Below are 42,446 nucleotides of genomic sequence, written 5' to 3'. Positions count from 1 at the left end.
GTCGCGCTCGGCCAGCCGGTCGGCGACGAGGTGCTGCGCGTAAGCCGCCTCGCGCTGCTGGTTGGCGGCCATCAGCCGGACGCGGAGATTGAGGATGCGACCGATCTCGGCCTTGGCGTAGGTGTTGAGCTCCCAGGCCGCCTTGGCATTGGGTTGCGCATCAATCTGCAGGATGATGGCACGCAAGCGGTTGATCACCTGTTCGGTGGTGGCCGAGCTGTCGGCGGCGTAATAGACGCCCGCCTCGGAGATGCTGGCATATTCGGCGAGCGCGAAGTCCGAGGGCGAGAGCGTGCCGAGCGCATCGGCGCCGCCCACCACGGCGAGGTATTCGTTGTAGAACTTCGAGATGTTGCGGACGTAGCCCTGCGTTTCGGCAAAGGGCGGCACGCCACCATATTCAATGACCCGACCGGGGCCTGCGTTATAGGCCGCAAGTGCATGTGGGATGTTGCCGAAGCGGTTGAGCTGCGTGGTGATGTAACGCGCGCCGCCGCGCAGGTTGTCCTTCACATCATAGCGATCGACGCCGAGGTCAGACGCGGTGCCGGGCATGAGCTGGGTCAGACCATAGGCCCCGACCGGGCTTTCGGCAGCGACGTTGAAGCGGCTCTCCTGTTTGATCAGGGCCTGGAAGAGGCAGCGCCACTGGGTGGCCGAGAGACCGGCGCGGGCCACACCCGGGGCGCCTGCAAACTCGCCCGCGACCTCGACGATCATCATTTCGACCGTCTCTCGTCCCTCGCCGAAAAGGCGGCTGTTCATCGGGCTTGGGTCGGCGTTCGGGTAGACCGCCGCCACCCCGAAATCCGCATTGCCCTCGAGCGCGCGGGCCTCAAATCCGGGGCCGGTGATGGCCGCTGTCATCTCCTCGAGGACGCGCAGCTGGTCGGCCTGCACATCGGCCAGCGTGGACTCGGTGCGGTCCTTGTCCTGCTGGACGCCCAGATCCTCGGCCAGTGCCGTCACCCGCGCGATGGCGCGACCGATCGCGGAATTATCCTGCGTCGGCACGCCCTGGGCATGCGCGGGCAGGCCGCTGAGGCCGAGGCAGAGCCCGGCGGATATGATCGCGGCGCGGCTCATTCCGGACGGGGCAGGGGCTCGAAGGTGCAGTCGGGTTGGGCCGTCTCCTGAACCGGAGCGCCCATGGTCGAAAAGGAAAGCGCGGACCGCGTCACCTGCGGCTCGCCATTGCGTCCGAAGCAGGGCGAGGTTTTCTCGGTGTATTTTTCGCAAGCGGCGAGCAGGCCCGCGGCGGCACAGAGCGCGAGGAGGGGTTTCAAACTCATATCACATGTCTCCAGAAATCGGGATTGGCGCGCCAATCGGCGGGTACGCGGGCCTCGCCGGTGGCACCACCACCAAGGATGGGGAGGAGGTCGCCGAGGGCCGAAAGGTCGGCATCGACAAAAACGCTGTCGCCCGCCGAGCGGACAAGGGCGATGCGCTGGCCAATGGTGGGTTGGACGAGAAGGGCTGCCTCCTTGGCGTTTACGCGCAGGAAGTCGTAATCCGAGACGGTGGCACGATCGTTCGGGAAGAGGATCTGGGTCGGGACGGTTTCGACGATGGTCTTGCCGACGCGGCTGTCGCGCAGTTGGCTCGGATACTGAGTCATCATGATTACGACGCAGTTCATCTTGCGAAGCGTCACCAGCCAGTTTTCGAGCCGCGCCCCGAAATACGGATCGTCCAAGAGCTTCCAGGCCTCGTCGAGCACGATGATGGTGGGGCGGCGGTCTTCGACCACGCGTTCGATCTCGCGGAAGATGTAGGATAGCACCGCCATCCGCTCGGTGGTCATGTCGAGGATTTCGGTCATGTCAAACCCGACGATATCGCCCGTGAGCTTGAGACCCGCCCCGCGTTCGGGTTCGTCAAAGACCCAGCCATAGCGCCCGCCTGGCGCCCACTCGGCGACTCGGCTTTGCAACTCGCCGTCGTCGTCGAGCGACTGGAACAGGGTCTCGAAACTTGCAAAGCGCTGTAGGGCCGCACCCGCATCGGCGTTCTGGCCGACGGCGCTTTGGATATGGCGCGATTGCTCTCCGGTCAGCGTGCCATTCCGCGTGAGAAGTGTCGCAAGCCAGTCCGAGAGCCAGGCGCGGCCACGCTCATCGGTCTCGGTCGCAAGCGGGTTCAGCCCCGTGGGAACACCGGCTCGGATTTCGTTGTAGCGGCCTCCGAGGGCGCGCACGGCCATCTCGAGGCCGCGATCCTTGTCGAAGAAGAAGTGCCGCGCGCCGACCCGTTGCGCCTGCGCCGCGAGGAAGGCGGTGGTGAGCGTCTTGCCGGTGCCGGTGCGTCCCAGAACGAGGGTGTGGCCGACGGTCGGTTCCTTGCCCGGGCTGCCCGCCTCGTGGAAATTGAAGCGATAACCCGAGGTGCCGACCGTCGGCAGGACCGAAATGGTCTGACCCCAGGGCGACTGATCTGGACCCCGCCCCTCGACGCTGCCATGCAGGGCCGCGAAGTCGGCGAAGTTGATCGAGGAGATCGGCGTCTTGCGGGCGCGATAGCCGAAGTTGCCGGGGGATTGTGCGAAGTAGGTGGCTTTCAGCGCCATGTTTTCGCGCACGATCACCGACATGATCTCCTGTCCGACGCGCTTGATCTGGGCTGCTGCACGTTCGAGCGTGTCGCGATCAGGCGCATAGACGGCGATGGAGAGGTGATGGTCGCCAAAGGCGATGCGGCCTGCCTCCTGATCATCGGCGGCTTGGCCGAGTTGTTCCCGCAGGGAGACGGCGGCATCGTCGGACGCGTGCATCTGGCGGATGATCCGCTGGATGCGTTCGGCCATGATGTTGTTCGGGATCGGGCTGAAGGAGTTCGTCAGCACGATGTCGAGGGGCAGGTCGAGCGCGTCGAGCAACGTCACATCTGTCAGCGCCGGATAGGTCTTCATGGAAAAGAGCGCGCCGTATTTGGTCTGACCGGTCACGGCATCGGTCAGGGTGACGACGTCGCCGTCAAAGGTGGCGCGGCAGTTGCTCAGGGTGTGTGAGAGGGGCAGGGCCCTTTGCCCGAAGGCGATCGGGGAGAATGCCCCCGCGTTCAGCGTATTGAGATAGCCCAGCCATTCGCCGCCCTTGCGAGTCAGCCGCACAGGGTTGGCCGAGGCAAGCGCCACCTCGAAAAAACCCATGACCTCGTTCAGTTCTTGCAGGCGCGTCGCGCGGTCCTTGACCCAGGCCTTACGGGCCAACGCGCGCAGGAGCGGAATGCGTGCGGAGATGTCCGGGCGCCGAATGACGCTGAGATAGAGCTGGCGCTTGGCCGGGCGGAGGTCTTTGACATGGGCCTGCCAGCGCGCATCGATTGCGGCTGCGAAACTGTCCCCCTCGATCGCGCGCATCCCAAGATCCTGCGGGACCGAGATCCGGTGGATGTAGAAGCCGAAGGCGTTGCCGGTCTGGGCGACGATGGCCGCGACCGCGCGTTTGAGCGCGTCGAGCCGGGCGTCCTCAGTGGTCATCGGGTTCAGCCCATCAAGGCGCAGGGTCGCCATCAGATCGCCCTCGCGCAGGACCATGACATCGTCATTGGCGAGGGCAAAATACGGCAGGTGTTCGGCGAGATAGCTCTCTCGCGCGAACTCCCCGCCGCCCGCTTGATGCAGGGCTGTTCCGTGAGTGGAAAGTGTGCCCGCATCAAGCGCCAAAGCTGTCACCTCCATGCAGAGCCCGGTTCTTCGTCGGGCGCACAGTGCCGTAGGAGATGCGCAGGACCTCGAAGAAATGCGGCTCACGGTCGGCGACAAACCAGAGGATCGGATAGGCGACGAGACCAATCAGGAAGAAGACCATCGACTTGGTCCAGATGAACGGCAGAACGATCCCTGTCGCCAGCACCACCAGGTATCCGACAGGGAGACCCAGATACTTGGGCGGACGGGCGAGGCCCAGAAAGAGAGGGGATCGTTCTGCCATCTAGTGACTTTCCCGCTCAGCAAAAGACGGGCATCCGGAGGGCAACTCGAGGCAGCGTTTGCGGAGCACAACGCGTTCGAGTTGACCGCAGGATTCCGTTTTGCGGGAAAGGCACAATGCTCTCCGGTTCATCAGGAGAACCCATCCACAATCGTCCCCGCCGAGAAGATCAGCACGATCCCGATGATGACCGATGCGAACCAACCCCAGTTGAGGCGCCCCATCATGCACATGAACCCGGTGCCGATGACGGCGAGCGTGGCGACAGCGATCCCGATCGGGCCGGTCAGCGCGGCCTCGACGGTTTCCAGCATGGTCTGGATCGGTGACAAGTCTTGCGCGAGAGCAGGTGTTGCGAAAGCCGCCAGGGTTGTGGCGACAGGCAAGAGGCGGCTGAGGCGATGTCGAAGCATGCGAAGTTCCCTTGTTTTACTGAAGATCGATGAGGACCGGCACTCGGTCTGCGACCCGGATGTCCGGAGCGGCAACGGGCGTGCCTGCCAGCCGGGACCGGATCCGGTGGATGCGCGCGATGTAGTCGCGGGTCTCGGAGAAGGGCGGGATGCCGGAATATTCGATCACGCGATGCGGCCCGGCGTTGTAGGCTGCCAGCGCCAGGTCGATGTCCTTGAACGTGGCGAGCTGCGCGAGCAGATACCGCGCCGCGCCGTCGAGGTTCTGGGACGGGTCGCGCGGATCGACTCCGAGGCTGCGGGCCGTTTCCGGCATCAGTTGGCCGAGACCATAGGCGCCCTTGGGGCTGACGGCGGTCGGGTTGTAGCTGCTTTCAGCCTCGACCAAGGCCTGGAAAAGGACCTGCCAATCATTTGCATCGAGGCCGACCTGCCGCAGGGCACGGTTCCTCTCGTGGCGATTGGCGGTGGCGCGGATCAGGGAGAGGATGCCGTCGCGACCGGAGGGCGGCGCGGTGTCCAGAGAGGCCAGGACGACTTCCGCCTCAGCACTATCACCCAGCCCCGCCCAGGCAGGTCGATCGCCATGAAAGGTCCAGCCCGAGGCCCGGGCCGTGCCGTCGCGGCCGAAGGCGATGACGTCAGCCGCGCTCCTCGAGGGTAATGCTGTAGTCAGGACCAAAGCGCAGATCGCGCCCATCACCGAACTCGAGATGATGTTTGAAGAGCCCCGGCCATATGTTGAAATACCGCGGCTCTGGCCCGTGCGGGGTGATCCGGGTCGAGACCAGAATGGCTTCCGGTTCGCCCTCGCGCAGGTAGATGCACTGGTAGCGCGGCTTGCCATCGTCCGTGAACCCCACGAGTTCATACCGGCAGCGGAACGCGATGCCCTTCTCGGACAGGTCTTTCACCCCATCGATGGTGATCAGGATCTGGTTGCGCGCTATCGGCATGTTCGGACTCTCCCCACGAGAGCCCTTCTACTTCACGACACTAAGGCCATAAAGTCATATGGAGTCAATACGACATATTGCAGATAAATACATATTGCACGATAGTTGCCGCAACTTTTGCGGGAGAGCGACATGAAGCGACAGGCGATGGCAGCGGCGATGGGGGTGATGGCGGTGTTCGGAGCCCCTGAGAAGGCGCAGGCCTATGATATCGACTGCGCCATCATGCTCTGCATGGCGGGAGGGTTCCCACCGAGCGCCGTTTGCGCCCGTGCCTATCGCACCATGATCCGCCGCATCACGCCCTGGCCGAGCCTGCCGCCCTTCGGGATCTGCACCTTCTCCCATGTGCCGGTCGAGTTGGGCGGGCCCGGCGGCGAGGGCGAGCTCGACACCAACCTACCGGAATACGAATGGCTGAACCGGACCCATGTGATCTGGTTCACCGGGCGCTCCTACGAGCCGCGCGACGAGCCGCGTCAGTGGGACTGGTCGATCCGTTCCTGCGATCGCGAGAACCGGACCTGCCGCTACATCCAGCGGGTCTACGGTTCCTACACGCCCTGGCCCGCGACATTCATTTCGGAAAGCGGTCAGGAGATCGCCTACCCAAGCGGTGGTGGCCTATGGCACTTCTATTCTCGCAGCATCATGGTCGAGTACGGCGACTACGAGGGCAACATGGGCCACTCGGAGTGGTTTTCCTACTGATCCGAACTGTCCGATGCCTTCAGGGAGACTGGGCGCAGGTCGGCAAGGTCTGCATCAAAACGTTCTGGATCGACATGCCAGCGGCGGCTCACCGAACCATCATTCCAACGGTAATCGGTGAACAGGTGGATCTCCTGTGCACCGTCGTTCAGAAGCCCTTCCTGGAAAGGCCAGCCTGTCTTTCTCTTCGCCATGTACCCGCGCCACTCGTACCGTTCTTGCCGTTATGTCTTTCGCGTTGGGGGACGGGATCAAAGCCTCAGGAAGCGCACTAGCGCTTCGCGAAGAGTACTTCGGGGTCGACATTGAGCGCCTTGGCGATGCGTTCGAGAAGGTCGAGCGAGGCCGCGAACTTGGCGTTCTCGACCTTGCCCATATGGCCGCGGCTCACGTCGGCCCGATGAGCAAGCTCCTCCTGGCTGAGGCCGCGGGCGCGTCTCAAGTCCTGGATGTTCAATGCTACACGGTCCCGCAAGTTCATGCCCGCGAAACGGACATGCTGCGCGAAATATCGCCACGCGATATATGTTACATTCGGAAGTGCAGCGAAGAATTCTTGGAGCGGCTCGAGGTCGCCGGAATGAGATTCCTGCCGAAACGCAGGTCACGGGATGATCCGTCTCGGCAGCATCAATATTTCGTTCTGTGGGCTCTTGAGTCGATTGTGCAATAATCAGCCGAATTCGAAATATCAGCCTTAGAGACTTGGATCGAAAGTTGGGCAAAAACCATTCTGCGCGCCTTCCGCCTCCCAATCAGACTTTTTAGATGCGTGCAAAAATAAATTAAGCCCCGTTTACGTTCAGAAACACCGAGTACAGTGAAGTTGTCCCAGCGATGAACAACCTGTTACGCTTGGGGCCGCCAAAGCAAAGATTTCCAACCATTTCCGGAATGCTAATCTTTCCGATTAGGTTTCCAGTCCTATCAAGGCAATGCACGCCATCGGCCGCAGAACTCCACAGGCGACCATCTCTATCAAATCGAAAACCATCAAAGACACCGCGGCTGCATTCGGCAAACAGGGCTCCACCGGAGAGGCTTTTGCCATCGGGGCTCAGTGTGAACCTACGAATATGTGCCGGCCCATCGGGATCGTGAGTGATACCAGTATCAGCGATATACAGCTCGGTTTCGTCGGGGGAAAACGCCAGCCCGTTAGGTTTCAAAAAGTCGGTGGCCACAGCCTCCACTGTCCCAGAAATGGGATCGACACGATAAACGTGGCAGGCGCCGATCTCGCTTTCAGCGCGATCGCCTTCATAGTCCATCATTATGCCATAAGACGGGTCGGTAAACCATACGGAGCCATCCGATTTCACCACGACGTCATTAGGTGAGTTTAGCCGCTTACCCTGGAACTTTTCCGCAATCACGGTGACCGAGCCGTCATGTTCCGTGCGTGTGACCCGGCGTGTCAGATGCTCGCAGCTCACCAGACGACCCTGTTGATCGACAGTGTTCCCATTGGCGTTGTTCGAAGGATGTCGGAAGACCGAGACAGAGCCATCGGTTTCATCCCAACGCATCAGGCGATTGTTTGGAATGTCCGACCAAACCAAATAGCGCCCTGCTGGAAACCAAGCTGGGCCTTCTGACCAGCGCGCGCCGGTCCAAAGCCGCTCGACTCGAACGTGACCAATGAAGCATTCATTGAATTCTGATTCGATGGTTTCAAACCCGGTGCCTTCTATAACTCCAAACATCAGTCAGCTCCTTTTTGAGGTGACGGTTTGATTGGGCGGTCCGCCCGTCGCGTCCCCCAACCGGTTTTGGGAATGCGATTGCCTGGCAGATTTGGGTCTGGACCCCATATTGCCTGATAAGTGTCGAACGCATGGCCACGGTGTTGCAAGATCGCGGACAGGATCAGCAAAGCGACCCACCAGTTGACGATAACAATCCACATCCAGCGCGGCGCGTTTGCGGCCCAGAGGCCGGAGACAATCGCGACACCTCCAACGAGCAGCGCAGCGTAGCCAAAGATCCGATGCAACATTTCAAATTTTAACCGCCACGGGGTCATATCATAGTGATCCCCCTTCAGGCTCCCGTCCGCTGCACGAGCCGTTGGACCGCCTTTGCTGCCGCGAAATACTCCCAGTAATACTTGGGCCGTGGCGAGAGTAAGGACACTATAGCCAAACCATTGATGCAGAACGGCGTTTATTCCCGCCGACGCGCCTCCTCCAAGTATGAGGCCAAGGCCGATCAATGACAGGGCATAGGCCAGGCTCTGTCCCATCCAGTGGCAATGCCACCAGGTTTTTTTATCCAGTTCCTTTGGCCAATCCTGCCCGGGCACGATCTTAAGATACCGCGCGGCGACCACTGCACTTGGGGCAAGTATGCCCCAAGCCACAGTCATAAGTCGCGCATGCCAGGAGACCGCAAACCCGACCTCATGCGCCCGTGATGGGTCAATGGGAGTGAGCAACCAATCGAGCATTAGCCCTTCACCGCCCCCGCTGTCATTCCGGTAATGATTTGGCGAGATGCCGCGAAAGTAAAGATGATCGGTGGCACTGCGAGTAGCATTCCAGTTGCCATAATCACGCCCCAGTCAATGTCGTATTCGGTGATTGAGTTGACGATTGTTACGGGAACAGTTCGAGTTGAGCGGCCAAGAAGGGCATTTGCTAGCAGGAACTCATTCCAAGCGATGCGGAAGGTGAAAATTGCCGCTGCTGCCAAGCCTGGCTTGATGATCGGCAGCACCACGAGAAAAAACACTTGGATTGGATTGGCGCCATCCATCCGCGCTGCTTCTTCCAATTGAATTGGAACCTGAACGATAAAGCTTTGCAAGATCCAGATAACAAAAGGTAAGTTCATGGCAGTATAGACTAGAATTATTCCAGAATACGATTGATCGAGACCGTATTGGAATGTCCAAATGCCAAACACCGGCACCAACAATACAGCAGGGGGAACCATCCGCATCATTAGCGTTGTCATGGATACCGCACCTCGCCCCATGAACCTGAAGCGCACCAAAGCGTAAGCAGCCATACAACCAATCACAAGCGTCAACCCTGTTGATACTATAGCAACAATCAGCGAGTTGCCCAAAGCTCGTCCAAAAGTTGGGTCGCAATATTCCACGTGTTCTGGCGAATACCACAACACGTCGCAAAGTACGGTTTCATAATTCCTAATTGTAGGAGTGAAGAAAAATGCTGAGACGCTTTGGTCGTAGATGTCGACATTCGTTTTGAAAGACGTGGCAAGCATCATTGCTATGGGGCCAACCGACATCACTACTAAGGCGGCGATGAGCGCATAAAACGCTGGGTTCTGTTTTTGACTTTGGGAGGTCATCTTATTCGTCCTCTTCCAGTGCAGCGACCTTGGACATACGCAGAGCACGGGTTTCTTGTATTTTCGTGTAAGCAAACATGCCTATGGTCAGCGTCATGAGCACTAAGAGCAGCAAGTTCGACATCGCTGCAGCTTCCCCAAGCTCCTGAAATTCTTGGGCGGTGCGGAAAATGCGCAATGCGACGATCTCTGTCGACAAACCTGGTCCGCCGTTGGTGAGCACCAATATCACTTCGAGAACTTTGAATGCATCGATCAGGCGCAGCAGTAAGGTCACAATCAAAACCGGCATCATCAAGGGAATCTTGATCAGCACGATTTTTTGCCATTCGGACGCGCCGTCAATTTCCGCGGCTTCCAGCGCCGAACGAGGCAGCGACTGCATGGCAGCAAGCGCAAGAATGAAGATGAATGGAGTCCACTGCCAAACGTCTGCAATGACCACGGCCACAAAGGACCAGGTGCTGTCCGACAGCCAAGGGATACCTTCTTCGAAGCCGATGTTTTTGAGTGTGCGGTTAAAGATTCCCACAGTGGGGTGGTACATGTAACGCCACATCAGGCCTACAACGATCGGAGCGATCATCATAGGCAGGATAAAGATCGTGCGCAGAAGCGACATACCTTTGATGTTGCGGTCTAGTAGTAAGGCAAGGCCAACGCCGATAATCATTTCAAGCGTCACAACCACGGCAGCGAACTTGATAGTGACCCAGAAGCTTTCCAGGAATGCTGCGTCAGTCAACAGGTTGGCGTAGTTTCGCATTCCGACGAAGTCGGCCTGACCGATGCGCTGGCTCGGGCTCCAATCAAGAAAGCTGGCATAAACCATATATCCGATTGGGTATAGCAGTGCAAAGATCAACACGATGCCGGCTGGAGCAAGAAATATATAAGGGGTGAGCCTATTGGCTTTTGCGACAGCGCTCATGTTCGAGGCCCTTCAGTTTTTGGAGTGTATTTTGTGGAGGCGCCGCGCGAAAGATTTGGCACGACGCCTCAGGAGGGACTTAGTTCCAGGTGTAGTAGCCAGCGTCATCCATGACGCTGCGAGCACGTTCAGCGACGCCATCCAGCGCTTCTTGGATGTCCGCACCTTCAGTCAGAACTTTGGAAAGGGTAGTTCCAAGGTCCGCGTTGATCTTACCCCAGACAGGGATAATCGGACGCCAGTCGGGGTCGGCATTTTTAAGCGCTTCTCCAAAAACCTCGAGATGCGGGTAAACCGCAAGCACGTCTGCGTCTCGGTGAGTGGAAAACCGCGATGGATTTCCACCTGCAATAGCAATCATTTTGTCGGCTTCTTTGCTGGTCAGCCACTGCATCAGAAGGAATGCCGCTTCTTTGTTTGGCGCATTGGCTGGAATACCGATGCCAAAGCCGCCGGTCTGGGATCCAGCCCGCGTACCCACTGGATGCGGGGCCCATCCGACCTTTCCGACGACTTTCGACTTTTCTGGATCGTTGACCTGACCGGCGAAAACGGTGGAGTCTAGATACATCGCTGAGTTGCCTTGTAGAAATGAGGCCCCCGCTTCGGCAAAGCCAAAGGTTTCCGCACCTTCTGCGCCACAGCCAACGATAGTTTTTAGAGTTTCGGCAGCTTTTACACCTGCTGCATCGTTAACCGTCGGATTCCATTTGTCGTCGAAGATGCGACCTCCCAACGGAGCAAGGTGCAACAAGAAGGCGTGGCTGGCGTGGTGGCCAGAAGCCGCACGCGAGGCCAGGCCACCCATGCCCGGCTCTAGCTCGGGAATCTTGCAAGCGACTTCCAGAAGTTCGTCATAATTGGTCGGAACTTCTAGGCCGTGCTTTTCAAAAATATCCTTTCGGTAGCCCAAGATCGAGGTCTCAGAGCCGAATGGGATGCCAAACAATGAACCAGTCGGACCGGGTAGATAGCCTTTGTGACCGCCAGCAATACCGATGTTGGCAACATACCCGTCAATTAGGTCATCCGCATCGTAGTTTGGGTCGGCCAGTTTGGGATTCATAAAATACTTGGCCAGGTTCTCCAATTGATCAGCAAAAACATAGTCTGCTTTCGAGAAAACCACATAAGCGATCAGGTCATAGTCACCCTTATTCTTGGTCAACTCCAGAGTTTGCTTTTCGCGCATTTTCAGATACTGAAGCTGGTCGACTTCGACCCGGATGCCGGTTTCTTTGGTAAATTCAGGTAGAACCTTCATGACCGCATCAAAGTGCGGGTGGGCTGGGAAGTTCACGACGAGGGTTTCACCCGCGTATTCTTCGTAAGGGTTTGCCATGGCCAGCGTTGCGGTCATTGTAAAGGCTACAACCCCCGCACCTGCTTTTTTAAGATAGTTCAGCATATACTCCTCCACTGCTGATTGTGTCGCTTAAAGGGCGATGTCCGTTTCGCGACTGAAAAGATGAATGGCGTCTGTATTAATCTCAAAGCGCAGCTTTTCGCCGAGCGCGATTGGGGTGTCAGACTTAAGCTCCACTTCGACCCTCTGACCTGCACAATCGCAGATCAGCACTGACTGTGCGCCGATGTATTCAGACACGACCACCTGAAGATCGAAGCTTTGATCCGCGGCCGCATGGGATCCATAAGTCAGATCAGCTGGGCGAATTCCAATGGTGACCGGACCTTTCGCATTGGCGGGTAATGACTGTCGGCGAGATTCCGGGAGAGCGATGTTGAAGCCGGCGCCGCGGACTACGAGTTTTCCGTCACTTTCTGTCAGTTCCGCATCCAGAAAGTTCATCGGTGGCGACCCGAGGAAGCCTGCGACAAATTTATTAACGGGCCGCTTGTACAGTTCTTCGGGGGTGCCTTGCTGTTGGATATAACCGCCGTGCATGACAACGATACGATCTGCCAAAGTCATGGCCTCAATCTGATCGTGTGTGACGTAGATCATATTCTTCTGAACCCGTTGGCGCATCAGGGCTAGCTCTGCCCGCATCTGGCCACGCAGTTTTGCGTCTAGATTGGACAGTGGTTCGTCAAACAAGAAAGTGCTGCTATCTCGTGTAAGAGCGCGGCCCATTGCGACACGCTGACGTTGGCCGCCTGATAGTTCACCCGGTTTGCGATGCAAGAATCCGGTGAGGCCAAGCATGTCGGCTACCGCGTTCACCTTCGCATTAATTTCATTCTTTGGCGCTTTTTGCAGGCGCAACGCGAAGGACATGTTCTGCGCTACGTTCATATGCGGATAAAGCGCGTAGTCTTGGAATACCATCGCCAGATCGCGCGCCTTTGGTTCAAGCCCACTGACGGGCCTTCCGTCGATGTAAATCTCTCCATCTGATACAGTTTCCAGGCCAGCAATCATGCGCAGGGTTGTTGATTTTCCACAGCCTGACGGCCCGACGAACGCTGTGAACTCGTTTTCTTCCATCTCGAGGTTGATCCCATGAAGAACCTCGAAGTCCCCGTACCGTTTTACGAGGTTGTCCAGCTGAATTTTTGGCATTTTTCCTCCATTGTTACCGGTCACAATAGCATCAATGGGACCGGTCACAAAGATAAATAAAAGGTTCTAAACCAGATATTTGGGATATTTTTAGAAGATTTTCAGACTGTCCCGGAACTCTATCGTCGGTGGCAGTGAGATGTGTTGCGTTGATTCGGGTGCATGCCGGCCTGGGCTAAGTAGGTCGAGAATTAACCTGCCTGTCGCCTGACCGATGGCTGTTGGATCCACAACAACTGTACTGATGGTAGGTGAGGCAAATTGTGATACCTCAAAATTACCAAAACCGACGACCGAAATCTGATCTGGGACGGGCACATGCATCGCTTTCAAGCGGCTTTGCACGCCAAACGCCGCCATATCTGAAACACAGAAAATACAGTCTGTATCCGGATACATCTTCAGCAATAACTCAGTGGCGGCAGCGCCGTTTTCAATTGATAACGGTGGTTTGCCGAACCGGATTTCTGCTTCAGGATCGCGTCCCGATTCTAACATTGCTCGCTTGAAGCCCGTCCGCCTTGCGGCACCTCGGGTCCAGGCATCATCGTTCTCACCAAGGAAGACGATGTTTTTGAAGCCTCGCCCAATCAACGCTTTAGTCATATCGTATGACGCCTGCTCATTCGAGAAGCCTACCGTGTGCTCAATCGGATCTGTAGGTTTCTCCCAGATCTCAATCACAGGAATGGACGCATCGCGCAAAAGTTCAACTGTTCTTCTGGTATGGCCGTCATAAGACAGAACCATTGCTTCAGGTCGTCTCCGCAGCATTGTTTCGACAATTTTTTCTTCGCGATTAGGCTTGTACTCAGTGTAGCCTAGTAGAAGTTGTAGTCCCTGCTCCTCCAGAATTTCTGTCAGTGACTGGACAGTTTGCGCAAAGTGGAGGTTGTTCAGGGAGGGTAGAAGAACGCCCACAAAACCTGATTTCTTTGTCGTCAGTGACCCGGCCATTTGGTCGGGGACGTAGTTCATGTCTTTGACAACTTTCAGGATGTGTTCACGCGTCTCTTTGGTGATCGGACTGTCTTTTTTCAGTGCGCGGCTGACAGTCATCCGGGATACGCCTGCTGCCTTAGCAACGTCGCGCATCGTAACGGGTTTGTGACCGGGAGTTTTGCTGCCCATCGTCGTTCTCCAATTTTCTCGAAGATTAGGGCAGTTTGTTCCCGGTCACAATTAGATCATTTACTCTTGGAGCTCCTTCGGCAGCAAGGCCTGCGGGATGTTTTGGTAGCTGACCGGACGTAGCCACCGCACGATGGCCAATGTACCAATTGAAGTTGCGCGAACATCTGTGCTGGCCGGATAGGGGCCGCCGTGCATCATAGCAGAACTTACTTCGACGCCGGTTGGAAATCCATTTGCAAGAATACGGCCTGCTTTTTCTTCTAGGATTGGCAGAAGCCGCGCGCCCAAGGGCGTGTCGTCTTCATCCATGTGCAAGGTCGTGGTCAACTGACCTTCGAGAATTTCGGCCAAAGCTTCCATCTCGGCAACATCTTCGCAGAGAACTATGATACCTGCGGCTCCAAAGACTTCTTCCTGCAGTTCGCGGTTCGCCATCCACTCTTTGGCTGAGACCTTAAATAGCGCTGGCAAAGCTGAGCGTTTGGCTAAGGCAGTGCCGCAGGAGCCGACTTCAACCATCAGCTCTTTGAAGGTCTTAACTCCTTTTTCGAAAGCCTCATGAATGCCGTCGGTCAGCATTTTTTGTTCGGCGATTTCTTTCAGCACTGCAACACAGGCTGTTTCAAGCGCGTCCGCGGGCGCCCCTTTGACCATCACAGCAACACCAGGGTTCGTGCAGAATTGCCCCGCACCCATGGTCAGTGATGTGGCCCAGCCGGCGCCAATCTCAGCCGCGCGGTTTTCCATGGCAAGCGGCAGACAGAACATTGGGTTTACTGAGCCAAGCTCGCCATAAAATGGGATGGGAGATGGACGCGCGTGGCACAGATCATAGAGCGCACGGCCTCCGGCAAGCGAGCCGGTAAAGCCAACAGCGGTTATCTCAGGGTGCTGTACCAACGTGCTCCCCACTTTGTAACCAGTGCCTTGCAGCATCTGGAAACTTGCCCTTGGCATGCCTGTCAGGTCAATCGCTTTGGCAATCGCCTGCGCAACCAGTTCAGCTGTGCCCGCGTGAGCACCATGGCCTTTCACAATCACGGGGCAGCCGGCCGCCAATGCAGATGCCGTGTCGCCACCAGCTGTTGAAAAGGCGAGTGGGAAGTTCGACGCACCAAAGACGACCACTGGGCCGATGGCTTTGTGCGTCAGGCGCAGATCCGGACGGGGGAGAGGTGTCCGATCAGGGAGGGCGCCGTTTTTGCGGATATCGAGATACCCTGTTTCTTCGATCAAATCGGCAAACATGTGCAGCTGGCCGGTTGTGCGGCCACGTTCGCCCACAAGGCGTGCCTCAGGAAGACCGGTTTCGGCCATACCTGTTGTGGTGATTTCATCTCCTAGAATATCGATTTGTTTTGCGATCTCGCGCAAAAAATCTGCGCGTTCTGCGCGGGTTTTCCTGCTGAATGCCCGAAAGTCACGACGCGCGGCCTTACAGGCCAGATCCACCTGCTCGACCGTTGCTTGGGCAAAAGATTTCCCTTCAAGGTCAGGCGACATCATTCGTTCATCAGAGCTAGCCCATGCGCCATCGATAAAGTTTTTACCAAAAATCATTTATTTACCCCAATTAAGGACCAGCGGGTCCAGCGGTTTTAAAAGGTCGATCAGTCGAGATCGGATCGCAGGGTGCAGCGGTTCAATCGGATGGCGGCAGAATTCAGATTTGATCACGCCCCCTTCGACCATCGCCGCTTTACAGCTTTGCCAGCCGCACTGACGGTTTTCGTGGTTGATCGCCATGGCAACACGGCCATAGGCTGCCGTCGCCTCATCAATCCGGCCAGCATAGTAATGCGTCAGAACCGGTTTGATTTGATCCACGATCATGCCAGAGGTCATCGAGCCGGTCGCGCCAGCATCCAGATCCGCCAAAAGCGTAATCGCTTCTTCGCCATCAAACGGAGCCTCAATGGCACCCCCGCCTTCTGCAATCAGCGCGCGCAGTTTGTTGGCTGCCCGTGGGCATTCGATTTTGAACAGTTTCACCATGTCGATTTCCTGCGCCATCTTCACCAGAAGCGGCACTGGCAGATCAACACCAGAAAGCGGGGCATCCTGCACCATAATCGGAATACCGACCTCGCCAACTGCTTTGAACTGATCAAAGCTTTGCTGCGGCGTGCCCTTCAACAACGCGCCATGGTACGGCGGCATCATCATCACGATATCCGCCCCCAGATCTTTGCAGAACTGCGCCCGCTCCACCGCGATTTGCGTCGCATAGTGGCTGATCGTGACGATCACCGGCACGCGACCTGCGATGTGTTCGATGCTCAGACGTGTCAGGACGTCACGCTCGGCATCTGACAGCAAAAACTGTTCAGAGAAGTTCGCCAGAATGCAGATCCCGTCTGCCCCCTGATCGATCAGGCAGTCCAGCACCCGCTTCATGCCCTCAAGGTCCAGCGTGCCATCGTCGTTAAACGGCGTCGGCGCCACCGGCCATATTCCTGTGTAAGAGACAGACATGATTATTCCTCGATCTCAAAGTGTTCGAGGTGCTTGTCGCTGATTGTGATCCCCAGACCCGGCAGGTTGTCATCCAGATCAAGGAAGCCATCAACCGCATCAGGGTCGCCTTCGAAAATGTAGTAGAACAGCTCGTTGCCGACCTCGACGTCATGCACAGGGAAGTATTCGCTGATCATGCAGTTCGCATTGGCCATGGTCAGGTGGTAGTTGTGCATCTGACCCGCGTGCGGAATGACCGGCACCTGGAAGGCTTCAGCGATGGCATTGATCTTCTGCGCCGCCGTGATGCCGCCCACACGGTTGGTGTCATACTGCAGAACGGACACTGCTTTCTTCTCGATCAGGTCCTTACAGCCGATCACGCTAAATTCGTGTTCCCCGCCAGAGATCGGAACGATGTTCATCGCGTTGAGCTCACGGTAGCCTTCCACATCATCCGCGATCACTGGCTCTTCCAGCCAGCGTGGCTCGTATTTCGCCAGCTTCGGCAGCATGCGTTTGGTATAATCCAGATTCCAGCCCTGATAGCATTCCAGCATCAGGTCCACGTCATAGCCGATGACTTCACGGACGGCTTCCACCCGTTTCAGGTTCTCGCGCATGCCGGCCATGCCGTCTTTCGGGCCCCAACCAAAGCGCATCTTATAGCCTTGGTAGTTGTTTTTCTTGGCTTCTTCCGCTTCCGCCTGCATGGACTCGATTGAGCCTGCATAAAGCTTGGAATAATAAACTGGGATTTTCTCTTTTGTTCGTCCACCAAGAAGTTTGAACACCGGTTTGCCGGTCAGCTTGCCCATCAAATCCCATATCGCCAGGTCGATAGCCGAAATCGCAGTCATGCCGATTCCTTTGCGGCCCCAAGCATGAGAGCGGCGGTACATCTTTTCCCAAAGATAGGCGTAGTCAAAGGGGTCTTCGCCGATGACCATAGGCGCAAACCAGTCATCAATCGCTTTCTTGACAACAGTCGGAGCGAGTGCTGCGTTCCCGATGCCGACGGTGCCATCTTCGGTTTCAATTTCGCAGGTGAGCCAGTTGTGAAAACGGAATGACGACATTGCGTCGCCCTTGTCCCAAAGGACGTCTGACGCGTTGGTGCAAAAATTGCCCGCTGGTGGCACGGTTAGGCCGGTCCAGTTCCATACACGGGTGCGGACGGACTTAATTTTGGTCATATGTCGTCTCCTTAGATCGCGTCACGTTCGGCGCGGTGTGTTTTTGCCATGCGCACCAGCAGGTCAAAGGCCTGCCGTGTTGCGCCAAGGTTGGCTTTGTTCTGTCCTGCGATGTCAAAAGCGGTTCCGTGGGCCGGTGTTGCCACCGGGATCGGCAAGCCGCCCGCAACGGTCACACCGCGTTCAAATCCCATCAGTTTGATCGCGATCTGGCCTTGGTCGTGATACATGGTCACGACGGCGTCCACTTCGCCGCGCTTCGCCTTAAGAAAAACTGTGTCAGACGGCCAAGGGCCTGTCACATCCATCTGCTTTTCCTGTGCTTTTTTGACAGCCGGCTCGATTGTCTCAATCTCTTCACGACCAAATTTTCCGTTGTCGCCCGCGTGTGGATTCAGGGCCGCAACCGCTATGCTTGGACGTGTTTTCCCGGCCTTGCGCAGCGTATCGTTGGCAAGGTTCACAGCTTTCAAAATGCCCTCTTGCGAGATGTTTTCGGCAACTTCTTTTAGACCGATGTGTGATGTCACACGTGTGGTCATCAACGCATCGAGAACGTTAATTTCGGAATGGTAACCTACATAGCCCAAGTAGCGGGCCATGTACTTGTGCTCGTCTTCGGCGTTCAAACCAGCAGACGTCATAGCAGCCTTGTTGAAGGGACCAAAGAGAATGCCATCGACAAGCCCTGCTTGGGCTAGGTCCAGGGCCTTATCAAGGCACCGCAAAGACGTAGTTCCGCCGGCTACCGTGACTTTGGCAATCTGGATGTCAGCAGGATCAATCGTGTCTAGATCCAGATGGGAGATTCCGGATTGATTTGTGACCTCTCCCTCGGAAATCGCGTTTAAAGGCACCTCAAGGTGCGCTTGTTTCGCGCCCTGTTGCCACAAATGGCCGTCGCCAACCAAAAGGACATGTGCGCCGTCAAGGATGTCCTCTTCATTTACTAATTTTGCAATCAATTCCGGCCCAATGCCCGAAGGATCGCCCGGTACAATCGCAATACGTGGCTTGCTCACGACTTGTTCTCCCAATGTTCAGAAAATCCGTCCGGCAGGATGACCATCACGTCTGGCTCTTTGCCGGTCTCAAAGGTCTGCACGACCTCGAATGTGTCGAGGTTGAACCGCTGCACCTGTTCACAGTCGATTGCGATGTACGCGAAAGATGCTTCGTCATCGATGCACAGTGCGAGGGGGTTGGCAGGCGTTTTTTGCTCGTGCAGCATCTCACCACTGGCTTCGTCAAAAACGCTGAATGAACCCCCGTGATGGTTCATTGTCACCAGCCGGTTGCGCCTCGAGTCATAGTAAATGCGGCATGGGTCGTTTGGAGTTGTAAAGGTGCGTTTGACCGCCAATGTCGCGGTGTCGATGACCGCAACGGTGTTCGAAATCCGTTGCGACGTGTAAAGAATTCCAGCATCTTCGCGTAGGCAGCGACCTTCGGGCTTGTTTCCTGTCTTGATCGATTTTGGCGAAACAGAGGCGTCATATGGATCAAATACAGTGACGTCCCCTGAGTTCAGGTTCATCGAATAGGCTGTTCGTCCATCCCGCGTCAGAGCAAAGAGGTGCGGTTTGTCACCGCCCACCGGCGTGATGTGGTCCCATCCCTGATCGAAGGCGCGCGGGTTCTCTTTGACCAACAAATGCCCTGACCACTCGGATAAAACATATAGTCTTCCTGCTTGGTCCAAGCCTATTCCGTGTGGGCGGGCATGCTCGCCTAGATCGTAGGTGTGGACGATGTCCTGTTTACGGATATCGATCACGACGACCGAACGACCATCTGTGCCCTCGGCACCCGAGTTTATCACGCCGTAATGGCCGACGTATGCGAAATGAAAGTCGTCATCGACGACAAACTCATGAGGATATTCAGGAAGCCCCAGGCGCCCTTGCAGCGCGCCGGTCTCAATATCGTACCAGCTGACACTGTGACTGCATTTTTCAATGAGCATCATGGACTGTGGCACAGCGAACTCCTATTCAATCTAGAAATGTGACCGGTCACAAGTTACCGGTCACATTTTGTAGCGTCAATCCCAAACTTCATCGTAGTTTCTTGGTTTGTGGAGGGCCGATCGTGCTTCGACTGCTCAAATTCTGCTTCGGGCCGGTTAGCACACCCTCGCAGAAGAGGTCTGGGAAACCACCTAGAGGTTGAGGTTTATTTTCCCCAAATCGCTGAATAGGCCTGACGGTATGGGCTGTCAGGATCGAATTGGTTACTATCACCCAGATTGGCGAGACCTTCTTGGGTCACCAAGGCCGGGGACGTGATGTAGCCAGAGCATGCCTCACCTTGGATTGCGCGGTTAAGCTCATCAACCAACTGCCAGCCTTGCAGGTTCAGTGGTTCTGCCACTGTGATGGTCTGGTAGTTGCCCGTGCGAATACGCTGGAAGGCCGCTTCAGAACCGTCACCGGCAGAACCCGCTTGAGGGCCATCGGCGCTGCTAATGCCAACAGCGGCCAAAGCTGGGCCCATGAAGTCGAAATAGAGATCGTTGATCGCTAGAGCATGTGTCCACTGATCGCCGTACTTTTGCAGTAGGTTGGTGGTCAAAGGACCCATACGGGAAGACGTGTCAGCGATGGGAGTATCGACATACTCCAGAACCGTGCCGCCCATTCTTTCGATGGTCTCTTTAATACGGTCCGCTTTATCGATCGCAATTTGATAGGTGCTGTCGGTGAAGATGATTGCTCCTACTGCCCCATCACCGGCGTCTTTGATCGCCCATTCGGCGGCCACTTCGGAAACGGTCATTGCATCCGTCGAGACATTTGCGAAAATGCCGCCCGGAGCATCACAGCCGATTTTTGGCCCGGAGTGCCAGGCCACGATTGGGATACCTGCACCGGTAACGCCTTCCAGCGCCGCCTGCTGCTCGATAGCGTCAAAACCGTTGATTATGATCCCAGCTGGGTTCAGCGCTACCGCCTGACCGATGGCCGCAGTACGACCTTGGATCGAGCCAGCACCATCTAGAACTCGCAGATCCCAGCCGATGGTCTCAGCGGCTTCCTCCACGCCGTTGGTTACACCGAGGATGCCACCGTTTTTTAGGTCCCCTGCAACGACGACAATAGATTTGCCTTCCGCTGCGGCTGGACCTGCTGTTGGGCCGTCAAAAGGTGTTTCCGCGAAAACCGGTACACCCATACCGGAAAGAAGGGCGGCAGTAGAAACCGCCATTAGGGAACGTTTAAGCATAATCTCCTCCGTATGCTGGGCTCACTTCTTGGCGCCTTTGCGCCGTTGGGCGTAACCCGCAATGCCGATCGCGATTAGCAAGGTTACACCGTTAAACATCGGTTCGACCCAGAAGGATCCTCCGAATTGCTGAATACCCGAGATGCCCACAGCGAGGATGGCAACACCAACGATAGTGCCCCACACATTCACGCGGCCTGGCTTTATGGTTGTTGAACCCAGAAAAGCTCCAACGAGTGCAGGCAGCAGAAACTCCAGTCCCACCGAGGCCTGACCAATACGCAGTTTCGATGCCAGAAGCACACCTGCAAAGGCCGTGATGAAACCAGAGGACATAAAAGCGCCGATTACGAATTTCCGGGTCGGAATACCGTTCAGCTGCGCGGCTCGTTGATTGGCGCCAATTGCGTACAGGTAGCGACCAATCGGCGTGTATTCCAGGATCAGCCACATGGCGAACGTGACCCCTAGCACGTAGTAACCGGTGATCGGCAGGCCAAACACAAAAGTGCCGTTGATCGCATAAAAGCTATCGGGCAATGCGCCCACCATCTGACGGCCACCGGTGTGCCACAGAGCCAGAGCATAAAGCACAGTGCCCGTGCCCAATGTTGCGATGAAACTGTCGATCTGCGCGATTTCAACTAAAAGACCGTTCAGGAAGCCAGTGAGTAGACCCAAAACAAGCACAATTGCCACAGCCATCGGCCAAGGCAGGCCATAGATTGTCTGCATCGAGATCGCCAAAATATGCCACAATACGATCCCATAGCCGACGGTCAGGTCGATCCGACCGGCGGCCATTGGGATCATCGCCCCGAGGGAGAGTAAGGCGATGATAGCCTTGTCCGAGATGATCGCCCGCAGGTTCAACACGGTCGGGAATGTGTTCGGCAGCAGGATCGAGAATAGCAGGATCAAGAGCGCTGTCAGGATGACCAAACCGTAGACAGGCAGCAGACGCAGGAGTCTTGTCCGGGAGCTGGCGTTTTTCAACTCTGCTTTGGTTGGTTCAAGGGCGTTGGATTCAAGCGATTGCATAGTGGTTCCTCAGTAAGTCGCCACGTTGGACGCGGATGCGACCTGGATTAGGTTTTCAGTTGTCAATTCGGTTCCAGTGAGTTCGCCGGCAATTTTGCCTTGGCTGAAAACGATTGCGCGGTGACAAATTGCGGCTACTTCTTCAAAGTCGGTGGACACCACAACAATTCCCACACCATCCTCAACGGCAGTGTTCAAAAGCGCATAGATTTCAGCTTTCGCCCCCACATCCACGCCTGCGGTCGGATCTTCGCAGATCAACAATTCGCGTTTGGTTTCAAGCCAGCGGCCGATCACCACCTTTTGCTGGTTGCCACCTGACAGGCTCTCAATCGACATGGATTGATCATTCGGTGACAGTGCGACCTTGCGGCCGATATGTTCAGCCAAAGCGGTCTCATCTCGCGGTCTCATGAAAGAAAACGGCTTTCGACCAACTGCGGCTGGGTTTAGGAAGGTGTTTTCACGAATGGACAGCGACATCGCAACGGACTCCGCAGTGCGATCCCGCGCAACGAGCCCGATTCCCGATTGCAGCGCGGCCTGTGGAGATTTCAGATTTGGCGCGCGTCCATTGACTGCGACTGAGCCCGAAAAGGGTTCACATCCAAAGAGCGCCCGCGACACATGCTCGTGCCCTGCTCCGCGCAGACCCACAAGGCCAATTATCTCATTCCGGTGCAGACTGAAGTCTACCGGTCCCGCGGCATCCACCTGAAGATTGCGCACGCTCAAAATAGCGTCGCCTGGAGCGGCCTTTGGTTTAAGAACCTGTCGCGTCTTGCGACCCACAATCATGTAAACTAACTCTTCCGGCGTGGTGTGGCGAATGGCGCGCATGCCCACCAATTCACCATCTCGTAGAACTGCGACGCGATCCGCAATTTGGAAAATTTCGTCTAAACGGTGGGATACATAGATCATTCCCACGCCCTGCTCTTTCAGCGGACGCAGCGCTTCAAACAGGCGTTCGACTTCATCGGCTGGCAGAGAGGCTGTTGGTTCGTCTAAAACAAGGAAGTCACAATCCACAGCTAAGGCACGTGCAATTGCGACCAGAGATTTCTCGGTCCGCGACAAGTCCTGAACCCGCGTCGTCGGATCAATGTCACAACCCACTTTGTCCAAAGCTTGATGCGCGAACTCTTCTACCGAGCCCCAGCTGATCAGCCCGCCCTTGCGGGAATAGCCCAACGCCAGCGCAATATTTTCGGCAACCGTCATCCATTCGATCATGCCAAGATCTTGGTGAATGAAGGCCACTGACTGACGCCCACCAAACCCACCGGGGCGATGTTCGTAAGGGTTGCCGTCAATCAAGATCCGACCTTCGTCCGGCTTATGGATGCCACCGAGGATCTTGATCAGGGTTGACTTACCCGCACCGTTTTCACCGAGCAAAGCGACGATCTCGCCACGTTCAATGTTCAAGGAAACGTCGCGCAGCGCATAGGTGCCGCCGAAGTGCTTTTGAATACGGTCAAAAAACAGATTGTTCTGCATTGCGCTGGTCACGCGAGATCCTCCCAGGTGGTCAGGTAACCCGATGCTCCTCAACATCTTCGTTGAGTTACCCGTAACGTTCGTTTAGCATTCTCCTGATTACAGCAGCTGTCAACAAAAAAGAGTTACCCGTAACGTAAGCCGCAATGAGATGAGCAAGAGTAAGGAAAAAGTAATTAACAACAATAAGATAAGTATGGCTCAAGTCGCAAAGGCCGCTGGCGTCTCCAAGATGACGGCGAGTCGGGTTTTGCGGGATGAGGGCGGGTACTCAGAAGAGACTCGTGCCAAAGTCATGGCTGAAGTCGACCGACTTGGCTACGTCCCGAATCGCCTTGCCACAGTTTTTGCGGGCGACCAAAAGTCGACTTTTGTTGGTGTATCCATTCCTGAGCTCGGAAATGAAATCTTTACGCAGGTTCTTGAGGGAATCGACCGCAAGCTAGGGGCTTTTGGACACCAGACCGTGTTGGGGATGACGGACCACGCTTTGATTCAAGAAGAGCGCTGGTTGGAAACTGTTCTGTCTTGGCAACCTGCGGGCTTGATTATTACTGGTCGCTCGCACACACCGAAATCAATTCAACTAATTCGCGGTGCGGGCATTCCCGTCGTCGAGATTTGGGATGTAAATACTGGCCCCCTCGATATGTCTGTCGGTCTGAACCATTTTGACAGCGGATATGCAATGGGCCGATACTTGATCGGGCTGGGTTATTCCAAATTCGGCTATGTCGGGACATCCCATGATACGGCAAATGCCGCAAGTACACGCCTATCGGGCTTCGCAAAGGTCATTTCGGATTCTGGCGGATCACTTGAAAAGCAACTTCTGCTCAAGGATGCGCCGGGGTTCTACACAGGGTTCTATGGTACTGAACAACTTTTGGCCGCCCACGATGGGATTGAAGTGATCTTTTTCCAGAATGACAACATGGCGGTTGGCGGGTTGCAGTATTGTCAAAAACGCGGCCTTTCGATCCCCGATGATATCGGAATCGCCGGTTGGGGTGATCTGCCAATAGCCTCGATCCAACCCTACCGGCTGACCTCCATCGCCGTCCCACATCTTAGGATCGGCCAGATTGCAGCCGAGATGGTTCTTTCGCAGATAAACGGGGAGCCGCTGCGGCGTTCACATGATGTTGGTTTTAAACTGATCCCCGGCTCAACCGTGAAAATGAGTGAAAATGGATAGTCCGTGCTGCATCGAGAAATTTTGCTCCCGAGGCTGAAGTGCGTGACGTTGATTGAACCGTTGAACCAAGGAATACCTCGTCAATCTGGGACTGGTTGATGTTGAAAGTTTGACGTTCGTCACATTATTTGAGTGACGCGCTACTTTGCTGCGCAACCGACCGATTGAACGATCCGCGGGGCCCGACGTCAGCATGTTGTGGCTCCGGCCGAAGACGCTGGCCGTAAACATCCCGTATCTCGGCTCCAAGGGTCCGTTGTGACTGCTGATCGATAGAACCGGCATAAAGGTCGAGGGAGAAGGCGAACGGAACTCCCGCAAACACGGTCGCCCGAAACGATGCCCTGTGGGCATTAAAATACTTCGGCCGTGCCCTGTGGCGATGATGGAGCGGACACCACCACCGAAGCCGCATCGAAACAAAGATGTATTGTGTCATGCTGCTGGGTCAGCGGCTCTTGGCGCGGAATTTCGACCGACAGGTCGCCGAATCTCAGGTCCTCATCGCCGTCCTGAACGGCTACACCGCGCTCGGCATACCCGTCACGAAAGCAGTGGGAGAAGTCCGTCTCGGGAAAAGGGAACCGCGGCGTTCAGTCTATGTGTGCAACAGAGCCATCCACCGGGCAGAAAGCTTCTCCGACAACTGGCAAGCCGGGTGAAGGGATTTCGCGCGCGTAGAGTGGAGCGTTGGGCACACTAATGGCAGAAGAAATATAGCGTCAAGCATTTGAACAAATTGCATGACCGCACCAATATAGGAACCTTTGTGGTCACATGTTAGCTTGTCGATGCAGCCGAGGTGACTTCAGCATCGGAGCCCTTCAGTACCCAAGCAGGCCATGCGCCAATCTCACCAGTTCGTCTTCGAATTCCTGAGTTCCGAGATGGGGGGACTCTTCCATCACTGCGGAGCGGATGGCGCCGACGATGGCGCGTGTCAAAACGTAGACTGTCACGGGTCGCAATTCCTGCGCACCAGCGGCGGACTGCGGTCGGTTGGTCAGGATTTCGCCCATGGCCAAATCGACTGGGCGCGTCAGTTCGTCGGTCAGGCCGTTAGCGATCAGGGCCTCAATGAGCGCCTTTCGGGTGCGCAGTCGTCCCTGGAACCCCTGGATCAGCGCTCGGATGCTTTCGCGCAGCGGGTCGACCAGCTCGGCTGGCTGTGTTGTGCCAACCATGCGTGCGCTCACGGCCTTGCCCGTGAGGGCCAGTTCCTGGCGCGCAAGCGCGATTAGGATCGCGTTCTTGTCGGGGAAGTACTGATAGAGCGTACCGATGCTCACCCCGGCGATCCGGGCGATCGCGTTGGTGTTCGCGGCCACAGCACCGTCGGCCTGCAAAATCCGAGCAGCGGCTTCCAGAATCGCATCGACAGTTGCTTTCGCGCGCGCTTGTTTCGGAAATTTTCTATATGAATCCATTGCTTGCATCGCGATCTCCGTTGCGCCGCCGGCCGGTTAAAAGCGAGTTTGGGAATCTGAGGATTATTCATATTTTATCGGACAGAACTTCGGAATCAAGTTTGAAAGGAATTCCCCATGAAACTGTCCCTTCTCCTGTTCGGATTATCTTTGAAACTGCGAGCCACCGGTAGGAGCAATCCACAGGTTCGTGACCGGCTCCGGTCGCGCTCCGCGTCGGTCCGAATCCGGACTGCGGATCAGCGGGAGGGCCGGCTGTTCGTTTTTGGTGACGGTCGGGTCTTGACGAAGTCCGGCGGGCACGGCGGCGCGGACGCGACCTTGGTCTGGAAAGACGCCGACACGGCGTTCCAGGCGATGACCTCCCGCGACCCGCAAGCGGTGGCTGGCGCTCTCGAACGCGGCGACCTGACCATCGTCGGCGACCCGATGGTGGCGCAATGGTTCGCCGGGGTAATCCAAGCGATGAAAGGGCCGGCCCTCGCCCCGACCGGAAGCGAAGCTGTGGCGGTTATCGGCCTTGGCAAAATGGGAGCTGGGTTGGCTGTAAATATTCAGAGTGCCGGTTTCCCGCTGGTGGTCTACAACCGCACGGCAGCAAAGGCGCAACCATTCATTGATCGCGGTGCGCGCCTGGCTGCCAGCCCGCGCGATGCGGCGACGCAGGCTAACATCGTGGTGACCAGTTTGATGGACGACGCCTCGGTGCGCAACATCGTGACCGCCCCGGACGGGATCCTTGCAGGCCTGGCGCCCGGGGGCATCCACCTCTGCGCCACGACGATCTCGCCCGAACTTGCCAAGGAATTGGCCGAGCTGCACCGCGCGCACGGAAGCCATTTCGTCTCCGGCGCCGTGGTCGGTCGGCCGGACGTGGCCGAGGCCGGTGAGCTCATCTCGTTGGTGGCGGGCGACACCGGTGCCGTGGCACGCTGCAAGCCGGTTTGCGCGGCCTATTCCAGCACCACGATGGTGCTCGGCGAGGATCCGGGTCTCGCCAATTTCGCCAAGCTGTCGTTCAACTATTTCGCCGTCGCCAATATGGAATTAATGGGCCAAATCTACGCTTACGGCGACGCCGTAGGCATCGAGCGGGACCTCTACGCGCGTATGTTTAACGCAAGCTTTGCCAACCCCACTCTCAAGATGTATGCCGACAAGATCGGTGAGCGGGCGTACACAACCGGGGTCGGTTTCGAGCTCTCCGGCGGGCTGAAAGATGTGAAGCTCATGAAAGCTGCCTCCGACGCAACCTGTGGCTCACTCGACTATGCGTCGGTCATCATCGGCAAGATGGAGGCCGCCGTTGAAAATGGCTGGTCGGATCGGGACTGGAGCGTATTCACTGAGATCTCGAGGCGTGACGCGGCGGGTCAGGTTAGAGCCGGCACGATGCCGAAAGTCTTGACCTGATAACCCGGTGTCTCGCGGGTGATTTCGATAGAGAGGTCGCACCCATTAGCTTTTGCATCAGTCTCGGGCGTGTGGGCCAGTCGCTAGATAAGCACATTTTTCTCTGGCAGGTAGAGCCAGAGAAAGGGAAGCCCGGGTGCCGGGCTTGAAAGGATAGAGAGAGCCTCATCCGGGTCCGGCGCAACGAGGATCCTTACCATGGCGAAGACCACAACCCGACCGAAACCCACCACCTCAAAGAAGACCGAAACTGCCGGATCGACCGCGCCTGACGGCGCCGCCGACATCCGGATGATCCCGCTCGATCAACTGGAGCCGAGCCCTCTAAATGTCCGCAAGGTCGCAGCCAGTGCCAATGATGACGCAGAACTTCTCGCAAGCATCCGCGAGACCGGCATCAAACAGAACCTGGTGGTTCATGCGCTGTCTGAGACACGTTTTGCCGTCGATGCGGGCGGACGCCGCCTCAAGGCGCTGAAGCAGCTCGCCGAAGGCGGTGTGATCCCCGCAGACCACCCGGTGCCCTGCCTCGTTGAAGATGAGAGCGATGCCATCCTCACCTCTGCCACAGAAAACCTCCAGCGCGCGGCGATGCACCCGGCAGACCAGTTCGAAGCCTTCGACAAGATGATCGCCGAAGGCCGCAGCGAGGACGAGATTGCGCTGAAGTTCGGCGTTTCGGTTGACCTGGTACGTCGCCGCCTCAAACTCGCCCGTGTCGCCCCCGAGATCATCGAACAGTTCCGCGCGGGCGAACTGACCCTCGAATGTGTGATGGCCTTCACGCTGACCGACGACCATGACCGCCAGCTCGCGGTCTGGAACGCCGTGAGGGGCGGCTATCACATCCATCCGCAGAGCATCAAACGTCAGCTGACCGAGACCGGGCATTCGGCGAACTCGGCACTTGGTCGATTTGTCGGCATCGAGGCGTATGAGGCGGCGGGCGGGGTGCTGCTCCGCGATCTCTTCGACGATCGTGCCAGCGCCCATATGGAAAACCCCGAGCTCCTCGAGCGTCTCGCCATCGAGAAGCTGCAGTCCGCGGCCAAACCCTTCGAGGCGGCTTGGAAATGGGTCGAGGTGCATCTCTCGGTGGACTACGGCGCGTTTCGCAGTTTCGGGCGGGTCTATCCGCAGGATATCGACCCCGATCAGGACCTGCTCGCCGAAGAGGAACGCCTCATCGCGCGCGAGGAAGAACTGGCGGCGCAGAATGACGGTGAAGACTGGACCGACGCGGAGACGGAAGAATATTACGCCATCGAGCCGCGCCTGCGCGAGATCGAGGCCCTTCAGCGCGAACGGCAACCTTACGCAGACGAAGATCGCGCTATCGCCGGCGTGGTTCTGACCATCGGTCATGACGGGGCGTTGCGCGTCGAGAAAGGCCTCGTGCGACCGGAGGATATTCCTGCTGCGCCCGAACCTGACGAGACCACCGCAGATGCGGATGGCGGCCCATCCCCTGCCCGTCCGCAGGTGACGCCGCCGACCTCCTCGACGCCGATGCCAACTTCCGACCCGGCTGCGACCTTGCGCAAGGCGGATGGGATTTCGGCAAGCCTCGCCGACGATCTTCGCGCGACGCGTCAGCATATCCTTCGGGCGCATCTGGCAGCGGATTTCGAGGTGGCGTTCGATGCGATGCTCTACGCGCTCTGCGAGCAGGCTCTGGGACGGTCCTACAACAATGAAGCGCTCGACATCTCGATCCGACCCTTCCAGGCGCAAAACCGCGAGGTGCTGCATGCAGAAACTGTCGCCCAGAAGATGCTCGAAGCGCTGGAACAGGATCTCGCCACCGACTGGATGAAGCTGGAGAAACCCGAGGACTTCCGGGCCATGTCGGCGCTGCCCATTGCCGACAAGCAGGCGCTTTTCGCTTGGGCAACGGGTCTGGCGGTCAAACCGCAGCTCTCCTCCGACAATCGCCCCTCCGCGATCGTCGAGGAGATCGGCGCGAGGCTTGACGTCGATGTGGCGGCCTGCTGGCGCCCGACCTCGCAGAACTACTGGGGTCGGGTCAACAAGGGCCATGCAGTGGCCACGGCGCGCAAACTGATCGGTGACGACTATGCCGAGGATCGCAATCGCGAGCGTAAGGGCGATCTCGCCGCGGCCATGGAGCGGGCTTTCGCGGAAACGGCCAGCGAGACGGAAGGTTTTGACGCCGCCACGGTCGCAAGGACGACGCGCTGGCTGCCCGAGGGGATGGTGTTTGCCGATGCGACGGAGACCGACGCCAAAAAGATTAGCGATGCGCCCGAGGTCGAGGAAGGAGACGTGCCCGCCGCAGACGCTCTGGCCGGGGCGGAGAGTGATGAACCATCGTCCTTGCCCGCCTTCCTCAGCGAATATGCAGCCTGACGAAGCAAACATCGGTCTGATTACTACATGAACTTTGGGCCGTCCTCACATCGAGGGCGGCCCTTTCCGGCTGGCGGGTTGCCTACAGCCGATATCGGATCGGCTGGCCCGTCCCGGAGATATCCCATGACCACCACACTCGATCTCGATCCCGTCAAGGAAGCCGCACTCATTGCCTCCCAGAATGACACGTTTCGGCGTTCCATATCTGGCAATACGCCTGTCGCCGATGCCCCGTAGGGCCAGTTCGTGATGACGCGTGGCGTCGCGGCGCTTGGGCCCGACGCCCAACTGGATCTCACCCGCCGTGTTGCCGCGTTTGACGGTTTCAATGCCGACAGTGACCCGCAGGGATTGCACGAGATGGGGGTCATCGAATTCAATGGCACGAAGGTTTGGTTCAAGATCGACTTGTACGACGTCGATTATCAGTACGGCTCGCCTGAGCCTTCCGACCCGAAACAGACGCGTCGCGTGCTGACCCTGCTTCTCCCGTCGGAGTACTGACGCCCACCACCCCCAATCGCCGCCCTGGACCGCCCTTGCACAAAGGGCGGTCCTTTCGGGCTGGCGGGTTCCAAGGGGCGCGATGGTTGCGCCCCGCCCGCCGCAGGAGACCAGAGATGGCCAAGACACTCGACTACCAGATCACCCTCTACCCCGCGCATCGCGATGGCGCCTTCGTTGTTACCCAGTTCCAGATGCTGGGGAGCTACCCCGAAAAGCGCATCCAGGCCGCGGGCATGGATGACCTCATCGACAAGGTGACGCAGTTCGCCATGGAGCATGGCGAAAGCTGCAGCGCTTCGGTGCGCTGCCTCGCCCCGCGCAAACCGCCTGGGTTCAAGCGCGCGACCGAGAACCTCTATTTCAACCTGGTTGATCGGACGGTTGAGAAACGCGGCGACGCTGCGGCCTGAAGCCACCAACAGGAAACCTCCGGGCGGCCTCGCCAAACGGTCGCCCTCCCCCTCTCCTCAATTCCAAAGGACAAAAGACATGACGCATGAGACTGATTTCTACGCTCAGATGCTCGAATCCCAGAGACGTGCTGCCGAGCAGCGGGTCGAGACCCGCGCGGCACTTCTCACCGAGCAGCGTGCCCTCGGTGTGACAAGCATCGAGGTGCAATATGAAGGCTACGGCGATTCCGGCAATGTCGAGGATGTCGTCGTGAGACCTGACACGATCACCCTGACGGAAGAGCTGCGGCGCCGGGTCGAAGACTTTGGTTGGGACTTCGCCTATGCGCTGAGCCCCGGCTTCGAGAACAACGAGGGCGGCTATGGCAAGCTGACCTGGGCACTCGAGGCGGACAAGATCGATGTCAGCCACTCGAACCGCTATATTGAGACCAGCACCACCAAACACGAGGGGCTCTGACATGGCACATCCCCTCCATCACGCAGAAGGCTCGGCCCGGAAGTTCGGCGGCGTTCCAGATGACTATCAGTTCGTGCATGACTGGTTTGACTCATCCAAGGAACACCTCGCGGTCTTCACCCATCGTGCGCACCGGCATCATACCTTGGGGATCTTCGAGGCCGAGCGGCGGTTTGGGTGCAGCCTGACCAACAGTGCGGGCCGGGTCGTCCCGATCCGCTGGATCGGCGAGCAGCATGTGCGCGAAGACTGCCAGGGGCGCATCCCGTCGCTGGCGGATTGGCTCGGACGCATACAACCCGAACCGTGGATGGCCAATGGTCGGATCGACAACGACCCGACGCAGATCGGCAGCGATCCGCGCTCGGCTTGGATCGAGGCGGTCTCCAATCGCCAGACCATTCTCGGTTTCGAGGATTGGCTTCTGAAAGTCTCGGTCGAGCACGTTCAGCACCGCCAGAACCGCGCCGCCGCTTGATCCGCCGGGTGGCGGCCTCACCAACAAACTCTTCTCATCCAGATCGACCCGCCTGCGCCCATATCGACCTGGCGGGTCGTCTTCGCTTCAAGAAAGGATAACGACATGCAAGACCCTGTCTACGAGGAGACCTACCAAGGCCATACCATCAAGATCTACCACGACCCCGACGCTGAGAGTCCGCGGGAGTGGTCCAATCTTGGCACGTTGATTTGTTGGCACCGCCGATACCGCTTGGGTGACAGCCACTCCTTCGACAGCCCCGAGGCGTTCTTGCGCGATCTCGCCGGCATCTCGGAGCAGCGTGAGCTCTCGATGGATCGCCTCCAGGAACGCGCCGAGCGTAACGCCGTCCTTCTGCCCGTGTTTCTCTATGACCATTCCGGTCTCGCGATGAACACCATCGGGTTCCACTGCCCATGGGATTCCAGCCAGGTTGGCTATGTCTATGTGACGCTTGAGGCGGTCCGGGAGGAGTTCGGCGCGAAGCGCGTCACCAAGGCTCTGCGCGCAAAGGCAAAAGACATCCTCTGCAGCGAAATCGTCAGCTACGATGCCTATCTTGGCGGCCGGGTCTATGGCTATGTCATTGAGCAGGACGGCGAGGAGGTCGACGCCTGTTGGGGGTTCGTCGGGCACTATGAGCTGGACTGCCTGTCCGAGGCGAGGGCGGTTGTAGATTACCTGACTTTGCGAGAGCTGCACAAACCTGCCGGCGCCGAGCAGGGCGCAAGCCCGCCCCCGAGTTGAAACGCGCGCAATACTCATATATCTTATTCATGCATATTCCGGAGGTGAGCATGGCAAGCACAAGCGTCACACTTGGCCCCCATTGGGACGAATTCATCACCCTGATGCTGAAGGAGGGGCGCTACGGGTCAACCAGCGAGCTGATCCGTGCTTCCTTGCGTCTTATGGAGGAGCAGGAAGGTCAGCGGGCGCGGCTTCGCGTTGCGCTGATGGAGGGCAAACAATCCGGCGATGCCGGTCCGCTCGATATGGATGAAATCAAGCGCAAGGCGCGGAGCCGCTTCGGCGCTTCTGATGCGTAAGATCCATCACTCCCAGGCGGCAAAATCCGACCTCGTCGAAATCTGGGTCGAGACATACCGACAGTGGGTTGAGGCGCTGGCAGACCGCTATCTCGACGACATCGATCGTGCCTTGCAGGGGCTCATCGCCAATCCTCAAATGGGTGTGGACTGTTCCGATCTCTTGCGGGGTGCGCGCAAACTGATCACGGGCCGACACCTCGTGTTCTATGAGGTGGATCCGGATAGGATATTCGTGATCCGGGTCTTGCATCAATCCATGGACGTGCCGCGCCACCTGCGGCCGTCCTGACACCGGACAAATCCGCACCGGGGCTTTGCCATGAAAGAGCGAGAGACAGGGCGGGAGGGGTGACCCCTCCCGGGTGAGAGAGTGCACGCGGGTCTCGGGGCCAACCTTCAACCCCGGAGATTGCTGATGAACGCTCACCCCCATTCCGTCCCGCTTGTGCCTGAGCCCGAGACCCCTGCCCTGCCGGATGCCTCGCGCTTCGCCCACAACCTGATCCAGGCTGCGAAAACCCTCGTGTCTCACTTCGAAGCGGGCCGACCCATCGACGCTGCCTCGTTGCGCGCCGCGATGGAGGATACCTTCGGCGCCAGCGACACCAGCGGCGCCTGGGTCTGGAAGGACGCCTACGAAGCGGCAGAAGTCGCGCAGATCCTGATGCTCTCGCGCTACGGCGCACTGATGCAGCGCCAGGCCGCCTCGCCGCAAGCCTTCCTCACCATGATCGAAGGTCTTGCCGCTCTGGCGCCGTCGCACACGCGGCGTTCTGAGGACAGCGTCCGTCTGCAACAATTCTCAACGCCTTTGCCTCTCGCGGTCATTGTTGCCCAAGCGGCGGGGTTTCGAGCCGACGATCTGGTGCTCGAGCCCTCAGCCGGCACCGGCATGCTGGCGATATTTGGCCGGATTGCGGGCACTCTCCTGGCGCTGAATGAACTCGCGGAGACCCGCCGCGCCCTGCTGAGGGAATTGTTCCCCGGTGCAGTCGTCTCGGATCACGATGCCGCCTCGATCGACGACCGGCTGGATCGGTCGATCACGCCCTCTGTCATCGTGATGAACCCGCCGTTTTCTGCGGCCAACCTTGTCGAAGGTGAGTTCCGGCAGGCCACCAGTCAGCACGTGCTTTCCGCCCTAGCGCGCCTCGCGCCGGGCGGACGTCTTGTCGTTATCTCGGGCGAAAGCTTCCGCCCCACGACGAAATCCTTCCAATCGACGTTTCAGCGGATTGGCCAGAGCGCCGATGTGGTGTTTTCTGCCGCCATCGACGGCAAGGTCTTCGCACGGCATGGCACCACCATCGATACGCGGCTGACCGTGATCGACAAGCGCACGGTTGGCGCTGAGGCGACCGCGCCGGTCGACATCGAGGCCGCCTATCATCCGATCTGCGCGACCACAGCTGATCTTCTATCGGTGTTGCTCGCGCATTGCCCGGAGCGGCGCAGCCCCCCGCCCTGCCCCACCACATCGGCTCTGTCGGTCCCGCTTCAGCCGACCCGCACCAACCTGCAGGCCCTGCGCAACGCCGCGCGCAAGGAAACCCGTGCCCTCGCCGAGGAACGGGCAAGGCATCCCTTCGACGACATCGAGACGGGCCCGCTCGATTTCCTGCCGAAAGCCTGGAGCGAACCCGACGGCGCGCTGCAGGACACGGTCTATGAGACCTATGACCTTCAGGCGATCCGGATCGATGGTGCGACGGAACATCCGACAGCACTGGTCCAATCCGCCGCCATGGCCTCGGTCCCACCGCCTGTCCCGACCTATCGCCCTGTTCTGCCGAACACCCTCGTCGCGGACGGCCTTCTCTCCGCGCCGCAGCTCGAAAGCGTCATCTATGCGGGCAATGCCCACGAGATGCATCTCAAAGGCTGGTTCAAGCGCGGCAAAATCGAAGGCCAGCTGATGGCGGCTTCCGAGGGTGACGAAGGTGCCTTCCGCCTGCGCAAAGGCTGGTTCTTGGGTGATGGCACGGGCTGCGGCAAGGGGCGGCAGGTTGCGGGCATCATCCTCGACAACTGGCTTAAGGGACGCCGCCGCGCAGTGTGGGTCTCCAAGAGCGACAAGCTCATCGAGGATGCGCGGCGCGACTGGATGGCGCTCGGAGGCCGCGAAAGCGATATCGTGCCGCTCTCGAAGTTCCGCCAGGGCATCGACATCCGCCTGCCCGAGGGCATCCTTTTCGTCACCTATGCCACGCTGCGTTCGGCGACACGCGAGGGCAAAGCCTCCCGCCTCGACCAGGTCACGTCCTGGCTGGGCGAAGGGTTCGACGGGGTCATCGCTTTCGATGAAAGCCACGCAATGGCGAATGCCGTCGGCGAAAAGTCTGACCGCGGCGACAAGAAGGCGTCCCAACAGGGTCTCGCCGGCCTCGCGCTGCAAAACGCGGTTCCGGATGCGCGTGTGCTCTACGTCTCGGCCACTGGTGCGACGGTCGTCGGCAATCTCGCCTATGCCTCTCGCCTGGGTCTCTGGGGCACCGGGGATTTTCCCTTCGTGACGCGTGCCGAATTTGTCGCCGCGATGGAGGCTGGGGGCATTGCGGCCATGGAGATGATCTCACGTGACCTAAAGGCGCTCGGGCTCTATCTCGCGCGGTCCCTCTCCTATGCCGGGGTCGAATACGAAATGCTGGTCCATGAGCTGACGCCTGCCCAGGTCGCGATCTATGACAGCTACGCCGATGCCTATCAGGTCATCCACAACAACCTTGAAGCCGCCCTTCAGGCCTCGGGCATTTCTTCTGAGACCGGCACGCTGAACGCCCAGGCGAAATACGCCGCGCGCTCGGCCTTCGAGAGCAATAAGCAGCGTTTCTTCAACCATCTCATCACTGCCATGAAATGCCCCTCGCTGATCCGCGCCATAGAGGCGGATCTGGCGTCAGGGCATTCGGCGGTGATCCAGGTGGTCTCGACCAGCGAGGCGGTGATGGAACGGCGCCTCGAAGAGATTCCGCCTTCGGACTGGGACGACCTGCAGGTCGATTTTACGCCGAGGGAGAACATCATGGACTACCTGATGCACAGCTTCCCGACGCAGCTCTTCGAGCGTTACACCGACGAGAATGGCGATCTACGTTCGCGCCCCGCCCTCGATGGCGATGGCAACCCGATCATCTGCCGCGAAGCAGAGCGGCGTCGCGACGAGCTTGTCGAGCATTTGGGGGCCCTTGTCCCGGTGCAGGGCGCCCTCGATCAGATTCTCTGGCATTTCCGCGGGGATGCGGTGGCTGAAGTCACGGGGCGCAAGCGGCGCATCGTGAAGACGCGCGAGGGACGGCTCAAGGTCGAGAACCGTCCCGCCTCCTCCAACCTCGGCGAGACGCAGGCCTTCATGGATGACGCCAAGCGCATCCTGATCTTCTCCGATGGGGGTGGCACCGGGCGCAGCTACCACGCCGATCTCGGGGCAAAGAACCAGCGCCTTCGGGTGCATTACCTCCTGGAGCCCGGTTGGAAGGCCGACAATGCGATCCAGGGGCTCGGGCGCACCAATCGCACCAACCAAGCGCAACCACCGCTCTTCCGACCCGTCGCGACCAACGTGAAGGGTGAAAAGCGGTTTCTCTCCACCATCGCACGCCGCCTCGACACGCTGGGAGCGATCACCAAGGGCCAACGCGAGACTGGGGGTCAGAACATGTTCCGCGCCGAGGACAATCTCGAAAGCCCCTACGCACGCGCGGCGCTGCGGCAGTTCTTCTACAAGCTGCGTGCGGGCAAGATCGACGCCTGTTCTTACGCGAAGTTCCAGGAGATGACCGGGCTGACGCTCGATGAGGCGGATGGCACGATGAAGGAGAACCTGCCGCCGATCCAGCAGTTCCTGAACCGATGTCTCGCGCTCCGCATCGACATGCAGGACGCGATCTTCGAGGCCTTCGGCGGGTTCCTTTCGGCCATCATTGAGGACGCGCGCCAGGCGGGCACGCTCGATGTCGGCCTCGAGACCCTGCGCGCAGAAAAATTCGAGATCGTTGATCGGAAGGTGATCTTCGAGCATGAGGCAACGGGTGCGACGGCCACCGCGCTCACCGTTGAGCGTACGGATCGCAACGACCCGCTCACCCTGCCCCGGGTCAAAGCGATCTGCTCCGATACGAAGGGTGCGACGCTGTGTTGGAAAAAGACCTCCAAACGCGCGGCGCTGATGGTGAAAGCGCCAGCTTTCATGGATGAGGATGGCGTGCCGATCCTTCGGGTGAAGCTCTTGCGGCCCATGGCGACCGAGATCCTTGCGCTGACCGAGTTCTCGAAGTCGTACTGGGAAGAAATCGACGATGCGATGTTCGAGCAACTCTGGCAGGCCGAGGTCGATGCGGTGCCCGAGTTCACAACCTCGAAGATCACGCTGATCTGTGGGTTGCTCCTGCCGATCTGGGACCGGCTGCCCGTCGATAACATGCGCATCTACCGCCTTCAGACCGAAGACGGGGAGCGCGCCATCGGCCGCTTGGTCAGCCAGGAACAGCTTCTCAATGTCTATGCGCGGCTCGGCCTCGACTGCCAGATCGAGATGACGCCGCAGGAGGTCTTCGCCGCGGTGATGGAGGCGAAGACGACCCTCAGCCTGCTCGGCGGCTACCAGCTCCGCCGGTCGCTGGTCATGGGACAGCCGAGGCCCGAGCTCATCGGTGCGCCGGGCGCGGCCCTGCCCTCTCTGAAGGCCCTGGGCTGCTTCACCGAAGTAATCCAGTGGAAGACGCGGGTGTTCATCCCGGTGGATGGCATCGAGGTGCTGGCACGGATCCTTGCCGAGCATCCGGTTGGCGCCAGCGCCTCGGATGTTGCCGCATGAGCGCGCGGCGCAGCATTGCAGACCTCTCGGCCGATCTTGCGGACCGTGCCGAGAGTTTCTGCCGCCTGTATTTCCCCGAGGGGCGAAAGCAGGGCAACTATTGGCAGGTCGGCGATACCTCGGGGGCCAAAGGTCAGAGCCTCGCCATCCGCCTGCAAGCTCAAGGTGGGCGCAAGGCCGGATCTTGGACCGACTATGCGACGGGGCAATATGGCGATCTGATCGACCTGCTGCAGGAACGGCTTGGGTCGGTCACGTTCAAAGAGACGCTGAGGGAGGCCCGGTCTTTCCTCGGGGAGGCCCCCTGCCCGGCCGAGTCTCGTTCTACCCGACAGGCTGAGCGCCCGGATGCAGCCTCCAGCAGACGCATCGCGCGGGCGCGCAAACTCTTTGCCGCTGGCAATCCGGTCTTGGGCACCCTGGCCGCCACCTATCTGCAGCGGCGCGGGATCACACGGCTTGGACCTGCCCTCCGATATCACCCGCGGGTCTTCCTGCGGAAGGGCGAGGACGATTCCGATCCGCCGCAAAGGGCTCCTGCCCTGCTCGCCAAGATCACCGACAATCAGGGCCAGATCACCGGATGCGCAAGGGTCTATCTCGACCCGTCTACCGGCGGGTTAGCCGAGATCAAGAGCCCGAAACGGATCCTCGGGCAGCTGTACGGCCATGCCATCCGTTTCTGGTCCGGCTCACCTCGCAGCGATCTCATCGTCGGCGAAGGTCTCGAGAATACCCTCTCGATAGGCACGGCTCTGCCGGAGTTCGACCTCGCCTCCTGTCTCACCGCCACCCATATCGGTCTCTTCATCCCGCCGCCGGGGATCAAGCGCTTCTGGATCGTGCGAGACAATGACGAAGCTGGGCGGAACGCATCAATGAGATTGCGTAACCAACTGGAATCGCTTGGAATTGCCTGTGGTGATCTCGTGCCAAACATGGGCGACTTCAACGACGATCTGCGGGCATTCGGCAAGGATGCGCTGCGCCGGTCCCTGCTCAAGGCCATGAAAGCACAAGGTCTGGAGATTGAGGACGGGTGACCGCCAACTTCCTCAGCGAAGTCCGAAAGGGCAAAGGTTCCGCGGGTTCAATCTGATCCCGTTTGGAAAAGGGGAGCGATGGACCGGCGGGTCGGGGCTGAGTGCCCCTCGCCCGGGCAGCAATGCGCCCCGAACCAGAAAATTCCCCTGCCCCTTCGGGCCATTCCTCGCGGGATCAATTTTCCGGCCCGGTGCGCATTCTCCGCTTTGCTCCGATCCTTGCGGATGCAGCCCGGTCGCCGCCGGTCCTGATATCGCCCCATCCAAATCGGGTCAGATCAAACAGAGGAACCAGACAATGCCCCATCAGACAGACATCCAAGAGGAAACCGGCGTGACCTCCGCCATCCTCGACCACCTCGCACTTCATGGTGCAACGCCGGGACCAGGCGAGACCGATCACCGCCCCCTGCCCCAGCCCGACGAGGTCGAGCTCGCCATGGCGACGCTCTTTGACACTACCATCGGCCTTCTCACTGGCAGCCAGTTGGAAGACAATCTCGAAGAGATGCTCTGGTCCCTCACCTCGATCTTCCATCGCCGGCTCACCCATATCCAGAAGCTCCTCGATGACAACGAATTCGAGGTCCGGGAAAGTCTGGCGATCCAGGATGGCTCCGAGGTCGCCTCGGTCGAGCTCGAGCGCCTCCAGATGATCGGGCTGAAGCTCTGGGATCACCGCGACGCTTTCGAGCAGATGCGCGATCTGGCCGTGGACCACTTCTCGGCCGCCACGGGTTCACCTTGGCTGCCCCGCACCGGTTCCAAGGTCTCGCATCGCGGCCTCACCTCCGCCGTGGTAGACAGTCGGGCCTATCTCTCGGCGAAGCGCCGCAAGGAGACCGAAGTGCATTGCCCCGAAGGTACACGGATCGCCTTCTCGGGCGGGGACTATCATGCCTATGATCTGATCTGGTCCGTCCTCGATGCCACCCATGCCAAATACCCTGACATGGTGCTCCTGCATGGAGGCACGCCCAAAGGCGCCGAGATGATCGCGGCCCGTTGGGCAGATACGCGCGGTGTCACCCAGGTGGTCTTCAAACCCGACTGGAAGAGCCACGGCAAGGCCGCACCCTTCAAGCGCAACGACAAGATGCTCGAGACCATGCCGCAGGGTCTGATCGCCACCCCCGGTTCCGGCATCACCGAGAACATCGTCGACAAGGCCCGCAAGCTCGGGATCCGCATCAAGAGAATCGGGGCTTAGGCCCCGGTTCGATCTCGACTTGGTTCGCGAATGCAGCCAATGGTTCTATATTCCAGATAGGGCAGCTAAGCGGGACGAAGTGCACTTTCGCTGTTCGTCACGCCAATGTCCCTCAGTGTCAGTTGTCGCCGCCGATTGCCCTGAGTGTATTCAGGGCATTGATTGCGGCGGGCAGGCCACCATAGAGCGTCATTTGCCAGATTATCTCGGCGATCTCCGTTTCCGTCAGTCCGACTTTTAACCCCGCTTGGACATTGATCCGAAGTTGCGGCGCAGTTTGACCGCCAATTGCCGTCAAGGCTGCAATCGTTGCGATATAACGGCTTTTGAGATCGAGCGCGGGACGGGCGTAAAACCGGTCATAGGCCATGTCGATGACCGTATCCGCCATGCCCGGCAAGAGATGCCCATACCGCTCTTCCAAAACCTCCCGGACATCCGGATTGAGGCTGTCGGCAAGTCGTGCTCCGTCCGCCTCTGTCATCGCAATGCTCCGCCCAGGGTGAACCCGCCGTCCACGACGATGTCCTGTCCGGTTACAAATTCGGCATCGTCCGACAAAAGCCATGCTGCGGTGCCTGCCACATCTTCTGGGCGGCCGTTTCGGCGGAGTGGAGTGTGGCTGGAGAGCCGGCTGGAAATCTCCGAGTCCAGAACTTCATCCGCCATCGGGGTCAGGATAATTCCGGGGCTGATCGCATTGACGCGATTGCCGCGCGGCCCCTCTTCCGCCGCCCAAACACGCATCATCGCGAGCAATCCGGCTTTCGTGGCTGCGTAGGCGCCCGTTCCCGGCATGACCGCCCCCGCCGTCCAGGAGGCGTTTATCAACACCGCGCCATGGTCCATATGGGGCAGGCATTGCGCGACCGTTTGCTGAGTCCCGACAAGGTTGGTCTGAACGAGGTCGCTGAAATCGGCGGCCTGTGTTTCACGCAAAGGTTTGAACTCGCCAAGATACCCGGCATTTGCGAAGACGGCATCGAGCTTGCCGAATTGCGAAAGCGTGGCCTCGATACCGGCCGCCACTTCTTTGGGATCGGAGATGTCGCAGGTGTAAACAAACGCCATGCCGCTGTACGCACGGATGTCTTGCGCCACGCCTTCAAGAGGCGCCGCCCGCCGTCCCCAGAGCGCAACGGCCGCGCCTTCACGAGCCAGTCGAAGGGCAACGGCGCGCCCCATCCCGGTCCCGGCGCCGGTCACCAGCACCGCGCGGTTTTCAAATCGGTTTTCCATCATGTCTCCTCGTCGTGGATTGATGGAATACGATGTAGATGAAAAATAATTTATGATAATTACGATATAATTTGTCGCTTCCAAAAGGATTTCTTTGCAATGGATCTCTTCATCGCCATGCGCACCTTCGTCGAAGTCGTTCAAGCGGGATCAATGAATGCGGCGGCACAGAAACTCAACGTCACCAGCGCCTTGGTCGGACAACGTATCGGAGCCCTGGAGAACCATCTTCAGGTTCGCCTGCTCAATCGGACAACGCGCAAACATAGCCTTACAGACTTTGGCGAAAGCTATCTCGAACAATGCCGGGACATTCTGGAGCTGGTTGCGCAGTCCGAAGGCAAGGCCAGTGACCAGCACGCCCAGCCGCAGGGACGCCTTCGCATCGCAGCGCCGCTCAGTTTCGGGAGCGAAGCCCTGATGCCCACGCTGAAGAGCTTCACCGATATGACCCCGGGCATCGAGGTTGACTTGGTCCTCTCTGACACCAATGAGGATTTGATCGCAGGCGGATTTGACGCGGCTTTTCGCATTGGGAAACTGGAAGACAGCACGCTCCTGCAAACCCGGCTCGCTCCCTATAGGATGATGGTCTGCGCATCGGCCGACTTGCTGAAGACACATGGTGCGCCCCGCACACCATTGGATCTGGAACGATTTCGGGCTGTTCTGTTTTCAAGGATCGGACGCAGAGCGTGGCGCTTCGTCAGGGATGCCGAGACGCAAAACTGGACTCCGAAGGCGACGATCACGGTGAACTCCAGCCAGGCCGTGCGTGTTGCGGCCAAAGCGGGCATGGGCATTGCCATGCTCCCTGAATGTCTCGTCGCCCAGGATGTCGCTGCTGATGAGCTTGTCCGGGTTTTGGCCGACTGGAAATTGCCTGAGCAGCCCATGTCGCTCATCTATCATCGCGACCGATATAGGCCGCAAAGGCTGGCGTCGTTCATCGATTTTGCGCGATCGACCTTTGGAAGTCGTCCGATAAACAGATAGGGTGAGTAGCTGCCACGATAGAGCAGACGGAAAAATATGACTCACCCGTGACAACTTTGGACTCGTAGCCGCCACTAGCTGCACGGTCACTTAACGGCCGCTTCTGAGCCGGGCGAATTCAACAGGCATTTTCTCCTGACCGGTCCCCCTGCCGTATGGTATTTTCCAGATTGCTGTTAGCCTCACATCCTCGGTCATTTAGCCAGGGGTGCTGCGCTTCGGTTGGTATTCTTGTGCCCGAGAGTGCGACCTGTCGGCACCTCTAGGCTAATAGGTCGGCTTTTCGCTAGATCGCCCCCTGCAACATCGCCCTCGTCTGTTTACTCACATTCATTCGCGGCCACCGCGCTTCTCCCTTTGTCTGAGTTGCATGACATGCTGGTCGCAGCTGTCGTCCCGTCCACAAAGGTTGTCACCGATCTTTTTCCCCTGACCCTGCGGGTCATTCCTCGCGAGGCAAAAAGACCGGCGCCT

General features: G+C 58.5%; 42 protein-coding genes and 1 pseudogene. 16 read left to right on the top strand and 27 right to left on the bottom strand.

All coding sequences use genetic code 11. The features are described from left to right. From AB9K34_RS02335 to AB9K34_RS02305, 7 genes are all read right to left on the bottom strand, one after another. Positions 1–1,086 (bottom strand): lytic transglycosylase domain-containing protein (locus AB9K34_RS02335; RefSeq protein ID WP_369952836.1); only part of this gene is annotated, 1,086 nt, incomplete at its 3' end. After that, the gene (locus AB9K34_RS02330; RefSeq protein ID WP_369952835.1) at positions 1,083–1,292 is read right to left on the bottom strand and encodes a hypothetical protein; all 210 of its coding nucleotides are present in this window, start codon (positions 1,290–1,292) and stop codon (positions 1,083–1,085) included. The genes AB9K34_RS02330 and AB9K34_RS02335, both read right to left, overlap by 4 nt. Beyond that, the gene (locus AB9K34_RS02325) at positions 1,289–3,682 is read right to left on the bottom strand and encodes a type IV secretion system protein B4 (RefSeq protein WP_369952834.1); all 2,394 of its coding nucleotides are present in this window, start codon (positions 3,680–3,682) and stop codon (positions 1,289–1,291) included. The genes AB9K34_RS02330 and AB9K34_RS02325 overlap by 4 nt, the downstream gene beginning before the upstream one ends. Then, positions 3,657–3,935: a type IV secretion system protein VirB3 gene (locus AB9K34_RS02320; protein ID WP_369952833.1), complete on the bottom strand. Its 279-nt coding sequence runs from the start codon at positions 3,933–3,935 to the stop codon at positions 3,657–3,659. The genes AB9K34_RS02325 and AB9K34_RS02320 overlap by 26 nt, the downstream gene beginning before the upstream one ends. A 131-nt stretch (positions 3,936–4,066) precedes the next feature. Beyond that, entirely contained in the window at positions 4,067–4,348 is a 282-nt protein-coding gene (locus AB9K34_RS02315; protein WP_040181317.1) for a TrbC/VirB2 family protein, read from the bottom strand. Between the two features lie 16 nt (positions 4,349–4,364). Next, positions 4,365–5,048 (bottom strand): lytic transglycosylase domain-containing protein, encoded by a 684-nt coding sequence (locus tag AB9K34_RS02310; protein ID WP_369952832.1) that lies wholly within the window; start codon positions 5,046–5,048, stop codon positions 4,365–4,367. Then, entirely contained in the window at positions 4,990–5,304 is a 315-nt protein-coding gene (locus AB9K34_RS02305) for a hypothetical protein (protein ID WP_008335576.1), read from the bottom strand. Before AB9K34_RS02305 ends, AB9K34_RS02310 begins: the two co-directional genes overlap by 59 nt. A 132-nt stretch (positions 5,305–5,436) precedes the next feature. Here AB9K34_RS02305 and AB9K34_RS02300 point away from each other — a divergent pair, with 132 nt between their 5' ends. Beyond that, positions 5,437–6,015 (top strand): hypothetical protein, encoded by a 579-nt coding sequence (locus AB9K34_RS02300; RefSeq protein WP_369952831.1) that lies wholly within the window; start codon positions 5,437–5,439, stop codon positions 6,013–6,015. Here the strand turns inward: AB9K34_RS02300 and AB9K34_RS02295 are convergent. The 17 genes from AB9K34_RS02295 to AB9K34_RS02215 form a co-directional block, all read right to left on the bottom strand. Beyond that, the gene (locus AB9K34_RS02295; protein ID WP_369952830.1) at positions 6,009–6,209 is read right to left on the bottom strand and encodes a hypothetical protein; all 201 of its coding nucleotides are present in this window, start codon (positions 6,207–6,209) and stop codon (positions 6,009–6,011) included. The two genes, AB9K34_RS02300 and AB9K34_RS02295, sit on opposite strands and share 7 nt — an antisense overlap. A gap of 77 nt (positions 6,210–6,286) precedes the next feature. Continuing rightward, the gene (locus AB9K34_RS02290; protein WP_246870465.1) at positions 6,287–6,472 is read right to left on the bottom strand and encodes a helix-turn-helix transcriptional regulator; all 186 of its coding nucleotides are present in this window, start codon (positions 6,470–6,472) and stop codon (positions 6,287–6,289) included. A gap of 328 nt (positions 6,473–6,800) precedes the next feature. Further along, a complete protein-coding gene (locus AB9K34_RS02285; RefSeq protein ID WP_369952829.1) occupies positions 6,801–7,721 on the bottom strand; it encodes an SMP-30/gluconolactonase/LRE family protein in 921 nt (306 codons plus the stop codon). After that, positions 7,721–8,464 carry a cytochrome b561 domain-containing protein gene (locus AB9K34_RS02280; RefSeq protein ID WP_369952828.1) on the bottom strand — a complete coding sequence of 248 codons (744 nt, stop codon included), beginning with the start codon at positions 8,462–8,464 and terminating at the stop codon, positions 7,721–7,723. Before AB9K34_RS02280 ends, AB9K34_RS02285 begins: the two co-directional genes overlap by 1 nt. Further along, positions 8,464–9,336 carry a carbohydrate ABC transporter permease gene (locus tag AB9K34_RS02275; RefSeq protein ID WP_369952827.1) on the bottom strand — a complete coding sequence of 291 codons (873 nt, stop codon included), beginning with the start codon at positions 9,334–9,336 and terminating at the stop codon, positions 8,464–8,466. Before AB9K34_RS02275 ends, AB9K34_RS02280 begins: the two co-directional genes overlap by 1 nt. Position 9,337: 1 nt before the next feature. Further along, a complete protein-coding gene (locus tag AB9K34_RS02270) occupies positions 9,338–10,267 on the bottom strand; it encodes a carbohydrate ABC transporter permease (protein ID WP_369952826.1) in 930 nt (309 codons plus the stop codon). A gap of 79 nt (positions 10,268–10,346) precedes the next feature. Beyond that, positions 10,347–11,675, bottom strand: coding sequence for an extracellular solute-binding protein (locus AB9K34_RS02265; protein ID WP_369952825.1), 1,329 nt, complete (start codon positions 11,673–11,675; stop codon positions 10,347–10,349). Between the two features lie 27 nt (positions 11,676–11,702). Continuing rightward, a complete protein-coding gene (locus AB9K34_RS02260; RefSeq protein ID WP_369952824.1) occupies positions 11,703–12,791 on the bottom strand; it encodes an ABC transporter ATP-binding protein in 1,089 nt (362 codons plus the stop codon). A 90-nt stretch (positions 12,792–12,881) separates the two neighbouring features. After that, complete coding sequence (locus AB9K34_RS02255) at positions 12,882–13,922, bottom strand: LacI family DNA-binding transcriptional regulator (protein WP_369952823.1); 1,041 nt, start codon at positions 13,920–13,922, stop codon at positions 12,882–12,884. 60 nt (positions 13,923–13,982) lie between these two features. Continuing rightward, on the bottom strand, positions 13,983–15,485 hold the full coding sequence (locus AB9K34_RS02250; RefSeq protein WP_369952822.1) for an aldehyde dehydrogenase (NADP(+)): 1,503 nt from the start codon (positions 15,483–15,485) through the stop codon (positions 13,983–13,985). Beyond that, on the bottom strand, positions 15,486–16,400 hold the full coding sequence (locus AB9K34_RS02245; RefSeq protein WP_369952821.1) for a dihydrodipicolinate synthase family protein: 915 nt from the start codon (positions 16,398–16,400) through the stop codon (positions 15,486–15,488). Between the two features lie 2 nt (positions 16,401–16,402). After that, positions 16,403–17,578 carry an L-rhamnonate dehydratase gene (locus AB9K34_RS02240; protein ID WP_369952820.1) on the bottom strand — a complete coding sequence of 392 codons (1,176 nt, stop codon included), beginning with the start codon at positions 17,576–17,578 and terminating at the stop codon, positions 16,403–16,405. Between the two features lie 11 nt (positions 17,579–17,589). Next, positions 17,590–18,600, bottom strand: a complete 1,011-nt coding sequence (locus AB9K34_RS02235; protein ID WP_369952819.1) for a 4-hydroxythreonine-4-phosphate dehydrogenase PdxA — start codon at positions 18,598–18,600, stop codon at positions 17,590–17,592. Further along, complete coding sequence (locus AB9K34_RS02230) at positions 18,597–19,559, bottom strand: YncE family protein (RefSeq protein ID WP_369952818.1); 963 nt, start codon at positions 19,557–19,559, stop codon at positions 18,597–18,599. Before AB9K34_RS02230 ends, AB9K34_RS02235 begins: the two co-directional genes overlap by 4 nt. A 194-nt stretch (positions 19,560–19,753) precedes the next feature. Continuing rightward, on the bottom strand, positions 19,754–20,803 hold the full coding sequence (locus tag AB9K34_RS02225; RefSeq protein ID WP_369952817.1) for a substrate-binding domain-containing protein: 1,050 nt from the start codon (positions 20,801–20,803) through the stop codon (positions 19,754–19,756). A gap of 21 nt (positions 20,804–20,824) precedes the next feature. Then, complete coding sequence (locus AB9K34_RS02220) at positions 20,825–21,844, bottom strand: ABC transporter permease (protein WP_369952816.1); 1,020 nt, start codon at positions 21,842–21,844, stop codon at positions 20,825–20,827. 9 nt (positions 21,845–21,853) lie between these two features. Further along, the gene (locus AB9K34_RS02215) at positions 21,854–23,359 is read right to left on the bottom strand and encodes a sugar ABC transporter ATP-binding protein (RefSeq protein WP_369952815.1); all 1,506 of its coding nucleotides are present in this window, start codon (positions 23,357–23,359) and stop codon (positions 21,854–21,856) included. A gap of 139 nt (positions 23,360–23,498) precedes the next feature. On the opposite strand from AB9K34_RS02215, the gene AB9K34_RS02210 reads away from it, so the two are divergent. Together AB9K34_RS02210 and AB9K34_RS02205 are read left to right on the top strand one after the other, a co-directional pair. Beyond that, complete coding sequence (locus AB9K34_RS02210) at positions 23,499–24,545, top strand: LacI family DNA-binding transcriptional regulator (protein WP_369952814.1); 1,047 nt, start codon at positions 23,499–23,501, stop codon at positions 24,543–24,545. A gap of 175 nt (positions 24,546–24,720) precedes the next feature. Beyond that, positions 24,721–25,207 (top strand): annotated as a pseudogene (locus AB9K34_RS02205) (hypothetical protein); the annotation flags it as partial. A gap of 162 nt (positions 25,208–25,369) precedes the next feature. Here the strand turns inward: AB9K34_RS02205 and AB9K34_RS02200 are convergent. After that, positions 25,370–25,981 (bottom strand): TetR/AcrR family transcriptional regulator, encoded by a 612-nt coding sequence (locus AB9K34_RS02200; RefSeq protein WP_369952813.1) that lies wholly within the window; start codon positions 25,979–25,981, stop codon positions 25,370–25,372. A 108-nt stretch (positions 25,982–26,089) separates the two neighbouring features. On the opposite strand from AB9K34_RS02200, the gene AB9K34_RS02195 reads away from it, so the two are divergent. The 12 genes from AB9K34_RS02195 (at position 26,090) to AB9K34_RS02140 (ending at position 39,737) form a co-directional block, all read left to right on the top strand. Then, positions 26,090–27,385 (top strand): NAD(P)-binding domain-containing protein, encoded by a 1,296-nt coding sequence (locus AB9K34_RS02195; protein ID WP_369952812.1) that lies wholly within the window; start codon positions 26,090–26,092, stop codon positions 27,383–27,385. 198 nt (positions 27,386–27,583) lie between these two features. Then, positions 27,584–29,755, top strand: coding sequence for a ParB/RepB/Spo0J family partition protein (locus AB9K34_RS02190; protein WP_369952811.1), 2,172 nt, complete (start codon positions 27,584–27,586; stop codon positions 29,753–29,755). A 252-nt stretch (positions 29,756–30,007) separates the two neighbouring features. Continuing rightward, the gene (locus AB9K34_RS02185; RefSeq protein WP_369952810.1) at positions 30,008–30,262 is read left to right on the top strand and encodes a DUF3768 domain-containing protein; all 255 of its coding nucleotides are present in this window, start codon (positions 30,008–30,010) and stop codon (positions 30,260–30,262) included. A gap of 116 nt (positions 30,263–30,378) precedes the next feature. Further along, entirely contained in the window at positions 30,379–30,675 is a 297-nt protein-coding gene (locus tag AB9K34_RS02180; protein ID WP_369952809.1) for a hypothetical protein, read from the top strand. A gap of 79 nt (positions 30,676–30,754) precedes the next feature. After that, positions 30,755–31,138, top strand: a complete 384-nt coding sequence (locus AB9K34_RS02175) for a DUF6878 family protein (RefSeq protein WP_369952808.1) — start codon at positions 30,755–30,757, stop codon at positions 31,136–31,138. Between the two features lies 1 nt (position 31,139). Continuing rightward, positions 31,140–31,616, top strand: a complete 477-nt coding sequence (locus AB9K34_RS02170) for a hypothetical protein (protein ID WP_369952807.1) — start codon at positions 31,140–31,142, stop codon at positions 31,614–31,616. Positions 31,617–31,721: 105 nt separating this feature from the next. Next, positions 31,722–32,366 (top strand): hypothetical protein, encoded by a 645-nt coding sequence (locus tag AB9K34_RS02165; protein WP_369952806.1) that lies wholly within the window; start codon positions 31,722–31,724, stop codon positions 32,364–32,366. A 50-nt stretch (positions 32,367–32,416) separates the two neighbouring features. Beyond that, positions 32,417–32,668: a type II toxin-antitoxin system ParD family antitoxin gene (locus AB9K34_RS02160; protein WP_369952805.1), complete on the top strand. Its 252-nt coding sequence runs from the start codon at positions 32,417–32,419 to the stop codon at positions 32,666–32,668. Then, positions 32,661–32,960, top strand: a complete 300-nt coding sequence (locus tag AB9K34_RS02155) for a type II toxin-antitoxin system RelE/ParE family toxin (RefSeq protein WP_369952804.1) — start codon at positions 32,661–32,663, stop codon at positions 32,958–32,960. Before AB9K34_RS02160 ends, AB9K34_RS02155 begins: the two co-directional genes overlap by 8 nt. 126 nt (positions 32,961–33,086) lie before the next feature. Then, on the top strand, positions 33,087–37,484 hold the full coding sequence (locus AB9K34_RS02150) for a strawberry notch-like NTP hydrolase domain-containing protein (protein ID WP_369952803.1): 4,398 nt from the start codon (positions 33,087–33,089) through the stop codon (positions 37,482–37,484). Then, positions 37,481–38,527, top strand: a complete 1,047-nt coding sequence (locus AB9K34_RS02145) for a toprim domain-containing protein (protein ID WP_369952802.1) — start codon at positions 37,481–37,483, stop codon at positions 38,525–38,527. The genes AB9K34_RS02150 and AB9K34_RS02145 overlap by 4 nt, the downstream gene beginning before the upstream one ends. A 298-nt stretch (positions 38,528–38,825) precedes the next feature. Then, on the top strand, positions 38,826–39,737 hold the full coding sequence (locus AB9K34_RS02140; protein WP_152467172.1) for a DUF2493 domain-containing protein: 912 nt from the start codon (positions 38,826–38,828) through the stop codon (positions 39,735–39,737). A 118-nt stretch (positions 39,738–39,855) separates the two neighbouring features. Here AB9K34_RS02140 and AB9K34_RS02135 read toward each other — a convergent pair whose 3' ends face one another. Continuing rightward, a complete protein-coding gene (locus AB9K34_RS02135; RefSeq protein ID WP_369952801.1) occupies positions 39,856–40,221 on the bottom strand; it encodes a carboxymuconolactone decarboxylase family protein in 366 nt (121 codons plus the stop codon). After that, the gene (locus AB9K34_RS02130; protein ID WP_369952800.1) at positions 40,218–41,120 is read right to left on the bottom strand and encodes an SDR family NAD(P)-dependent oxidoreductase; all 903 of its coding nucleotides are present in this window, start codon (positions 41,118–41,120) and stop codon (positions 40,218–40,220) included. Before AB9K34_RS02130 ends, AB9K34_RS02135 begins: the two co-directional genes overlap by 4 nt. Here AB9K34_RS02130 and AB9K34_RS02125 point away from each other — a divergent pair. Beyond that, positions 41,076–41,972 (top strand): LysR family transcriptional regulator, encoded by an 897-nt coding sequence (locus AB9K34_RS02125; RefSeq protein WP_369952798.1) that lies wholly within the window; start codon positions 41,076–41,078, stop codon positions 41,970–41,972. The genes AB9K34_RS02130 and AB9K34_RS02125 overlap by 45 nt on opposite strands. The last annotated feature ends 474 nt before the right edge of the window (positions 41,973–42,446 follow it).

The organism is Sedimentitalea sp. XS_ASV28, assembly GCF_041224545.1.
Taxonomy (GTDB): Bacteria; Pseudomonadota; Alphaproteobacteria; order Rhodobacterales; family Rhodobacteraceae; genus Sedimentitalea.
Note: the sequence above shows the minus strand (reverse complement) of the source record. Positions and strands in the feature narration are given on the sequence as shown.

What these genes read in the sequence shown, in the direction of transcription:
- AB9K34_RS02330 (WP_369952835.1), bottom strand. Translation starts at nt 1,292, where the DNA reads ATGAGTTTGAAACCCCTCCTCGCGCTCTGTGCCGCCGCGGGCCTGCTC.
- AB9K34_RS02325 (WP_369952834.1), bottom strand. Translation starts at nt 3,682, where the DNA reads ATGGAGGTGACAGCTTTGGCGCTTGATGCGGGCACACTTTCCACTCAC.
- AB9K34_RS02320 (WP_369952833.1), bottom strand. Translation starts at nt 3,935, where the DNA reads ATGGCAGAACGATCCCCTCTCTTTCTGGGCCTCGCCCGTCCGCCCAAG.
- AB9K34_RS02315 (WP_040181317.1), bottom strand. Translation starts at nt 4,348, where the DNA reads ATGCTTCGACATCGCCTCAGCCGCCTCTTGCCTGTCGCCACAACCCTG.
- AB9K34_RS02310 (WP_369952832.1), bottom strand. Translation starts at nt 5,048, where the DNA reads ATGGGCGCGATCTGCGCTTTGGTCCTGACTACAGCATTACCCTCGAGG.
- AB9K34_RS02305 (WP_008335576.1), bottom strand. Translation starts at nt 5,304, where the DNA reads ATGCCGATAGCGCGCAACCAGATCCTGATCACCATCGATGGGGTGAAA.
- AB9K34_RS02300 (WP_369952831.1), top strand. Translation starts at nt 5,437, where the DNA reads ATGAAGCGACAGGCGATGGCAGCGGCGATGGGGGTGATGGCGGTGTTC.
- AB9K34_RS02295 (WP_369952830.1), bottom strand. Translation starts at nt 6,209, where the DNA reads ATGGCGAAGAGAAAGACAGGCTGGCCTTTCCAGGAAGGGCTTCTGAAC.
- AB9K34_RS02285 (WP_369952829.1), bottom strand. Translation starts at nt 7,721, where the DNA reads ATGTTTGGAGTTATAGAAGGCACCGGGTTTGAAACCATCGAATCAGAA.
- AB9K34_RS02280 (WP_369952828.1), bottom strand. Translation starts at nt 8,464, where the DNA reads ATGCTCGATTGGTTGCTCACTCCCATTGACCCATCACGGGCGCATGAG.
- AB9K34_RS02275 (WP_369952827.1), bottom strand. Translation starts at nt 9,336, where the DNA reads ATGACCTCCCAAAGTCAAAAACAGAACCCAGCGTTTTATGCGCTCATC.
- AB9K34_RS02270 (WP_369952826.1), bottom strand. Translation starts at nt 10,267, where the DNA reads ATGAGCGCTGTCGCAAAAGCCAATAGGCTCACCCCTTATATATTTCTT.
- AB9K34_RS02265 (WP_369952825.1), bottom strand. Translation starts at nt 11,675, where the DNA reads ATGCTGAACTATCTTAAAAAAGCAGGTGCGGGGGTTGTAGCCTTTACA.
- AB9K34_RS02260 (WP_369952824.1), bottom strand. Translation starts at nt 12,791, where the DNA reads ATGCCAAAAATTCAGCTGGACAACCTCGTAAAACGGTACGGGGACTTC.
- AB9K34_RS02255 (WP_369952823.1), bottom strand. Translation starts at nt 13,922, where the DNA reads ATGGGCAGCAAAACTCCCGGTCACAAACCCGTTACGATGCGCGACGTT.
- AB9K34_RS02250 (WP_369952822.1), bottom strand. Translation starts at nt 15,485, where the DNA reads ATGATTTTTGGTAAAAACTTTATCGATGGCGCATGGGCTAGCTCTGAT.
- AB9K34_RS02245 (WP_369952821.1), bottom strand. Translation starts at nt 16,400, where the DNA reads ATGTCTGTCTCTTACACAGGAATATGGCCGGTGGCGCCGACGCCGTTT.
- AB9K34_RS02240 (WP_369952820.1), bottom strand. Translation starts at nt 17,578, where the DNA reads ATGACCAAAATTAAGTCCGTCCGCACCCGTGTATGGAACTGGACCGGC.
- AB9K34_RS02225 (WP_369952817.1), bottom strand. Translation starts at nt 20,803, where the DNA reads ATGCTTAAACGTTCCCTAATGGCGGTTTCTACTGCCGCCCTTCTTTCC.
- AB9K34_RS02220 (WP_369952816.1), bottom strand. Translation starts at nt 21,844, where the DNA reads ATGCAATCGCTTGAATCCAACGCCCTTGAACCAACCAAAGCAGAGTTG.
- AB9K34_RS02210 (WP_369952814.1), top strand. Translation starts at nt 23,499, where the DNA reads ATGAGCAAGAGTAAGGAAAAAGTAATTAACAACAATAAGATAAGTATG.
- AB9K34_RS02200 (WP_369952813.1), bottom strand. Translation starts at nt 25,981, where the DNA reads ATGCAAGCAATGGATTCATATAGAAAATTTCCGAAACAAGCGCGCGCG.
- AB9K34_RS02195 (WP_369952812.1), top strand. Translation starts at nt 26,090, where the DNA reads ATGAAACTGTCCCTTCTCCTGTTCGGATTATCTTTGAAACTGCGAGCC.
- AB9K34_RS02190 (WP_369952811.1), top strand. Translation starts at nt 27,584, where the DNA reads ATGGCGAAGACCACAACCCGACCGAAACCCACCACCTCAAAGAAGACC.
- AB9K34_RS02185 (WP_369952810.1), top strand. Translation starts at nt 30,008, where the DNA reads ATGACGCGTGGCGTCGCGGCGCTTGGGCCCGACGCCCAACTGGATCTC.
- AB9K34_RS02180 (WP_369952809.1), top strand. Translation starts at nt 30,379, where the DNA reads ATGGCCAAGACACTCGACTACCAGATCACCCTCTACCCCGCGCATCGC.
- AB9K34_RS02175 (WP_369952808.1), top strand. Translation starts at nt 30,755, where the DNA reads ATGACGCATGAGACTGATTTCTACGCTCAGATGCTCGAATCCCAGAGA.
- AB9K34_RS02170 (WP_369952807.1), top strand. Translation starts at nt 31,140, where the DNA reads ATGGCACATCCCCTCCATCACGCAGAAGGCTCGGCCCGGAAGTTCGGC.
- AB9K34_RS02165 (WP_369952806.1), top strand. Translation starts at nt 31,722, where the DNA reads ATGCAAGACCCTGTCTACGAGGAGACCTACCAAGGCCATACCATCAAG.
- AB9K34_RS02160 (WP_369952805.1), top strand. Translation starts at nt 32,417, where the DNA reads ATGGCAAGCACAAGCGTCACACTTGGCCCCCATTGGGACGAATTCATC.
- AB9K34_RS02155 (WP_369952804.1), top strand. Translation starts at nt 32,661, where the DNA reads ATGCGTAAGATCCATCACTCCCAGGCGGCAAAATCCGACCTCGTCGAA.
- AB9K34_RS02150 (WP_369952803.1), top strand. Translation starts at nt 33,087, where the DNA reads ATGAACGCTCACCCCCATTCCGTCCCGCTTGTGCCTGAGCCCGAGACC.
- AB9K34_RS02145 (WP_369952802.1), top strand. Translation starts at nt 37,481, where the DNA reads ATGAGCGCGCGGCGCAGCATTGCAGACCTCTCGGCCGATCTTGCGGAC.
- AB9K34_RS02140 (WP_152467172.1), top strand. Translation starts at nt 38,826, where the DNA reads ATGCCCCATCAGACAGACATCCAAGAGGAAACCGGCGTGACCTCCGCC.
- AB9K34_RS02135 (WP_369952801.1), bottom strand. Translation starts at nt 40,221, where the DNA reads ATGACAGAGGCGGACGGAGCACGACTTGCCGACAGCCTCAATCCGGAT.
- AB9K34_RS02125 (WP_369952798.1), top strand. Translation starts at nt 41,076, where the DNA reads ATGGATCTCTTCATCGCCATGCGCACCTTCGTCGAAGTCGTTCAAGCG.